This window comes from Pseudomonas sp. ASL3 (assembly GCF_056680425.1).
Genome location: NZ_CM155281.1, coordinates 172,735 through 229,958, shown reverse-complemented (window position 1 = coordinate 229,958; position 57,224 = coordinate 172,735). Strand labels below are relative to the sequence as shown.

Below are 57,224 nucleotides of genomic sequence, written 5' to 3'. Positions count from 1 at the left end.
GGCCAAAAGGATGTCTTCGATCAGCCCATCGACCCGACCCATTTCGCGATGGAGCAAGGCCAGCTCGGTCTGCCCCGGCAGCTTGCTGCGCAGGAACTTGGCTGGCTCGGCGAGCTGCTGCAACAGCAGACGTTGCAAAGCGCGACGGTGCTGAAACTCGGCTTCGGCGGGTGTCGAGAAGCGCCCTTCCTTGACCGTACCCGCCTCTTCGACCAACGCCGGGTACACCGTCATCGACAGGCCGGCGATGTTTTGTTGGGTTTTTTCGGCCACCGGAGCGAAGATTTTGGCTTCTACCGGCTGCTGATTTTTCGCCGTTTGCGGCGCCGCCAACGCGGCCTGACTGGCCTCGGCGAAACGCGCAGTCAACGTGTCCAACTCACGCCCTTCGCCGAGGAATTTGCCGCTGCCGTCAAGGATTTCCAGGTTCATCTTCAGATGGTTTTCAAGCTGCTGGGCGGCCTCGATCCACGCCTCGTCCGTCACGCGCGCGCCGGTCATGCGCAGCAATTCACGCCCCAGCGCATGGGGCAACGAGCCCTCGCCGAAGGTGATGCGCTGCAAAGCGGCCTTGATGAAGTCCGGCACTGGCACGAAGTTTTTGCGAATTGCCTTGGGCAGGTTGCGTACCAGCGCGATGCATTTGGTTTCCAGCAGCCCCGGCACCAGCCATTCCAGGCGCTCGCCAGGCAGCATCGGTAGCAGCGGCGCAGGCACCCGCAGGGTCACGCCGTCGCGCGGATGATTGGGTTCGAAGTGATAACTGAGCGCCAGGGTCAGATCGCCCAGGCGCAGGGTGTCCGGGTAATACGCGGCAGTGACTTCGCTGGCTTCACGGGCCAGCACGTCTTCCTCGCGCATGATCAACAGCTGGGGATTCTTCTGGCTCTCGATTCGGTACCAACTGTCGAAGGTCGCGGTTTGATGAATCTCTGCCGGCACCCGTGCTTCATAGAAGCTGAACAGCGTGTCTTCGTCGGCCAGAATATCGCGACGGCGGGCCTTGGCCTCCAGCTCGTCGAGCTGTTCCAGCAACTGGGTGTTGGCCGTCAGGCATTTGGCCCGGGACAGAATCTCGCCACGCACCAGCGCTTCGCGGATAAACAGTTCGCGCGACACGGCGGGATCGATCGGGCCGTAATGCACCGGACGCCGGCCGACCACGATCAGACCGAACAGGGTGATCTGCTCGAATGCCACGACCTGGCCGCGCTTCTTCTCCCAATGCGGTTCGAAATGGTTTTTCTTGATCAGATGCCCGGCCAGCGGCTCGATCCAGTCCGCATCGATCTTGGCCACCATGCGCGCATACAGCTTGGTGGTTTCCACCAGCTCGGCTGCCATCAGCCATTGCGGGCGCTTCTTGCCCAGCCCGGACGACGGATGAATCCAGAAACGCCGTTGTCGCGCGCCCAGATAATCGCCTTCTTCGGTCTTCTGTCCGATCTGGCTGAGCAGACCGGAAAGCACCGCCTTATGCAGCTTGGGGTAATCGGCCGGTTCTTGGTTGATCGTCAACTGCAGGTCACGACAGATCAGGCTCAATTGCCGATGGGAGTCGCGCCACTCGCGCAGACGCAGGTAATTGAGGAAGTTCTTGCGGCACCAATTGCGCAGCGGACTGGCGGTCAAGGCTTGACGCTGCTCTTCAAAACCGCGCCACAGGTTGACCAGCCCGGCGAAGTCGGAATCGATGTCCTTCCATTGCGCGTGGGCCTGATCGGCGGCCTGTTGTCGCTCGGGCGGACGCTCACGAACGTCCTGCACGGACATCGCACTGGCGACGATCAAGACTTCCTGCAAGCTGCCTTGTTTGGCGGCTTCGAGCAACATGCGGCCCATGCGCGGATCCACCGGCAGGCGCGCCAGTTGACGGCCCAGCGGCGTCAACTGGTTCTCGCGGTTGACCGCCGACAGCTCTTGCAACAGGTTGAAACCATCAGTGATGGCTTTGCCATCGGGGGGTTCGATAAACGGGAAGTCGGTGATCTCGCCCAGACGCAAATGCAGCATCTGCAGAATCACCGCAGCCAGATTGGTCCGCAGTATTTCCGGATCGGTGAATTCCGGTCTGCCGTTGAAATCTTCCTCGCTGTACAGACGCACACACAGGCCCGGCTCGACCCGACCGCAACGGCCCTTGCGTTGATTGGCGCTGGCTTGCGAAACCGCTTCGATGGGCAGGCGCTGAACCTTGGCCCGATAGCTATAACGGCTGATCCGCGCGGTACCGCTGTCGATCACGTAACGAATGCCCGGCACCGTCAGCGAGGTTTCCGCGACGTTGGTCGCCAGCACCACGCGCCGTCCTGGATGGGACTGGAATATCCGCTGCTGTTCGGCCGGCGACAGGCGCGCGTACAACGGCAGGATTTCGGTGTGTTTGAGTTGGGCCTTGCGCAGCATTTCCGCCGCGTCACGGATTTCCCGTTCGCCCGGCAAAAACACCAGCACATCACCGGGGCTCTTGCGTTCGCTGCGCTCGAACGCCGCCAGCTCATCGAGTGTCGCCAGAATCGCTTGATCGACGGTCAGGTCTTCTTCGACCGCATTGCCCTCCTCGTCCTGCTGGGACGTCAGCGGGCGATACCAGGTTTCCACCGGAAAAGTGCGACCGGAGACCTCGACAATTGGTGCGTCGTGGAAATGCTCGGAGAAGCGCTGCAGGTCAATGGTCGCCGAAGTGATGATCAGTTTCAGATCAGGGCGACGCGGCAGCAGAGTCTTCAGGTAACCGAGGAGGAAGTCGATGTTCAGGCTGCGTTCGTGGGCTTCGTCGACGATGATCGTGTCGTAGCGTTCCAGATAACGGTCGTGCTGGGTTTCAGCCAGCAGAATGCCGTCGGTCATCAGCTTGATCAGGGTATTGCTGTCGCTTTGATCTTCGAAACGCACTTGATAGCCGACCAGAGCGCCCAGCGGTGTCGCCAATTCTTCGGCAACCCGGGTCGCCACGCTGCGGGCAGCGATTCGTCGAGGCTGGGTGTGACCGATCAGACCGTGCTGGCCGCGACCGATTTCCAGGCAGATCTTCGGCAACTGCGTGGTTTTGCCAGAACCGGTTTCGCCGGCGATGATCAGTACCTGATGCTTGAGCAGTGCTGCCTTGATTTCATCGCGCTTGGCGGCAATCGGCAGGCTGTCGTCGTAGCGAATCACCGGCAGGCTGTCGCGCCGGGCCGTGACCTGAGCGAAAGACGCTTGCACACGCTCGACCCACTGCGCCAGCCTGGCCTCATCGGGCTTCTTGCGCAGCTCATGCAACTGACGGCGCAAGCGATGACGATCAGAAATCATCGCGTGGTCAAGGTTTCTCAGCAATTGGTCGATGGAGGGCGATTCGTCGGTCATCAGGTACGCAAAGTCTTTTGATGGATGCAAAGGGCGGATTGTCGCAGATTTGTTGGGGTCCATGCAGCCAACGCTACCTCTGTAGGAGCTGCCGAAGGCTGCGATTGACTGCGAAGCAGTCATGTCTGTGAGATTGCTGAAGGTCGTACCGGTCGCCCGCGACCCCGGCCTATCGCAGCCTTCGGCAGCTCCTACAGGGGATCTATGGGCCCCTTCCAAAAACAACCAAGCCCCGCATCGGCGGGGCTTGGGGTGTGGCGCTTGGCTTATTTTTTCAGGGCGAGCTTTTTCAGTTCTGTATCACGCAGTTCCCTGCGCAGGATCTTGCCGACGTTGGTGGTCGGCAGCGCATCACGGAATTCCACGGTCTTCGGCACTTTGTAGCCGGTGACGTTAGCGCGCATGTGTTCCATGACCTGTTCCTTGGTCAGGGTCACGCCCGGTTTGACCACGATGAAAATCTTGACCGCCTCACCGGATTTTTCGTCCGGGATACCGATGGCCGCACACTGCAATACCCCTGGCAGGGCCACCAGCACGTCCTCGAGTTCGTTGGGATAGACGTTGAAACCGGAGATCAGAATCATGTCTTTCTTGCGATCGACGATGCGCATGTAGCCGTCTGGCTGGATGATCGCGATATCGCCGGTTTTCAACCAGCCCTCGGCGTCGAGTATTTCAGCAGTGGCGTCCTGACGCTGCCAGTAGCCCTTCATCACTTGTGGGCCTTTGACGCACAACTCGCCAGTCTCGCCCAACGGCAGTTCATTGCCAGCGTCGTCGATCACCCGGCACAGCGTCGACGGCACCGGAATACCGATAGTGCCTACCTGAATCTTCTGGATCGGGTTGACCGTTGCCACCGGGCTGGTCTCAGTCATCCCATAGCCTTCGCAGATCGCACAACCGGTGACGTCTTTCCAGCGCTCGGCCGCTGCCAATTGCAAGGCCATGCCACCGGAAAGGGTGACTTTCAGGGCGGAGAAGTCCAGGTTGCGGAATTCCTGGTTATTGCACAGCGCCACGAACAGCGTGTTGAGGCCGACAAAACCGCTGAACTTCCACTTCGACAGCTCTTTGACCATGGCCGACAAGTCGCGCGGGTTGCTGATCAGGATGTTGTGGTTGCCGATCAGCATCATCGACATGCAATGAAAGGTGAAGGCATAAATGTGGTAGAGCGGCAGCGGCGTGATCAGGATCTCGCAACCTTCGTTCAGGTTGGAGCCCATCAGCGCCTTGCACTGCAACATGTTGGCGATCAGGTTGCGGTGGGTCAGCATCGCGCCTTTGGCCACACCCGTGGTGCCGCCGGTGTATTGCAACACTGCGACATCGCTGCCGACAGGCGAAGCGTCCTTGACCAGCTGGCCACGGCCCTTGCTCAGCACGTCGTTGAATTTGATCGCCTTGGGCAAGTGATACGCCGGGACCATTTTCTTCACGTACTTGATCACGCTGTTGATCAATAGACGCTTGAGCGGTGAGAGCATGTCCCCCACTTCGGTGATGATGACGTGCTGCACCTTGGTCTTGGGCACCACGCTCTCGGCCAGATGCGCCATGTTCGCCAGGCACACCAGCGCCTTGGCGCCAGAGTCGTTGAACTGGTGTTCCATCTCCCGCGCGGTGTACAGCGGGTTGGTGTTGACCACGATCAAGCCGGCGCGGATAGCTCCGAACACAGCGATCGGATATTGCAGCAGGTTGGGCAGTTGCACAGCGATGCGATCGCCGGGTTGCAGGTCAGTGTGCTGCTGTAGCCAAGCAGCAAATGCGCCCGACAACTCGTACAGCTCACCGTAAGTGAGCGTCTTGCCCAGGTTACTGAAAGCCGGCTTATTGGCGAACCGCTGACAAGACTGCTTCAATACCGCCTGAATATTTGGATACTCGTCAGGATTGATTTCGGCAGCAATGCCAGACGGGTATTTATCCTTCCAGAAATTTTCGATCATGGAAGCCGACTCCTCAGCGACAGCGAATTCTACACACCGCTTAAATGCGATGATTTTTTGTGTTTTGTTGCAGGCTTTTTGCTTACCGAGAGGTCCAAAAGCGCGCCGAGAGTAGCAGCTTTGCCAAGGGTCGCCTAGAGCCAATAGTGGCCCCTACAGTCATAAACATGACTTATTAATATGTTTAAGTCACGTTTAGAGCAAAAATACTATTTGGCAAAAAAGAGGAGTTTCGGGCATTGCGCGTAAAGCCATTCGCGAATGAATTCGCTCCCACAGAAGGACGCGGTCTACCTGTGGGAGCGAATTCATTCGCGAAGGCGGCGTGTCTGGCACACCGCTTTACGGGATGAAATCAATCAGGCGATATCGCGCAACTCGCGGCGCAGGATCTTGCCTACAGGCGTCATCGGCAATGAATCGCGCAGCACGATGTGCTTGGGTACTTTGTAACCGGTGAAGTTGGCTTTGCAGTAGGCCTTAAGCTCTTCAAGACTGACCCCCGACTCCCGCGCCACCACAAACAGCTTCACCGCTTCGCCCGAGCGATCGTCCGGCACGCCGATCACCGCGCAGCTGGCGACCTTGGGGTGAGCCATGACGACATCTTCGATTTCATTCGGGTACACGTTGAAGCCAGAGACAATGATCATGTCTTTCTTGCGGTCGACGATGCGCACAAAGCCGTCCGGGTCGATCACCGCGATGTCTCCGGTTTTCAACCAGCCCTCGGCATCCAGCACTTCAGCGGTGGCGTCCAGGTGATGCCAATAGCCCTTCATCACCTGCGGGCCTTTGATGCACAGCTCGCCACGTTCGCCAAGCGGCAATTCGACACCGTGGTCGTCTGTGATCTTCATCGCCGTGCCGGGTACCGGAATCCCTACCGTGCCCAGCCGCGCCTTGTCGCCGTAGGGGTTGGTGCAGGCTACTGGAGAGGTTTCGGTCAAGCCGTAGCCTTCGACGATCCGACAACCCGTGAGTTGCTGCCAGCGTTCGGCCGTGGCCTTGACCAGCGCGGTACCGCCAGAGTTGGTGAGTTTGAGATTGGAGAAGTCCAGGCTTTTGAAATCCGGGTGCTCCATCAAGGCCACGAACAGCGTGTTGAGCCCGAGCAAGGCCGAGAAGCGCCAGTTTTTCAGCTCTTTGATGAAGCCGCCGATGTCCCTGGGGTTGGTGATCAGCACGTTATGGTTACCGCTGACCATCATGCACATGCAATTCGCGGTGAAGGCATAGATGTGATAAAGCGGCAGTGGCGCGATCATCACTTCACTGCCTTGCTTGAACATCGGGGTACCGTCCGGACCGTGTTGCATCATGCAGGCATACACCTGCTGCATGTTCGCCACCAGGTTGCCGTGGGTCAGCATCGCGCCCTTGGGCAAACCGGTGGTGCCGCCGGTGTATTGCAGCACGGCAATATTGTCGCGGCCGAGCCTGACCCCTTGCAGAGGATGACCACGCCCCAGCTTGAGCACGCTCTTGAACGAGACAGCCTGTGGCAAGTCATAGACCGGGATCATCTTCTTGACCTTGTCGACGATGGTATTGACCAGCCAACCTTTGGCCGCGGGTTGCATATCGCCCATCTTCACTTCGATCAGGTACTGAATCTCGGTGTCGGGCAGAACCTCCTGTACCAGTTTGCCAAACATGTTCAGGTAGACCAGCGCGCGGGCGCCGGAATCCTTGAACTGGTGCCGCATTTCGCGAGCGGTGTACAGCGGGTTGGTGTTGACCACGATCAAGCCTGCACGTAACGCGCCGAACACTGCAATCGGGTATTGCAGCAGGTTGGGCATTTGCACGGCGATACGGTCGCCCGGCTGCAGGTCGGTCTGTTGTTGCAAGTACGCGGTAAACGCCGCCGAGTGACGCTCCAGCTCGGCGTAAGTGATAGTGACCCCCATATTGCTGAAGGCCGGACGGTCAGCGAACTTTTTGCAGCAACGTTCGAACACCTCGATCACCGACTTGTAAGCGTCGAGGTCCACCTCAGAGAGTACGCCCGCCGGGCGTTTATCGTTCCAGAAATCAGGTTGCATTGTTTTTTGTCCTCTTACCTGAGTGCGTCTGGCCCGCTGCATTGTAAAGCGGGGCTTGCCGGACGTTAGCAGCTAACGTCAACAAGGCAAATAGCCCGCTGCGCGTCATCAACAACGTGAATCTTGTTGCTGGCCGGACTGCAATTTGTCCATGGGCTATACAATGCAAGCCTATGTCATGCGGGGCACAAGGAATCGCCATGAATCACAATGCTTTCTGGCTCGACGCCAGTGATCACAGCCGTCTTTACGTCAACCATTGGCATTCACCTGTCACGCCCAAGGCCGTGGTGATGCTGTCCCATGGCATGGCCGAGCACAGCGGCCGCTATGAGCGCTTAGGCGCGGCCTTGAGCGCAGCCGGTTTCGCGCTCTACGCCCCCGATCAGCGCGGCCACGGTAAAACCGCCGCCCACGGCATACTCGGGCATTACGCCGATGCCGATGGCTGGAGCAAAGTGGTAGGCGATCTGGCCAGTCTGAGCCAATACATCCGTCAGAAACATCCGGGCCTGCCGATCTTTCTGATGGGCCACAGCATGGGCAGCTACATCGCCCAGGCGTATATGCTGCACCACAGCGCCAGCCTGCAAGGCGCGATTCTCAGTGGTTCGAACTTTCAGCCGGTTTCGCTCTATCGCAGTGCCAGCCTGATCGCCCGGATAGAGTGTTGGCGCCAGGGCGCGACCGGTCGCAGTGCGCTGATCGAATGGCTGTCTTTCGGCTCGTTCAACAAGGCGTTCAAGCCCACGCGCACGGCATTCGACTGGCTCAGTCGCGATCCGCAGGAAGTCGACCGGTACGTGAACGATCCGTTTTGCGGCTTTCGCTGCACCAACCAATTCTGGCTCGACCTGCTGACCGGCTTGCAGCAAATCAGTAAACCGGCGAACCTCGCTCAGATCGATCCGAGCCTGCCGTTGCTGGTGATGGGTGGCGAATGTGATCCGGTGAGCGATGGCAAGCGTCTCAAAGACCTTGCCAATGCGTTGATTCAGGCGGGCAATCAAGCATTACAGCTGAAAATTTACCCGCAGGCGCGACACGAGGTGCTCAACGAAACCAATCGCGATGAAGTCACCCGTGATTTACTCGCCTGGCTCGAGCAGGCGCTGGCAAATCCACGACCGCCGCGCACTGAATGAATAGCTTTTCAAGACATCGATACGTTAATCGTCAACTATTACGCCACAGGATCACCCCATGACCCAAGTCACCAATACGCCTTACGAAGCTCTTGAAGTCGGCCAGACTGCCAGTTACAGCAAAACCGTCGAAGAGCGTGATATCCAGTTGTTTGCTGCGATGTCAGGCGATCACAACCCGGTGCACCTTGATCCTGAATTCGCCGCACACACCATGTTCAAGGAGCGTATCGCCCACGGTATGTTCAGCGGTGCGCTGATCAGCGCTGCCGTGGCGTGTGAGTTGCCTGGACCGGGCACTATTTATATCGGTCAGCAAATGAGCTTCCAGAAGCCGGTAAAGATTGGCGACACCCTGACCGTGCGCCTGGAGATTCTGGAAAAGCTGCCAAAATTCCGCGTGCGCATCGCTACCCGCGTGTTCAACCAGCGTGATGAGCTGGTAGTGGACGGCGAAGCCGAGATCCTGGCCCCACGCAAACAACAGACCGTGACCCTGCCGACCTTGCCGGTCATCACGATCGGTTAACCGGCGCGAGTCCTCTGTAGGAGCGCGCTTGCCCGCGATCGCTTTGGAGTAGTGCTCGACCGAAGCAGTCGCAAAATAAGCAAAGTCGACACTGTCCGTAGAACTGAGCTCAGCATTTTTGGGACCGCTTCGGTCGAACGCGACTCCGAGGCCATCGCGGGCAAGCGCGCTCCTACAGGGGTTCTGTGCACTTTTCCAGGATCGAAAAAAAGGCGACCGAAGTCGCCCAAAGTGCCTTGCGTGCTCATGTACCAGAACGACTCTCAGCCTTATTTGCGCTTGTGCGAGTCCTTCCAGATGAAATATCCGAAGCCTGCGAAAAACATCAGCATCAGGCCCACCGTGACAACCCCGGCGACAACCACATTATCGAGAAACATAACCGCCTCCCCTGACCAGCTCCGTTTGATAGAGCTAGGTTAACCAAGGCGACGGTGGGGGAAATTGATCCAGATCAAGAGCGGCCGCGACGAGGCGCGGCAGGCAGCGAATAACTGATCTGCATCAAAAAATCGGCAGGGGTGGCGCGAGCAATCAGGTTTTTTTCGGTTTGCCCTTGGGCTTCTTCTTGCCTTTGCCCATCGGCAGCGCCTGCTCGAAGGCCAGACGTACTTCGTTGAGGCGCTTGTCATTCAGATCGTGTGTACGCTTGGCGCGCTCGGCGCCCAAGTCTATCAATTTGTCGTCTTCGCTCATGGCCTGTACGTCTTGAACACGGGAGTGCTGTCAATAATGCTTGGGGACGACCGCCGTGGCTAGCGGTGATCAGCGTTCTTGCACGACAAAATGTTCAGAGCCGCTGGCCGCGCCCGCCCCTTTCGTCGCAAACTTTGCGCTAGGCCCAATCCACCAAGGATCTCCTGCCCCGTGAACCCTCATGAGGAACTGCACAAAGACCTGCCACCCCTACTCACCTTGCGAGCCTTCGAAGCCGTCGCCAGGCATTTGAGCTTCGTCAACGCGGCCAGGGAGTTGTCGCTGACGCAAAGTGCGCTCAGTCATCAGGTGCAGAAACTTGAACAGCATCTGGCGTGCCGACTGTTTATCCGGCGTACCCGCGCCATCGGACTGACTGACGTCGGCACGCTGTATTACCGACAGATTCGCCAGGCGCTGGAAGGCATTGCCGAGGCGACCCGAGCAGTGCGCGGCATCCATGATCAGCCCAGCACCTTGCGCATCGGCCTGCTGGCCTCATTCGCCACCTTATGGCTGGCACCGCGCCTGTCGAACTTTATCGTCAACAACCCGGACATCCATGTCGAACTGGTGCCTGCCTATCAACTGGCGGACGTCGCCGGCGGCGAAGTCGACGTGTCGATTCGCTACGGCAAGGGTGGCTGGGCCAATGTCAATGCGCAGTGGCTGATGACGGAAAAACTGTCGCCGGTGTGCAGCCCCACCTTCAAGGCGCAGTGGTTGGCGAGCCAAACCGAACGAACGCCAAAAGTGCTGACCGCCAGCCCTTTGCTGATGTCTCAGGCGCAGACCCAATTCGAGTGGCTGGACTGGTCAAAACGCCAACACGTGGATATCGGCCAGACCCAGCACCTGATGCTGCATGACTACAACATCGTGGTCGAAGCAGCCGTGTCTGGTCAGGGCGTCGCCATGGGCCGTCATCGGTTGATCGAGCGGCGCCTGGAGGACGGTGCCTTGGTCGAACTGTTTCCGGATACCGCTTATGAAGGCGAGATCGGTTACTGGCTGGTCACCGGCGAACAACCGAGCCCAGCAACCCTGCGCTTCATCCAGTGGCTGAGCGTTTTGTGCGCACAACATGGGTGAGAATTTTCGATTCATCGGATGAAATCTTTGCGTTTGTCGCCCTTCTGCGGGCTATTCATGCTGGCGCTTCATCCAAGGAGCGCCCTCATGACCAACCGCCTGTCGCAACGCCTGCACGACCTCGGCCTGCAACTGCCGACTCCGAGCACACCGGTCGCCAACTATGTCACCACGGTTCAAACCGGTAACTTGCTGTACGTCTCGGGGCAGATCCCGATGCGCGACAACGTCCCCGCGTTCATTGGTCGACTGGGCGACAGCCTGTCGGAAGAAGAAGGCATCCAGGCGGCCGAACTGGCAGCGCTGGGCTTGCTCGCTCAATTGGCGGCGGCGCTGGAGGATGATCTGTCGAAGCTGGTACGCACCGTTCGCCTGGGGGTGTTCGTGGCGTGCAGCCCGGACTTTACCCGCCAGGGCATGGTCGCCAACGGCGCCTCGAACCTGCTGGTCAATGCCCTGGGCGATGCGGGCCGTCATGTGCGCACGGCGGTTGGCGTGTCGAGCCTGCCCAGCGGTGTGGCCGTGGAAGTCGACGGGATCTTCGAGCTGCGGCCATGAGCAGGTCGTTGTCCGACCTCGACATCGAACGAATACGTTCTGTGACGCCCGGTTGTGCGCAGATGATTCATTTCAACCACGCTGGCGCGTCGCTGCCCAGCCAAGCCACGCTGGATGCCATTGTCGAGCAGCTCACGCGGGAAGCCTGCGGCGGGCCGATGGAGGCCAGCGGACACGGCGCATTGCGGCAACAAAACGCCCGGCAGAGCGCGGCTCAACTGCTTAACACCACGCCGGACTCGATCGCCTTCAGCAGTAGTGGGTCGGCGGCCTGGGGCACGGCCTTCAATGCCCTGGACCCTTGGCGCCCAGGCGACCGGATCCTGGTGGGTCGTCACGAATGGGGCGGCAATCTGGCGTGCATGGCCGAGGCAACAAAGGCCGGGGCGCGAATCGAGGTGATTCCTTGTGACGTCGACGGCGCTGTTTCTGTGCCCGCACTGGAGGTCATGATCGATGTGCGGGTGCGCCTGATCGCGTTGACCTGGCTGCCGGCCAACGGCGGCCTGATCAATCCGGCGGCGTCCATCGGCACGCTCGCCCGGCGCCACGGCATCCCTTACTTCATCGACGCCGGACAAGCGCTCGGGCAGGTCGAAATCGATGTACAAGCCCTCAACTGCGACGTGCTCAAGGGCTCAGCGCGAAAATTCCTGCGTGGTCCACGGGGCACCGCGCTGCTGTATGTCCGACGGGGGTTTCTCAAACACGTGCAGCCGGCTTGCCTCGACGTGCTCTCAGCGCCCTGGGACGGCGAAGGTTTCAGCGTGCGCGACGATGCCCGGCGTTTCGAGACCAGCGAAGTGTCGTTTGCGTTGTTGGCGGGATTGGACAATGCACTGGCGGAAGCGGCGGCTGTGGGCATTGCGCGCATCAATACTCGAATCGGCGAACTGGCCGGTCGGTTACGACGTGAGTTGTCCGCTATCGAAGGCCTGACCCTGCATGACCTGGGCGCAACGGACCATCAATCGGGGTTGATCGCATTTAACCTGCGCGGCTGGGATGCGTTTTCGCTGAAGGAGCGATTGGCACGAGACCGCATCAACATCGGCGCCAACGGCGTGCCTTATACACCACTGGACATGCAGGCACGCGGACTGGACAGCGTGGGGCGGATTTCGGTGAGTTATTTGAATGTGGGGTCGGAGATTGAGGCGTTGGTTCAAGCGTTGAGAGGGATTTCAGCGCGGAATTGATTGTGACTGAGCGGGCCTCTTCGCGAATGAATTCGCTCCCACAGAATTTGTGATCAACCCACACATTCGTGCCTGGCGCTAATCCACTGTGGGAGCGAATTCATTCGCGAAGCGGGCGACGCGGTGCATCTGAATGAATCAAACCTCCACGTCCACCCACAAGCCTTGCCTTGGCTCATCATCTATCAACGCCACCACCGGCACGGTGTTGTCGGCGTTCAATGAATCGCCGGGCACCGCCAAGTGTTCTTCCGGGTCGTCTGGCTGGCCATTACGCTGTCTCTCCTGACGACGGCGCTGCTCTTCGCGCAGGATCATCGCGGTCTGCTCAGGGTCGCGATTGCGCAGGTCGATGGTGCTTTCATTGGAACTGGGCTGCACCGGCACCACAGGCGGAATATCCGGCCTTTGCTTGACGGGGTCGAGTTGCGAAGTAATCGGCGCTGCACTCAGCGGAATCATTGGTGGCAGCATGATTATTGTTCTCCTGTGGGCAAGCTGTCGGCTGCCGGTTCGTCGACTTGAGCCGCCTGACGCAAAACTTTCGACTATGTTCTTGCCAGCAAGTGCCTCGCACAGCCATCGCAAAGGCACCTATCCAATGAATACGGGCTGTTTTTAACAGTGCCCTTTGGCTGAGCGCAGTGTTCCGTTAACATAGTCGGCTTTTTCACGGCGGGAGTCAGGCAGCATGGCGCAGCAGTATCAACCGGGGCAACGCTGGATTAGTGACAGTGAAGCCGAGCTGGGTTTAGGCACCGTTCTGGCGCAGGACGGTCGCTTATTGACCGTGCTCTATCCGGCCACTGGCGATACTCGCCAATACGCACTGCGTAACGCACCACTCACACGCGTACGTTTTTCGCCGGGCGACACGATCACCCACTTCGAAAACTGGAAAATGACCGTACGCGAAGTCGACGACGTCGACGGTCTCCTGGTCTACCACGGCCTCAATGGGCATAACGAAGCCGCCACCCTGCCGGAAACCCAGCTGTCGAACTTCATTCAGTTCCGTCTGGCCAGCGATCGTTTGTTCGCCGGGCAGATTGATCCACTGGCCTGGTTCTCCCTGCGTTATCACACGTTGGAACACACCAGCCGTCAGTTGCAATCCTCGTTGTGGGGCCTGGGCGGCGTTCGTGCGCAACCGATCGCTCACCAACTGCACATCGCCCGCGAAGTCGCTGACCGCATCGCGCCACGCGTTCTGCTGGCCGACGAAGTGGGTCTGGGCAAAACCATCGAAGCCGGTCTGGTGATCCATCGTCAGTTGCTGTCGGGCCGCGCCAACCGGGTGCTGATCCTGGTCCCGGAAAACCTCCAGCACCAATGGCTGGTGGAGATGCGCCGCCGTTTCAACCTGGAAGTGGCGTTGTTCGACGCCGAGCGCTTTATTGAAAGCGATGCCAGCAACCCCTTCGAAGACACCCAATTGGCGCTCGTCGCGCTGGAATGGCTGGTCGAAGACGAAAAAGCCCAGGACGCACTGTTTGCCGCTGGTTGGGATCTGCTGGTGGTCGACGAAGCTCACCACCTGGTGTGGCACGAAGAACAGGCGAGCCCCGAGTACGCGCTGGTCGAGCAACTGGCCGAAGTCATTCCCGGTGTTCTGCTGCTGACCGCTACCCCGGAACAACTGGGTCAAGACAGCCACTTCGCCCGTCTGCGCCTGCTCGATCCGAATCGTTTCCATGACCTGCACGCCTTCCGCGCCGAAAGCGAAAACTATCGTCCTGTGGCCGAAGCGGTGCAGGAGTTGCTCGATCAGGGCCGCCTGTCGCCTGAAGCGCACCAGACCATCCACGGTTTCCTCGGTGCCGAAGGTGAGGCCCTGCTGGGTGCAGTTGCCAATGGCGATACCGAAGCCAGTGCGCGCCTTATTCGCGAGCTGCTTGACCGCCATGGCACCGGTCGCGTGCTGTTTCGCAACACCCGGGCCGCCGTGCAAGGCTTCCCGGAGCGCAAACTGCACCCGTATCCGCTGCCCTGCCCTGCCGAATACCTGGAGTTGCCGGTGGGCGAACACGCCGACCTGTACCCGGAAGTCAGCTTCCAGTCGCAGCCGGACCTCACGGAAGAAGAACGCTGGTGGCGCTTCGACCCGCGGGTCGACTGGCTGATCGACACCCTGAAAATGCTCAAGCGCGTCAAAGTGCTGGTGATCTGCGCCCACGCCGAAACCGCGATGGACCTGGAAGACGCCCTGCGCGTGCGTTCCGGGATCCCGGCCACGGTGTTCCACGAAGGCATGAACATCCTCGAACGTGACCGCGCCGCTGCGTACTTCGCCGATGAAGAGTTTGGCGCGCAAGTGCTGATCTGTTCGGAAATCGGCAGTGAGGGCCGCAACTTCCAGTTCGCCCATCATCTGGTGCTGTTCGATCTGCCGGCGCACCCGGATTTGCTGGAACAACGAATCGGTCGTCTCGACCGGATCGGCCAGAAGCACATCATCGAGCTGCACGTACCCTATCTGGAAACCAGCCCGCAAGAGCGCCTGTTCCAGTGGTATCACGAAGCGCTGAACGCCTTCCTCAATACCTGCCCGACCGGCAACGCCCTGCAACATCAGTTCGGCCCGCGTCTGCTGCCGCTGCTGGAAAGTGGCGATGACGGCGAATGGCAAACCCTGGTCGACGACGCGCGCAATGAGCGCGTCCGTCTTGAAGGCGAACTGCACAGTGGTCGCGACCGTTTGCTGGAACTCAACTCGGGCGGTGCTGGCGAAGGCGAAGCGCTGGTTGAAGCGATTCTCGAGCAGGATGATCAGTTCACGCTGCCGATCTACATGGAAACCCTGTTCGATGCCTTTGGTATCGACAGCGAAGACCATTCGGAAAACGCGCTGATCCTCAAGCCGAGCGAAAAAATGCTCGACGCCAGCTTCCCGCTGGGCGATGACGAAGGCGTGACCATCACCTACGACCGCAATCAGGCGCTCGCTCGTGAAGACATGCAGTTCATCACCTGGGAGCATCCGATGGTCCAGGGCGGCATGGATCTGGTGCTGGCCGGTTCCATGGGCAACACCGCTGTGGCGCTGATCAAGAACAAGGCACTGAAACCCGGCACTGTGTTGCTGGAACTGCTGTACGTCAGTGAAGTGGTTGCGCCACGCTCGTTGCAGCTAGGTCGCTACTTGCCACCTGCGGCCCTGCGCTGCCTGCTCGATGCCAATGGCAACGACCTGTCGGGCCGCGTCTCGTTCGTGACCTTGAATGAACAGCTGGAAAGCGTGCCGCGCGCCAGTGCCAACAAGTTCATCCAGGCTCAGCGTGATGTGCTCAACCCGCAGATCAATGCGGGCGAGGCCAAGATCGCGCCTAAACACGCCGAGCGTGTGGCTGAAGCTCAACGTCGTCTGGCTGCCGATACCGATGAAGAGCTGGCGCGTCTGACCGCACTGCAAGCCGTCAACCCAACCGTGCGCGACAGCGAACTGGTCGCCCTGCGCAAGCAACGCGAACAGGGCCTGGCCATGCTCGATAAAGCCGCGCTGCGCCTGGAAGCGATTCGGGTGCTGGTAGCGGGTTGATCGACTGATGCGGTGTGTCTGACACACCGCATCAATTTCTTCGCAGGCAAGCCTGCGAATGGTTAAACGCGGTTTATCAGGCCGTTACCGCTGGCATCTGCGGTTCATCCGCCGCCATCCCCGCTTTCATGCGCTCGGCATCGCGGGCGAAACTGCGCGACGCCTGGAGCAGAAACAGCAGGGTCAGGAACAGTGCCACCGGGATCAAGAGCATCGCGTCATGCAGCCCGTCGGCCTTGAACACGTCGCTCATCTGCTCGACACCTGCCGACAACATCGCCGAGTGGGCGAAATAATCGGACAGCAGTCCGACCACCACCGGCCCCAGCCCCCCTCCCAACAGATATAACCCGGCAAAGAACAACGCCATGGCGGTGGCTCGCAGGCGCGGCTCGACCACGTCCTGGATCGCCGTGTAGACGCAGGTGTAAAAATTGTAGGCGAACAGCCAGCCCACGCTGAACACGCCGACAAACAGGCCAATTTCAATACGCCCGGCATGCAACGCATAACCGGTGGCCGCAGTCGCCACTACCATACTGAGGGCGGCAAACAACAGTCGCCCGTTGGCGAAGCGCTGATGGACCTTGTCCGCGATCCAGCCACCGAGGGTCAAGCCGACCAGCCCGGTCACGCCGACGATCAGCCCGGTCGCTACCGCAGCTTGTTGCAAGGGCAACAGAAAGTAGCGTTGCAGCATCGGTACCATGAACGAATTGCACGCGTAAGTGGCGAAGTTGAAGCTCAGCCCTGCCAACACCAGCCAACCAAACGTAGGAATCGCCAGCACCCGACGGATTGGCGCATCGATTTTCTCCTGAGAGATACGCACGCTTTCGGCAGCACCCCGTTTGGGCTCGCGAATAAAGAACATGAACATTGCCAACAGAACACCGGGCAGCGCCGCGATAAAGAACGGTGCACGCCAGCTGTCGAAAGCCTTGACCATCGCGCCGGTGGTGAAAAACGCCAGCAATAGCCCCAAAGGCAGGCCGAGCATGAAAATGCCCATGGCCCGCGCGCGGCGATGGGCCGGGAACAGATCACCGATCAACGAATTCGCCGCGGGTGCGTAGCTGGCTTCACCGATCCCGATGCCCATGCGCACCAGCAAAAAAACCCAGAAGCTGCCGACCAGACCGTTGGCCGCCGTCAGCCCACTCCACACCGTCAGACCCCAACCCATCAGCTTACGCCGCGAGCCGGTGTCAGCCATGCGGCCCAAGGGCAGTCCGGCGATGGCATACACGATGGTAAAAGCGGTACCGATGATACCGATCTGAAAATCGCTCAGATGCCACTCCATACGGATAGGCTCGATGATGATCGCCGGAATGGTGCGGTCATAGAAATTGAATAGATTTGCCAGGAACAGCAGGAACAGAATGCGCCAGGCATTCCCCGCTTGGGTCGAGTTCTGCATGTAGGGTCCGTCTCTTTTATTGTTATTCAATTGGCCTTCAACACACCCAACCGACAACGAGCTCGCGAACTTCAAGCCTGCCGCAGCCGAGCCTGGAAATTGCAATCTAGAACCCGCAAGCAACACTGTCTGTAAACATTCGTGACGCTGATAACGGGTCATGGGCGGATGCCCACAGCTTTAGAATCATTGGATATAACCGTAATGCCAAAATCGTTAGCATCAAAGTGCCATTACCTCCAGGGCGCGCCACTCAGCTCCTATACTCCCCAGCGACTTGCCACCGTCTCTATGACCGTGGCGACCCTGCTGTTGAGTGAATGGGGCACGCTATGGGTTGGCTGGGTTTGCATTTTCTCGCCGAGCTGCCGGCGAATGGGCAGCTACTACTTGATTGCAACCACAATCCCTTTCTGGTTTTGCTCGCTTACCTGATCGCTTGTGCCGCCAGCTTCGCCACACTGGATATGGCCGATCGGGTCGGCCATGTGGAAAACCCCGAGGCCCAGCGGCTGTGGCGCTGGCTCGGCGCCATGTGCCTGGCCGGTGGCATATGGGCGATGCACTTCATTAACATGCTGGCTTTCCAGGCACCGATCGAAATCCATTACGAACTGCCCGTCACCGTCGCCTCGTTACTGATTGCGCTGATCACAGGACGGGTGGCGATGCACGCCCTCAGTCGCCAATCACTGAGCATCAGCCAGTACGCGCAGATATCGATCTTGATCGGCCTGGGCCTCACCGCCATGCATTACGTCGGCATGTCGGCGCTGCGCTCCAACGCCACCCAATACTACGAGCCGCGCTTATTTACCCTGTCGATCCTGGTGGCAATCTTTTCCAGTCTCGCCGCGTTAGTGCTGGCCAGACGCTTGCGCAAGGGCAGCGGCTTGCTCCATCAGTTACTCAAATCCGGCGCCAGTCTGGTGCTGGGGGCCGGTATCGTCAGCACCCACTTTCTCGGCATGTGGTCGCTGAACCTGTTCGTCCCGGCTGGCAGTTCACTGCAGTTGCCCACCACCGAAAACAGTCTGCAACTGAGCCTGACCATCGCTTTGATCGTATTGCTGATTATTTCCGGGAGCATCAGCGCCGCACTGGCCGACAAAAAACTGCAAAGCAAGGAACACGATCTGCGAAGAGTCAATGCTCTGCTCAGCCAGCTCGATCAGGCCCGGGTTTTACTGCAGCAAGTGGCCCATTACGACGCACTGACCAACCTGATCAACCGGCGCGGTTTCAACCATATCTTCGCCGAGAAACTGCTGGAACGAACCCTGAGCGGGGGCATGCTGGCGGTGATGTTTCTGGACATCGACCACTTCAAACGGATCAACGACAGCCTCGGGCACGACGCCGGTGATAAGTTGCTCAAGATCATTGCCGCGCATATTCGCAGTGCCACCCGCAGCCACGATGTCGTTGCGCGCTTTGGCGGCGACGAGTTCTGCATCCTGATCAGTTTGAACAACCGCGAAGAAGCTCGTCAGCTGGCGCAACGGGTCATGCAGACAATGAAAGAACCTATCGAGCTGGCAGGGCGGCGCATGGTGATGACCACCAGCATTGGCATCAGCGTATATCCCGACGATGGTAAGACCTGCGAAGAACTGCTGAAAAACGCTGACCTGGCGCTCTATGAATCCAAAGACAGCGGCCGCAACAGTCAGCATTTTTTCAGCTCGAACCTGAAAACCAAGGCCACACTCGAACTGCAGCTCGAAGAAGAACTGCGCAACGCTCTGCGCGAAGACGACGGCCTGTTGCTGTACTACCAGCCAATCGTCGACCTGCAGACCGGGCATGTCGCCAAACTCGAAGCGCTGGTGCGCTGGCAGCATCCGCAACACGGCCTGCTGACTCCCGACCGCTTCATTGGTATCGCCGAAGCCAACGGTCTGATCGCCGAACTGGATAGCTGGGTGTTGCAACGCGCCTGCCGGGATCTGAGCCTGCTGCACGACAACGGCTTCGAGCGGCTGATTATCGCCGTGAACTGTTCGGCACTGAATCTGGCCCGGGAAGAACTGGCCGATGAAATCGAAGTCGCCCTGAAAACCGCTGGCGTCGCGCCACAGCGGCTGGAGCTGGAGGTGACCGAAAACGCACTGATGAGCAACATCAGCAACACCATCGTGCTACTCAAACAGATCCGCTCGTTGGGCGTGTCGTTGTCCATTGATGACTTCGGCACGGGCTATTCATCATTGGCCTATCTGAAGCGCCTGCCGCTGAACACCTTGAAGATCGATCGATCGTTCATTCTGGACATTCCCATGTCCCCCCAGGACATGGAAATCGTCCAGGCAATCATCGTCATGGCGCACACCCTACACCTCAAAGTGGTGACCGAGGGCGTGGAAACCCCACAACAACTGGCGTTTCTCAGCGAGTACGGCTGCGACTACGCGCAAGGCTATCTGTTCAGCAAACCCGCGCCGCTCGACACCTTGCACCCGCTGTTGCAAGCGCTCAATCAACGCAAGCCCGCCTGGTCAGATTAAAAATCGTGGTTTTTTAGCCGACCATACCCGAACAAGGAAAACCCCTGGGTCCGACTAGGGGTAAACCCTATCGCTCAAGCCAATCACGCACTGTAAAGTCGTAATTTCCCTCTCAATGATGGCGCGATGACACCAATCGAGCAGCCATCCTCTCCAGGCACATGGCGCACGATGACCCATAAAAACGATCCGGCCAGCGCGGTATCAGAACTCCTGTCTATCGCCCCCACCGAAAAAAACGCAGTCTCGCGAAGCCTCTACAGCCCGCAGCCAATGCCGGCCCAGCAATACCTGTATTTCACCGAAACCGACACCGACCGCATCCTCGATAACCTCGACGGTCTGCGTGACATTGTGTTTCCGCCTTCGCCCCACATCGAAGACGAAAACGAAATGCGCCGCGACCAACAGTTCCCGTCGGTGTGCCTGATCGGGTTGGGCCGTTGTGGATCGAACATCGCGCTGGATGTCGCTGAATTGGTGTACAACGCGCGCAAGTTCTACCTCAACCAGTTCAGCAACGAAGACCTGCTGGCCGACGAAAAAGGCTACAGCCCGGCGCGCTGGATTCGGAACAACCTGCGTCTGGTACAGAACAAGGCCAGCAAGCCGGTATTCCTGGTGGAGCCCCTGGTCATGCTCGGCGACCTGGACAAGGACATCGCCGGGCGCATCCGTTTCTCGCGCAAGGGCGAGAAAGGCGGCTTCATCAATGACTACAGCAAAATGAAAATCATGGACCTGTCCGAGGTCCATGCCGGCGGCGCAGGCAACGCGCCGATTCTCGGCCAGTACCTGGCCAAGATCATCCTGAACAAGGACACCCAACACTTTTCCAGTGCCGACTGGAAGCTGATCCACTCGTACCTGATCGACTCCTGCGGGATCAAGGCCAACCAGTCGCGCCTGTATTTCTACATCTTCAGCGCGGGCGGCGGCACCGGTTCAGGCATGGCCTCGGAGTTCGGTCTGGCACAGCAGTATTCGTACATGAACAAAACGTTCGATACCAAACCTGCGAGTGAAAACGACGGCAAGCGCGGCCGCTCTTTCGTCTTCGAGCCGATCTTCACCAGCGGTATCTGCATCCTGCCGAACATTTCCGATCACCGTAGTGAAATGTCCGAAGCCCTGCACATCAACGCCGGACGTCTGCTGTGCAAGTATCTGGCTGAGGAATGGGACTTCTCTTACAACTTCGAGAACGAAGATAGCAGCGAAGCCAGTGTCATGGGCCGTATCCGCCCCTGGAACGCAATGATGTTGATCTCCAACGACATCATGCGTTACGCCGAAGAGAGCGATGACGGCAACATCGAGAACATCGACGTCAACGCCATGGAGCGTCACGCCAACCAGTACATCTCACAGCAGATTTTCAACATCCTGACCGCTCAGGCGGTCACCACCGATTACGACCAAAACTACTTCCGGCGGGCCGGGATCGACATCGGCGAAACCATTCGCCTGGACGCCAATGACTTGTTCATGAGCCTGGCCGGGCCGGTGGCGATTGCATACGCCGAATCGGTAGTGCCGGCGCAACCGGCGCCGAGTTCGGACAAGTTCAAGGTGTTCGAGAAAGAACAACCACGGCTGAACATCGACGACCTGTTCTTCCGCTCCATCGATCTGCCGCACTTCAACAAAGTGACCCAGGCCATTGAAGGGATCAGCCTGCTGCCGATCGAGTCCAAGCGTTATCGCGCGGCGCTGGAGCAGTACAAGGCGTCCGGCTACGACGCGGCGGCATTGCACGATCTGCACTTCTTCAAGAACTGCTCGTCGGTGGTCTCGATCGTTTCGCTGCCCAAGGACTACAAGCTGTCCTACATGGACCTGAACCGACTCAAGACCCACCTCAACAATCTGTTCCCCAACACCACGCTCAAGCGCTACGCCCTGGTCATCGGTGCGTCGGCCAACCTGTCGCTGACCACGCTGATCGCGAAAAGCCCGTGCCTGTCCGATGACTTCCTGACGCTGATCGTGGCCTTTATCAAGCGCTGCTTCGCCCGGACCGAATACCGGTTCGACGACACGCTGGACAACGCCATTCTTGATTTCATCGTCAGCGACCATTTCGATGAAGGACGTATCGATGACCTGCTCAATGAATACGAAAACCCGGCGAAGATCCTCGACACCAACTGGTACGCGATCAAGCCGATGTACGAGAAAAAGTACCGCGAACTGATCGACGACAAATCCAAGTTCGTCTCGATCAACGACATCCGCATCTCTCGCGACAGCGTGAAAAAGGCCGTCAAATACCTGCGCGAGATTTACCGTCATCGCATCGGCAAGACGCGGGTCATCTCGCTTAATCAACATACGGGCAAGACGGCGTATTAAGCCCCGTTCGCAGGCAAGCCTGCTCCCACAGACTGCTCTTTCACAAAGAATCGCGATCTCTATGGGAGCAGGCTTGCCTGCGAACAGCTTGATCAGATGGGACTTTTCGCTACGGCACATTGCCATCTATCTGACGGTCGGGTTACCGCCCTACCCACTCATCAGACAACTAGCACCAATCAAGGGCATTCAATCAAGCCTGCGCCCTGTCCTGGATCAACACCCAAGGCGCCACGACGACTGCCCACAGGGGTGGATCGCGCTCAAGAAGATCCAGCGCCCTTGATTCAGACACCTTGCTGACCTCCCCACCTGCAAGCCACGCGGCCACTTTCTCGGCCTGATTCTCGGCCACGGCCTCTGCAACCTCGATTAAGTCCAGAGGCGCCTCGACCCACAACAGGGCACCCCTCGCAAAAAATGGTTGCAATTCACTCCAGGTGATCGAAGCCGTTTCGCCGAGCAATTTGGCATAGAGGGTGCTAGGTTCTTGCGTCATGGGTTTCACCAAAAAGAAAATCGGCGTAATCATAACGCCGCAGTTTCTACAGACAAACCCAGATTTAAGTGGTTGATTGCTCGAGAGGTTCAGAAACGTTTGCGGGGTGCTGACTCACTTGTGCAGCCTGCGAGTGCCAGAAGCCGGTGCGATTCTGTATCTTTCTGTCAATTAAGCGACATCATTCGGTTTTGCCCCCGGTAGCCAGCTTTTCAAGCGACAAACCGGCGCTCTACACTGTACCGGTACAGTTGCCGGGGGGATGACCGGGCGTTTTTAAATCCGGTCCTGCAGCTTTGGCCGCCAGGATTATAAAAATTACAACACAAGAGTGGAGCATCATGACTAAGGGTACTAAGCAGATTTCCAAGCTGTTTGCCGCATTGGTTCTGGCTGGGGTTGCCAGCCATTCGTTCGCTGCAGATACCATCAAGATCGGTATCGCCGGCCCTAAAACTGGCGCTGTCGCCCAATACGGCGATATGCAGTTCAGTGGCGCGAAAATGGCCATCGAGCAGATCAACGCCAAAGGCGGCGTCGATGGCAAGAAACTCGAAGCCGTTGAATACGATGATGCCTGTGATCCGAAACAAGCGGTCGCGGTCGCCAACAAAGTTGTCAACGACGGCGTGAAATTCGTTGTCGGTCACCTGTGCTCCAGCTCGACTCAACCGGCTTCCGATATCTACGAAGACGAAGGCGTGATCATGGTGACCCCGGCTGCTACCAACCCGGATATCACTACGCGCGGCTACAAAATGGTCTTCCGTACCATCGGTCTGGACAGTGCTCAGGGCCCAACCGCCGGTAACTACATTGCCGATCACGTCAAACCGAAAGTCGTCGCTGTCATCCACGACAAGCAACAGTACGGTGAAGGCATCGCGACTGCCGTGAAGAAAACCCTCGAAGGCAAAGGCGTGAAAGTCGCCCTGTTCGAAGGCATCAACGCTGGCGACAAAGACTTCTCCTCGCTGATCGCCAAGATGAAACAAGCCAACGTCGACTTCGTTTACTACGGCGGCTACCACCCGGAACTGGGTCTGATCCTGCGTCAGGCTAAAGAGAAAGGCCTGAAAGCTGGCTTCATGGGTCCAGAAGGCGTGGGTAACGCGTCGATCTCCCAGATCGCTCAGGATGCTTCCGAAGGTCTGTTGGTGACTCTGCCGAAATCGTTCGACCAGGATCCAGCCAACAAGGCTCTGGTTGCCGCGTTTGCTGCGAAGAAAGAAGATCCAAGCGGCCCGTTCGTGTTCCCGGCCTACGCCGCGGTTGAAGTGATTGCCGGCGGTATCGAGAAAGCCAAAAGCGAAGACACCGCCAAAGTGGCAGCCGCCATTCACGCGGGCACCTTCAAGACCCCGACTGGCGACCTGAGCTACGACACCAAGGGCGACCTGAAAGACTTCAAATTCGTGGTCTACACCTGGCACAAAGACGGCACCAAAACCGAAGCTCCGATGAAATAAGCGGCTAGCTTGTGACTCACCCAAAGCCCACTGCATCCACAGTGGGCTTTGTTTTACGAGTTAACGGGTCGAGCCCTGCGCTATAGCAACTCTTCCCCCCTGAAAATCTTGAAACCGTCACCAGTGATTCACCGGGCTCACGTCAAACGTGGACGAATACCATGACGCGCGAGCGGTAACGACCTCTCCAGTGAAACACCCTGTAGGTTTTTAGGAGCGCTGTAATGCCTGAGATAGACATCTATCACTTTTTCCAACAGCTGGTTAATGGTCTGACCATTGGCAGCACCTATGCCTTGATTGCCATTGGCTACACCATGGTTTACGGCATCATCGGCATGATCAACTTCGCTCACGGCGAGGTGTACATGATCGGCTCGTACGTGGCATTCATCGCCCTGGCCGGCTTGACCATGCTCGGTCTGGACAGCCTGCCACTGCTGATCACCGCCGCCTTCGTCGCGAGCATCGTCGTCACCAGTGCCTACGGCTACGCCATCGAGCGTGTTGCCTACCGCCCTTTACGCGGCAGCAACCGGCTGATCCCGCTGATCTCGGCCATTGGTATGTCGATCTTTCTACAGAACACGGTCTTGCTCTCTCAAGACTCGAAAGACAAATCGATTCCCAACCTGATTCCCGGCAACTTCGTGTTTGGTATCTCCAACTCGCAAGAGGTGGTGATTTCCTACATGCAGATTCTGATCTTCATCGTGACATTGGTCGCCATGCTCGCGCTGACCTGGTTCATCTCCCGCTCTCGTCTGGGCCGTGCCTGTCGCGCCTGCGCTGAAGACATCAAGATGGCCAACCTGCTGGGCATCAACACCAACAACATCATCGCCCTGACCTTCGTCATCGGTGCCGCGCTGGCAGCGGTCGCTGCGGTATTGCTGAGCATGCAATACGGCGTGATCAACCCCAACGCCGGCTTCCTCGTCGGAATCAAGGCATTTACCGCCGCAGTACTGGGCGGTATCGGCAGTATCCCCGGCGCCATGCTCGGTGGCCTGGTGCTCGGCGTGGCCGAAGCCTTTGGTGCCGATGTCTTCGGCGACCAATACAAGGATGTGGTGGCGTTCGCTCTTCTCGTATTAGTGCTGTTGGTCCGGCCGACCGGCCTGCTCGGCCGTCCGGAGGTTGAAAAAGTATGATCAGGAATCTCAAATCGGCGTTTTTCAGCGCCTTGCTGGTGTTGGCAGTCGCCTACCCGATCCTCGGCCTGAAGCTGGAAATCACAGGCGTCAATCTGGCCGTCATCGGTACCAGCAACGCAATGCTGGCTGCCATATTCGGCTGCGCTATCGCGATGTTTTTGCGGGTGATGTTCCACGAACAGATCAGCGCGGTCTGGCGATCGACGCCGGGCATGCCGCTGATTCCCGCCAAGGCCAGCAACTTCCTGACCCTGCCCAGCACTCAACGCTGGGTCGTCCTCGGACTGATTCTGCTGGCGCTGGTCTGGCCGTTCTTCGGCTCGCGCGGTGCGGTGGATATCGCCACACTGATCCTGATCTACGTGTTGCTCGGCCTGGGGCTGAACATCGTGGTCGGTCTGGCCGGGCTGCTCGATCTGGGTTATGTCGGCTTCTACGCCGTCGGCGCCTACACCTATGCCCTGCTCTCGCATTACTTCGGGTTCGGTTTCTGGATCTGCCTGCCCATCGCCGGGATGATGTCGGCGTTGTTCGGCTTCCTGCTGGGCTTCCCGGTATTGCGACTGCGCGGTGACTACCTGGCGATCGTGACCCTGGGTTTCGGTGAGATCATCCGTCTGTTGCTGCGTAACATGACCGGCCTTACGGGTGGCCCGAACGGCATCAGTAACATCCCGAAACCGACCCTGTTCGGCCTGTCGTTCGAGAAAACGGCGGCTGAAGGCATGCAGACCTTTCACGAGTATTTCGGCATTGCCTACAACTCGGTGAACAAGGTGATTTTCCTGTATCTGGTCGCGTTGTTGCTGGCCCTGCTGGCGTTGTTCGTCATCAACCGCTTGCTACGCATGCCCCTCGGTCGTGCCTGGGAAGCGCTGCGTGAAGACGAAATCGCCTGCCGCGCGCTGGGTCTGAACCCTACCCTCATCAAGCTCTCGGCCTTCACCCTCGGTGCCTGCTTTGCCGGTTTCGCCGGAAGCTTCTTCGCCGCACGCCAAGGGCTGGTAACGCCGGAGTCATTCACCTTCATCGAGTCCGCCACCATCCTTGCCATCGTCGTTCTGGGCGGAATGGGCTCGCAACTCGGCGTTCTCCTCGCAGCCATCGTGATGATCCTGCTGCCTGAACTGATGCGTGACTTCAGCGAATACCGCATGTTGATGTTCGGCGCCGTGATGGTGCTGATGATGCTCTGGCGTCCGCAAGGTCTGCTGCCAATGCAACGTCCCCAAATGAAATTGAAAGCGGAGCTGGACCAATGAGCCGCCCGATTCTGCAAGTCAGCGGTCTGACCATGCGCTTTGGTGGTTTGTTGGCGGTCAATGGCGTGTCCCTGACCGTTAACGAAAAACAAGTGGTGTCGATGATCGGCCCGAACGGCGCTGGCAAGACCACGGTATTCAACTGCTTGACCGGCTTCTACAAACCCACGTCCGGCAGCATCCTGCTGAACGGCGAAGCGATCGAAGGTCTGGCCGGCCATGAAATCGCGCGCAAGGGCGTGGTGCGCACATTCCAGAACGTGCGTCTGTTCAAGGAAATGACGGCGGTAGAGAACCTGCTGGTCGCTCAGCATCGTCACCTCAACACCAACTTCCTGGCGGGCCTGTTCAAGACCCCTGCGTTCCGCAAGAGCGAGCGTGAGGCAATGGACTATGCCGAGCATTGGCTGGAACGGGTCAACCTCAAGGAATTCGCCAACCGTTCTGCCGGCACCCTGGCCTACGGTCAGCAACGCCGCCTGGAAATCGCCCGCTGCATGATGACGCGCCCGCGCATTCTCATGCTCGACGAACCGGCAGCCGGCCTGAATCCGCGTGAAACCGAAGACCTCAAAGCGCTGATCGGCGTTTTGCGCAATGAGCACAACGCCACGGTATTGCTGATCGAACACGACATGAAACTGGTCATGAGCATTTCCGACCATATCGTGGTGATCAATCAGGGCACCCCCCTGGCCGACGGCACGCCTGAACAGATCCGCGACAATCCTGAAGTGATCAAAGCCTACCTGGGGGAAGCGTAAATGCTGCATTTCGAAAACGTTTCCACCTTCTACGGCAAGATCCAGGCACTGCACGGGGTCAATGTCGAGATTAATCAGGGCGAGATCGTCACGCTGATCGGCGCCAACGGCGCCGGCAAATCCACCCTGCTGATGACGCTGTGCGGTTCGCCGCGAGCCCACAGCGGCAGCATCCGCTACATGGGCGAAGAGCTGGTCGGTCTGGAATCGTCGCAGATCATGCGTAAAAGCATTGCTGTGGTGCCCGAAGGCCGTCGTGTGTTCGCGCGGCTGACCGTGGAAGAGAACCTGGCCATGGGCGGTTTCTTCACCTCGAAAGGTGATTACCAAGAGCAAATGGACAAGGTCTTGCAGCTCTTCCCCCGGCTCAAGGAACGCTTCAATCAGCGCGGTGGCACCATGTCCGGCGGCGAACAGCAGATGCTCGCCATCGGCCGTGCGTTGATGAGTAAACCCAAGCTGCTACTGCTCGATGAACCGTCACTGGGTCTGGCACCGATCATCATTCAGCAGATTTTCGAGATCGTCCAACAGCTGCGACGCGACGGTGTAACGGTGTTCCTGGTAGAACAGAACGCCAACCAGGCCTTGAAGATCGCCGACCGTGCCTACGTGCTGGAGAACGGCCGCGTGGTCATGCAAGGTACCGGTGAAGAGTTGCTGGTTGACCCAAAAGTGCGGGATGCATATCTGGGCGGTTAATCAGTAGTTGTGATGTGAAAAAACGGCCTGCGGGCCGTTTTTTTATGCTGAATGAAATCTTTTCCCTGCCGTTGTAACAACGACCCACCAATGTTCTCTACTGGGATAAGTACGCGATCATCCACTTACAGACAACAAAAAGGCGACGCCATGAACGTTCAAGCACAACCCAGCGGCCTTGCAGTACGGCTGATCAATCGAATCATTGCGCTGTTCGAGGCGATCCCTCACAGCTTGATCGCCTTTATGGGTCGCTTTGGTATCGCCGCCGTGTTCTGGCAATCCGGGCAGACCAAAGTACAGAACTTCGCCATCGATCTGTTTACCGGCACGTTCAACCTGGGCATTCCACGATTGGCGGACTCGACGATTCCGTTGTTCCAGACCGAATACAATCTGCCGCTGATTTCGCCTGAGCTGGCCGCGCACCTGGCCGCTTTTTCCGAGCACTTTTTCTCGGTGCTGCTGCTAGTTGGGCTGGCAACGCGATTTTCAGCGCTGGCCCTGCTCGGCATGACGCTGGTCATCGAGATTTTCGTTTATCCCGACGCCTATCCGACGCATGCCACCTGGGCGGCGGTCATGTTGTATCTGATGGCCAAGGGGCCTGGGGTACTGTCGATCGACCACTTGCTAGCCAAGCGCTTTCGCTGATCCTGCCTCAGAGTCGCTCCAGAGCGGCACTACTGCGTGCGAACCACCCAAGAAGGTAGTCAGCCAATACTTGCGTGCGTCTCGGCAAACCGCCTTCATAGGGATGCACCAGGTACAACGGCGAACTGCGCGTCTGATAATCGCGCAGCAGCCAGCGCAGACGACCGTCGTTGATCTCGGCGTGGACCATGTAGGAAGGCAGCCGCGCGATGCCGGCGCCGGCCAGCGCGCCCTTTTTCAACAGGCTGTAGTGATTGCTGGCAAAGGGTCCCGCCACGCGCACCCGCGTCAGCTGGTGGTTCTGATGGTAAAGCCACTCCTCGCGACCACTGTAATGGCTGTTGAGCAGACAACGGTGCTCGCTCAAAGCCATGGGGTGGGTCGGCTCCCCATACCGTTCAAGGTAGGCGGGACTGGCACAAGTCAACTCCTGCATGGCCAGCAGCGGCTTGGCGACCAGGCGCTCGTCGCTACCCACGCTGGAACGGATGGCCAAATCGAAGCCGTCCTGATGCAAGTCCCGAAAGCCGTTGTTCAGCTCCAGTTCGACCTGTACCAGCGGGTGTTCCTGGGAAAACTCCGTCAGCAAGCCTTCGAAAAACGTTTCGCCCAACGACACCGGTACCGTGATCCGCACCGCGCCGGAGATTTCATCCTGCAACCGGGCCAGGGCCTGCCGCGCTCGTTCGACCTGGGTGATGAGCGCCCTGGCCTGTGGCAGCAAAGCAGCACCGGCCGCCGTCAGGCTCAAGCGCCGCGTGGTGCGATGCAGCAGCACTACCGAAAAACTGGTTTCCAGAAACTTGATGCGTTTGGACAACTGGCCTTTGCTGCACCCCAGCCGCTGCGCAGCCAAGGTAAAACTTCCCGCGTCGATCAGGACCGCAAACGCTGCCAGATCATCCATTTCACTCATTCGATTGTTTCCTTTTGAAAACCAAAGGTTGCCTATTAGCACGCTTATCGACGGAGAAAAGCCACCTACACTGCATCTTCATTCATTCACTTCAAGGATCGCTCGATGAAAATTCTTTTGATTGGCGCCAATGGAACCATCGGTACAGCTATCGCGCAGGAGTTGGCCCCACGCCACGAAATCGTGCGGATCGGCCGCAACAGTGGTGATTTCCAGGTGGATATTAGTGACAGCGCCTCGATCAGAAAACTATTCGAACGGACAGGTTCATTCGACGCGCTGGTGTGCGCGGCCGGCAATGTGAACTTCGCGCCATTGGCTGAAATGACTGGGGAAAGCTTTGCCCTGGGCCTGCAAGACAAGCTAATGGGCCAGGTCAATCTGCTGCTGATCGGGCGCGAATTCGCCAATGACGGTGCATCCTTCACCTTCACCAGCGGTATCCTCAATCGCGACCCGATCCTCTCTGGCGCTTCGGCCAGCCTGGTCAATGCCGGAATCGACGCCTTCGTCCGCGCGGCCGCTATCGAACTGCCACGGGGCATTCGGGTGAACTCAGTCAGCCCGACCGTATTGGTGGAATCGATGGGGGTTTACGCGCCTTACTTCCGTGGTTTCAAACCGGTTCCGGCAGCGGATGTGGCGCTGGCTTACGCCAAAAGTGTCGAAGGCTTGCAGACTGGGCAAACGTACATCGTTGGCTGAGTCCCTTGTGATCGGGCAGCAGGCTGAGTAACGTGGCGGCACTTGTTTGGAGACCCACCATGTTTGCTGCCCGTTCCGTCTTGATGTTTGCCCTGCTGCCCGTGTTTGCCGGATGCCAGATGTTCAACGCCAAACCCGAGTCGCCCAACGCGGGCCTGACTCGCATGCAGGGTGAGCTGACCGGTGAAGGCGGTCAGTTGTGGTTCCAGCCATGCAATTCACAACGGCGGTTCGTGATCACGGACAGCGGCAATACCGGCGTGCTGCAAGAGGCCGGCGCACTGGCCGCGCGCAAGGGCAAACTGTTCGCCGACCTGCGCGGCAGCTTCGGCGCCAGCAAAACGACCGGCATGGATGGGCAAGTGAATCTGCAACAGCTGTACCGCATCGAACGTTCGGCCAATGTCTGTGACGACGCCAACTTCAAGCTTCTGATCGTGCATGCCAGTGGCAACACTCCGGCGTGGAACGTCAATGTCAGTGGCAAGGGTCTGGTTCTCAACCGTGAAGGCAAAGATGCATTGGCCCTGCCTTACGTCGAAGAACAGCTGCCGGACGGACGCCTCGACCTGAGCACCGAAGCCAACGACCAACGCATCGAACTGTGGGTCGCGCCGCAACGCTGCGTGGACCCGGTCGATGGCTCCGTGCAGCATCTGACCGCCGAGTTGCGGGTCAATGGCCAGGTCCAGCGCGGTTGCGCCTACTACGGTGGGGCGCGTAACGACTGATTTCGCTGACGGGGGCCATTTTTAGCCTCACAGGTTTTTAATTCGTGAAGCGGCCCGAACCGGCTTATAATTGCCGGTTCGCGTAAAGCTGGCCCGGATACTGGACCCTGTCATGTTACGAATCACCGAACTCAAGCTGCCAATCGATCACCCGGAAGAAGACCTGCGGCCTGCCCTGCTGCAGCGCCTGGGCATCGACAGCGATGAACTGCTCGACTTCACCCTGTTCAAGCGCAGCTACGACGCGCGGAAAAAATCCTCCGAGCTGTGCTTCATCTACACCATCGACTTCACGGTGCGTGATGAAGCCGCTTTGCTGTGCAGACTCGCCGACGATCGTCATCTCGGTCCGGCACCGGATGTGAGCTACAAAGTTGTCGGGCATGCGCCTGAGGGCTTGAGCGAACGCCCGATCGTGGTCGGCTTTGGCCCCTGCGGGATCTTCGCCGGTTTGCTTCTGGCGCAGATGGGCTTCAAGCCGATCATCCTCGAGCGCGGCACCGAAGTGCGTCAGCGCACCAAGGACACCTGGGGCCTGTGGCGCAAGAATGTGCTCAACCCGGAATCCAACGTGCAATTCGGTGAGGGCGGCGCCGGGACATTCTCCGACGGCAAGCTCTACAGCCAGATCAAAGACCCTAAATTTCACGGGCGCAAAGTACTGCACGAGTTCGTCAAAGCCGGTGCGCCCGAAGAAATCCTCTACGTCAGCAAACCGCATATCGGCACCTTCCGTCTGACCGGCGTGGTCGAAAACATGCGCGAGCAGATCAAGGCCCTTGGTGGTGAAGTGCGCTTCCAGCAACGAGTCACCGATGTACTGATCGATAACGGTCAGTTGCAGGGCGTGGTCCTCGATAGCGGTGAGCAGATCGACTCGCGGCATGTGATTCTCGCGCTGGGCCACAGCGCACGCGACACCTTCCGTATGCTGCACGGCCGTGGAGTGTTCATGGAAGCCAAGCCGTTTTCGGTGGGCTTCCGCATCGAACATCCACAATCGCTGATCGACCGCGCACGCCTGGGCAAATATGCCGGGCACCCGAAACTGGGTGCGGCCGACTACAAACTGGTGCACCACGCCAAAAACGGTCGTTCGGTGTACAGCTTCTGCATGTGCCCTGGCGGCACCGTGGTGGCAGCGACGTCCGAGCCCAACCGCGTGGTCACCAACGGCATGAGCCAATACTCGCGCAACGAGCGCAACGCCAACTCCGGGATCGTGGTCGGTATCACGCCGGAGGATTATCCGGGCGGCCCGCTGGCCGGGATCGAGTTGCAGGAACGATTGGAGTCCCACGCCTACATCATGGGCGGCAGCACCTACGAGGCACCGGCACAGCTGGTGGGCGACTTCATCGCTGGCAAGGCGTCCAGCGAGCTGGGTAGTGTCGAACCTTCCTACAAACCCGGCGTGAAACTGGTGGACCTGGCCGACGCCCTGCCCGCTTACGCCATCGAAGCGATTCGTGAAGCGTTGCCGGCGTTCGACAAGCAGATCAAAGGCTTCGCCCAGCATGATGCGATCTTGACCGGGATCGAGACCCGCACCTCCTCACCGCTACGCATCACCCGCGACGCCAGCCTGCAGAGCCTGAACGTCAAAGGCTTGTTCCCGGCCGGTGAAGGCGCCGGTTACGCCGGCGGCATTCTTTCCGCCGGGGTCGATGGCATCCGCATCGCCGAGGCGCTGGCTCGGGATATGTTGGGGATCGAGGCGTAAGGCAATTGCCGGATCGCTAAAGCCCCCCTGTAGGAGCGCGCTTGCCCGCGATGGCGGTGTGTCAGACGCAGAAAGTCCTTCGGCCTTTATCGCGGGCAAGCGCGCTCCTACAGTTGTCGGTAAACCCTCGATCAAATCCCCGCGCGCAACACGCCGTCAGGCAAGGCCTCGCCCCGCTCGGCGCAGGCCGCGACGCTGTCGATCAATCCTGCCAATTCATAGCCCTGCGCCTGCAGCCAGCCTTGATCGTAATAGGTGGTCGCATAACGCTCCCCACCATCACACAGGATTGCCACGATAGACCCGGACTCACCGGCGGCAACCATTTGCCGGGCCGCCAACAGTGCGCCGATCAGATTGGTTCCACTCGATCCGCCGACACGCCGGCCCAAACGCTGCGCCAGGTAATGCATGGCCGCCAGCGACAAGGCATCCGGTACTTTGACCATCGCATCGATCACCTTGGGCAAGAACGAGGCTTCGACCCGCGGCCGGCCAATGCCTTCGATCCGCGAACCGCAGTCCAGGCGCAAGCTCGCATCGCCGCTCTGGTAGTAGTCAAAGAACACTGACCGCTCGGCGTCGGCACACAGCACTCGGGTGCAATGCTGGCGATAGCGCACGTAACGGCCCAGCGTCGCCGTGGTGCCGCCCGTGCCAGGACTTGAGATCAACCAACTGGGTTCGGGATAACGCTCGAAGCGCAACTGCTGGAAGATCGACTCGGCAATGTTGTTGTTGGCTCGCCAATCGGTGGCCCGCTCGGCATAGGTGAACTGGTCCATGAAATGCCCGCCACTTTCTCGGGCCAGGCGTTCGGATTCGGCGTAGATCTGCGTCGGATCCTCGACCAGATGGCTGTTGCCGCCGTAGAAGGCGATTTGTGCAATCTTTTCCTGAGACGTCGTGGCCGGCATCACGGCAATGAATGGCAAACCCAGCAAGCGGGCAAAATACGCCTCGGAAATCGCCGTGGAGCCACTGGATGCCTCGATCACCGGAGCGCCAGGCTTCAGCCAGCCATTGCACAACGCGTATAAAAACAGCGAACGCGCCAGGCGGTGCTTGAGACTGCCGGTCGGGTGGCTGGATTCGTCCTTGAAGTACAGCTCGATGCCGGGCAAGCCAGGCAACTCCAGAGGAATCAAATGGGTATCGGCGCTGCGCTGGAAATCCGCTTCGATGATCCGGATCGCTTCACGGGCCCACTGACGGTTATCACTCATTTTCGGGTTCTCATTGAATCAAGCATGTTCGAGGGCACAACAATGCGCTGCACCCTGAGCCACAGAATAGAAGAAGTGGCTGCCGACTGACTCACAACCAGAATCGGAGACAATATTAGGAAAGATCCTACAAACCGAACAGGTACAGTGAAGAAGCAATTAGTTACATAACTGCTAGGCTCTTCTCCCTTCTAGCGTTGCCCACTCCCATATAACAAAAAAGAATATAACTTTTGTTTTAACAACTAACAGTACGGGTTAGGGTGTCATTCCTTTTGAGCAAAATCATGGAGAGCGACTTTGCCCTTGCGTAGCACATTCACTCGTTTCTTTCAGATGGAAGCGGCCAGCGGTCTGTTATTGATCGCTGCAGCGGCACTGGCCCTGATCATCAATAACTCGCCCTTGGCCTGGTTATACAACGGGCTGCTCGACGTGCCCGTGGTCGCCCAGGTCGGCGCACTGAAAATCGCCAAGCCGCTGCTGTTGTGGATCAACGACGGCTTGATGGCCTTGTTCTTCCTGCTGATCGGCCTCGAAGTCAAACGCGAGGTACTGGAAGGCCATTTGTCCAAACCGTCGCAGATCGTCTTGCCAGGCGCTGCGGCGATTGGCGGCATGGTGGTGCCTGCATTGATCTTCTGGGCCCTGAACAAGGACAACCCGGCCGCGCTCGGCGGATGGGCTATTCCCATGGCCACCGACATCGCCTTCGCCCTGGGCGTGCTGGCGTTACTCGGTAAACGCGTGCCGGTGTCGCTGAAACTTTTTTTGATGACGTTGGCAATCATTGATGACCTGGGGGCGATCATCGTGATCGCGGTGTTTTACTCGGGTGAACTGTCGAGCCTGTCGCTGATGCTGGCGGCGCTGTCCATCATCGCCTTGATTGCGATGAACAAATCAGGCGTGATCAAGCTCGGTCCTTACCTGCTGATCGGATTGCTGCTGTGGATCTGCGTGCTCAAAAGCGGCGTGCACGCGACGTTGGCCGGTGTGGTGCTGGCTTTCTGTATTCCGCTGCGGACCAAAAACGCCGAGTCTTCACCCCTGCAGGCCCTGGAACACGTGCTACACCCGTGGGTCGCCTTTGGCATTTTGCCGCTGTTCGCTTTCGCCAATGCGGGCGTACCGCTGACCGGCGTCACGCTGGAAAGCTTTACTCATCATGTGCCAATGGGCATCGCTGCCGGCCTGTTGCTGGGCAAAACCGTTGGCGTATTCGGCCTGACCTGGCTGGCGGTAAAAACCAGTATGGCCGCGCTGCCCGCCGGAGCGAACTGGGGACAAGTGCTCGGGGTGTCGATCCTGTGCGGGATCGGCTTCACCATGAGTCTGTTTGTCGGCTCCCTGGCCTTCGTACCAGGCGTCAGCGAATTCGCCGGGATGGACCGCATGGGCATCCTCACCGGCTCGATTCTTGCCGCGCTGATCGGCTACGCGATCACCGCCATGGCCAGTGGTAAAAATAACAAGGCGTGATGCCCTGTCTGGATCGCTGTAACCAATAGTCTGGACCAAAAAAATCCCCGACCAGTGGCCGGGGATTTTTTTATGACTATTTATTGCAAAAGTGTTTTAACGCTTAGTGAGCAACACGACTGGTGCCGTTCACGGTCATGATGCGAACACGATCGCCGACCCGGAAAATTTCGTTTGCCGCAACCTCCTGCACGTAGGCGCGCATAGTGCCGTCGTCTTCATGCACAGTGATTTCCACACCTTGTGCACGGGTCATGCCTTCTTCTGCGGCCGAACCAACCAGACCACCGGCTACCGCACCGATGACCGCAGTGATGATGCTGCCGCGACCGCCACCGACCGAGCTACCGGCCACACCACCAACCACCGCACCGGCACCTGCGCCGATTGGGGTTTTGGTACCTTCGATTTTAACTGGGCGCAACGAGTCGATGGTGCCCATGCGTACGGTCTGTACTGTCCGAGCCTCATCGCGGGAATAGGAGTCCCCGGTCAGACTTGAGGTACAGCCGCCTAGTGTCAATGCCATGGCAGTGAACGAAGCAACCAGCAGAACAGACTTACGCATAAGATCATCTCCAAAAGAACAGATAGCCATTAGACTCCGTGACATGAAAGCTGTCACGACCCGCTGAGAGAAATTTAATTTCATTAAGCGGTCATACAGTCATAGGCTGCACTTACTTCATAGACGGTTGTGCTGAAAATTAATTCAAAGCATTTACTGTTACAAAGGTTGTCATGGATTACTTCATCATCGTTGTTACCACCGTGGCGGGTTTGTATTTCCACGGGTGGTTGTATGTACGTATCAAGCGCTGGATGGATCGCGATCTGGCGTTATCACTGGCAGGGGACGACCCCGAAAAGAGGATATTCATGCTGCAGCGCCTGGATCAGGCACAGCAGCAGAAAATCAAACGCTGCGATCTGCCTGCCTGGCTGCAAAACGCTACCACGCAGGCTCCTGAGATCAAAATTCCTGAGACCAGAGCCTCAGGCGATTAAGGGGCCAGTCGCTCGCGGGTCCACTGCTGGTTCTGCAAACGATAGTTCAGGCGATCATGCAGACGACTTGGACGACCTTGCCAGAACTCGATCCGCTCGGGCAGCAAGCGATAACCGCCCCAATGCTCAGGGCAGTGGGGTTGGCTGTCGCTGAAACGCGCCTCGGTGTTCTTGAGCAAGCCTTCGAGTTCGGCGCGATCGGCAATGACCTGGCTTTGCGGTGAAGCCCAGGCACCAAGCCGACTACCCAAAGGGCGGACCTGAAAATAAGCGTCCGACTCTTCAGGGCTGACCTTGACCACGCGACCCTCGATGCGCACCTGACGCTCCAGGGTCGGCCAGAAGAAGGTCATGGCAGCGAAAGGACGCACCACCAGTTGCTGACCTTTGGCACTTTCGTAGTTGGTGAAGAAGGTGAAGCCCAGCTCATCCAGCCCTTTTAGCAGCAAAATCCGGCAATGCGGCCGCCCGTCTTCGTCGACGGTGGCCAGGGTCATGGCGTTAGCTTCGACCGGCGCCTGCTCGGTTTTCACCGCCTCGTCGAACCACTGACGGAACAAGGTAAAAGGTTCGTCCGGAGCCTGAGCTTCGGTCAAACCATCACGGGCATAATCACGGCGCATATCGGCCAAAACTTTGGTCATCACGTGCTTCCTTTGCTGCTGCAATTCCTGGGGCTACGTTTTGGCTCAGTTGGTTTTGGCTTGATCGGCCGGCACTGCTGGTGCTACCGGCGCATCGGGCTTGGCTGGCGCCGCTTTGGTCGGGGTCGCTTTTTTAACCGCGGTTTTTTTCGCAGCAGGTTTTTTCGCGGCAGTTTTTTTGACGGATTTTTTCCCAGCCGTTGCCTTCTTGCTTGCTTTGGCTGCTGGCGCGGCGGCCACTGGCGGTGCAGCTTGAGCTGCGACCAGGATCGGGGCCGGAGCTGGCATGTTGTACTTGGCGAGCAAGGCAACCATGGTGACCTGCGGGGTCATGAGGATCTCGATCCGACGGTTCTGCTTGCGACCTTCCACACTGTCATTGGCCGCGCGCGGCATCAACGCACCCATGCCGCGCATACCCAAACGATCACGCTGCAGGCCACTCATGTGGAAAATCGCCGCCACTGACGACGCACGGTCCTGACTCAACTTCAGATTGTCCGCTTCGACGCCGGCAGTATCGGCATGGCCGAGCACCAGTACAGCCGTTTTCGGATCGGCTTCAACCATTTTGGCCAGACGGGAAATAGGACCCAAGGTCACCGGCAGCAACATGGTCGGGCGGTCGTGGTTGAAGGAGCTGTCCGCTGGCGCGATGATCACCAGCACGTTCTCACGGCGTTCCAGTTGGAAGGGGCTGTCTTTGATGGCCAGACGCAAGCGCGGCTCATAGTCATCGAGCCAGGCCTGGGTAATTTTCGGGTCAGGCATCGGGACAGCGTCTGGGCGAACGGCGAGCAGGGGCTTGGCCGCATCCTTTTCCTTTTTACTGTCGAACGGCCACCACCAATGGGTCTCGGAATCGGCGTTGGCAACGACAGGTGCGGCCACAGCGGGGGTCTTGGCGTCGACTTTAGCCGCAGGCGCAGTGGCAGCGGCTTTCAAATCGGGTTTAGCCGCTGCGGCATGATCAGGGGCTTTTTCCGCGACCTTGTCAGAACCAAAGGGCCACCAACTCGAACCGCCGTCGGCGGAACCATTCTGTGGAGATTGAGCACAACCGGTGACAACCAGGCACACGGCGAACGCTAGACTTTTATTAGACGACATTGTTAACCCACAAAATAATTAAGCAGAAATCGAGCTTTGAGAAACGCTGATAAGGCAGACGCTTCGAAAGCAAATCCGTCACTCAGTTCCCTGAGCGCGTCCACAACAGCAATAATAAGTTACAAACAGCCGACTACAAACACTCGGCCAATACCCGCGCCAGCGCCTGCGCGCGGGGGTCCATCAAGACGTAAGGCCCGAGCGTGTTAGTGACGAAACCAAACGCCACCTCTCGCTCAGGGTCGGCAAAACCCGTGGAGCCACCTGCGCCGGGATGGCCGAAGGCTTTAGGTCCCAAACCGTAGGTAGCATTAGCCACCTGCGGTTGATCGAGCATGCATCCCAGACCGAAACGGGTCTGGGTCAACAGGGTTTTATCCGGCCCCACGCTGTGCTCGCGGGTCAGTTCGCTCAGCAGCTCCGCTTCCAGCAAACGACCGTCGAGCAGGCCGCTGTAGAAACCCGCGAGGCTGCGGGCATTACCATGGCCGTTGGCGGCAGGCTGTTGCATGCGTCGCCATTCAGGTTTGTTGGTACTGGTCATGATCGACGGTGGGTTGGTGAACGCCCGCGCGGTCATGGAGGTCGGTTCGCGCATGGTCGCTTGCAGCAGACGCTGCGCGGCTTCATCGCCAGCATTACCCTTGCCGCGGGCGATATGCGCGACACGATAGAACTCTTCATCCGCCAGCCCGACATGAAAATCGAGCCCCAGGGGACGCGCGACGCGGGCGACGATGGATTCCCCCGGCCCGCGCCCATCGGCACGCCGCAACAGTTCACCGACCAGCCAGCCATAAGTGATAGCGGCATAACCATGGCCTTGGCCAGGTGTCCACCAGGGTTCTTCCGCCGCCAGCGCGTCAGTCATGGCTTGCCAGTCGTACAGCGCTTCAGCGGGCAGGATGTAACGCAGCGCTGGCAGTCCCGCCTGATGGCAGAGCAACTGACGCAAGGTGATTTTCTCTTTCCCGGCAGCCGCGAACTCTGGCCAGAGGTTGGCAACAGGCTCATCCAGATGCAGCTTACCTTCGCCGACCAGTTGCAGAGCGGTCACCGCGGCGAAGGTTTTGGTGCAGGAGAACAGGTTGGCGATGGTGTCGCTGTGCCAGGCCTCTGCCCCATCCTTGTCGGCCGTGCCAGCCCAGAGGTCAAGCACGGTTTCCCCGCCAATCTGGATGCACAGCGCGCCGCCGCGCTCTTGAGGATCATCGAAGAGTGCGGCAAAGGCTTCACGCACTGCTTCAAATTTAAGCTCGAAATGACCCTGAATCTGCACGCGCTCGCTCCCCAAACCACTGTTCTACAAATTGATGTGCATTGTTCCAGCGATTGAGCGCTTTGGGAACAGACTCAGGCTCGACGGCGACGATTAACGGGTACCGCCCCCATGAGACCGCCCGCAGCGCCTGCACCGCCTTTGCCTGTTGCGCCGCCCTGCTTGCCGCCCGCGCCTTTTTCAGACAACGCGGGCGGTTGTTCCTTGGCTTTTTCGGCGTCGTTGGCGCGCGCCTCCTTATTGAGGGTATCGGCGACCTGCCCGTTACTTTTGCGCACTGCTTCGACGAAGCCCTGGAACGGCACGTCGGTGATCCCGACCAAGCCCACATGACCATTCTCACCGTCGAGCAAACGACCGGTCACGGGTTGATCGAGGTACTGGAACCAGTGCACACCGACAATCGACGGCTCGGCCAAGGCTTGCTTGAGGAAATTGGCGTAGGCCGGGCCACGATCTTCTTCTTTGGCCACTTCCATTGCACCCGCCCAGAACGGGCCACGATCACGCGAACCGAAGTGGAATTCGCCGACCAGCACCGGCTTGTTCAGCTCACGCAGCGTGGCGAAGTCATAAGCGTCCTGTGGTTTAGGCGTGTAGAAATTGAAACTCAAGACGTCGCAATACTGGGCGCAAGACGCCACTGCTTCCGGAGTACTGACGGCGAAACGGCCACCGAGCAGCAAGTGGTTGGGTGCGTGCCATTTCAAGGAATCGGAAATGGTCTTGAAGTACGTGTCGGCGAACACACGCTGGAAGTATTTGAAGTCAGCCTCGATCTCAGGGTGTTCAGCGCTCGGCAGCGGCGGCTCGAACCCTGGATCTTCCATCAGCTCCCAGGCCGGTAGATCAATGCCCCAGGCGTTGGACAGGCCCTGCTGATTGCGGTACTTGTCGCGCAATTGCTTGAGGAATGCACGCTTGGCGGGCGCATCGGTGGTCATTTTCAGGGTGCCGTACGCCAGTGCGTAGCGTGCTTTCGGGTCATCGCCGGGGCCAGCCCAGGCCAGCTCGTTGTCGGCGAAATAACCCACCAGCCACGGATCGTCGCGGTGATCGCGGGCGGCGATGGCCACAGCGCGCTCGGTGGCCATGGCAAAACGCGGATCGAACGGATCCGGCATGCCTCCCCAGCGGTCCTCGCCAGTGCTGATGCTGTTGTAGTCGCCGACGATGGACAGCGGCAAGGTGTACGGCACGCGATCATTCACGCCCAGTTCTGGATCGCTCCAATTACCGATGGTGTTGAAGCCCCAGGCTTGCAGGCGGTCAAGGGTGTGGCGCGTCCAGCGTTTGGCATCGAAGGTCGGCGAGGCGCAGTCGGCATTGGCGGCTGCGACCACCGATGGGTCCACTGCAACCGCATCAGCGTCGGCCTTGGCTGCCTGCGCGATACCGGCCTTGGTTTCGCTGTTGCTTTCAGCGGGATGGCTTTGCGAGACTTTGGCGCATTTTTCCTGGCCGTAGGTGCGCTGCAGGTTCGCACCGTAGAAATCGAACCAGCGGCCATGGTTGAAATAGCGATCCCGGTTGGCACCTGCGTTGCTGCGGTTGTCGTCCTTGCCATAAAACACGGCCAGGGGATCGGCATCCGCCGGCAAGGCCGAGAACATAAACTCGCGACCCTCGACATACGTCCGGCTATCGCCGGCAGTCACGGCGTTCACCCCCAGGGAATAGAACGGGTGGCCTTCGGGCGTGACCAGATACCAGCGCCCATTGAGTTTCTCGGTGTGGAAAAAACCCTTGGCGTCAAAGCGGGGGCCATTGAGCCAGCCACCGAATTTGTCCTGTTTAGGTCGATCTGCCAGCCAGGTCTTGAGCTGCTGTTGCTCCTTGATCGCCAAGCTTTTCAGTTGTTCATTGCTGCCAACCTTTTCCGGCCATTTGGCACGGGTGGACTGGCCGTAGGCATCAACGATATTGCCGTAGGCGGCTTTTTGAATCACATCACCTTCCTGCACCCCGAAACGCTCAACCAGGATGCTCTGCGCAACGTTGGGCTGACTCATCGACACGGTGACCGAGACCACCTTGCTGCGGTCCAACTCTCCTTCGGCATTGGCCAACAGCACGCGCTGACCTTCATAGGTCCACGGCATCGGCGGCCCGGCGTACATGCCCTGACTCAGGGGTGAGCTGGTCTGCAAGGGAATAAACAAGGTCTGAGCGGGTCCGGCTGGCAAGTCGACACGGCTGTTGATCACTTTGCCGTTGGCGCTCTGGATTTGCACATCGAGGGTCAGTGCCCAATCCATGGCACTTTGAATACGCAGGGTCATGGCGCTGTCATCAGACCAATCCCACACGCCGGTCTGTGGCGTCAGGCGCAGACTGGGCCGCGCCACCGGGTTGAAGATCACGCGGCGTAGTACTTCGCCTTCGGCTGTTTGTTCGGCGTTGGATTGCGGCAGGCTGGCATCCTGCGTTGCCACCTGGACTACATCGGCAGGACGAACGAAATTGAATAATGTCTGTTGCCCATCCGTAGCAGCCAACAGGGGGCCAGCCATCAGTGGACCGGCAAAAAACGCTAAAACCGTGGACAGCGAACGGCGAATCATTTGAATAGTTTCCCTTAACGACCCGTTGATGGCCTGGCTTGAAAGTAGCGCCTACCAAAAAGCGGCACAGCATGAAAAGTGACACTTGTAAAAAGTGACAAACTAACGCCAGATCGGGTTAAGACCCGATCCGGGGCCAATGATGCCCACCTGTCGTCAGGAAATTTCGCGGCGGAACGGCGGCAGCGCGTTGAGGATCGCCTTGCCGTACCGCTGGGTGACCACTCGTCGGTCGAGCAGCGTGATGGTGCCGCGATCTTCTTCGGTTCGCAGCAAACGCCCACAGGCCTGGACCAGACGCAACGAGGCGTCAGGCACGGCAATTTCCATGAACGGATTGCCGCCACGGGCTTCGATCCATTCCGCCAGGGCGGCTTCCACCGGATCATCCGGGACCGCGAACGGGATCTTGGCGATGACCACGTGTTCGCAATAGGCACCCGGCAAGTCCACCCCTTCGGCAAAGCTGGCCAGACCAAACAGCACGCTGGATTCGCCACTGTCGACCCGCGCCTTGTGCTTGTTCAGGGTTTCCTGCTTGGACAAGTTGCCTTGAATGAAGACCTGCTTTCGCCAGTCGCGCTCAAGGCCATCGAAGACTTCCTGCATCTGCTTGCGCGAGGAGAACAGCACCAGGGTGCCGCGCGAGCCCTCCACCAGTTTCGGCAGTTCACGGATGATCGCGGCGGTATGCGCCACGGCGTCACGCGGGTCGGCCTTGAGATCGGGCACGCGCAGCACGCCAGCATCGGCATGGTGGAACGGGCTCGGCACGACCGCCGTCACCGCGCCTTTAGGCAGGCCAGCGCGCATGCGGAAACGATCGAATTTGCCCAGTGCAGTCAGGGTCGCCGAGGTCACCAGGGCACCGTAAGCGACGTTCCACAGGTTACGTCTCAGCATTTCCGCCGCCAGAATCGGGCTGGCGTTGACTTCGATATCGAATAACGAACCGCTATCGGCCAGGGTCAACCAGCGCGCCATGGGTGGGCTGTCTTCGGGGTCTTCTACGGTAAAGGCCGTCCACAGTTCCCAGTTACCGTGGGCCCGGGCCAGCAAGCTGCCGAACAACGGATACCACTCTTCGGCCTGATGGCTGGCGATGCCGATGTTGACCTCACCATCCATGCCTTCCTTGAGCAGTTCGGTCAGGCGTGTGAACAGATCATCGAGCCGGGCAAAGCCCTTCTTCAGCTCGATACCCATTTCACGCATGTGCTCGGGCACCAGGCCACCGACGAAGCGGTGACGCGGGCGCTCACGGCCTTCCGTGTCTTCACCGGCCCTGAAATCGGCCAATTGTTCGCAGGCGGTAAACATGAACTGCTGCTGGGTCTTGATCTCCCGCGCCAGCTCAGGAACCTGTTCGATCAACTTGCCCAGATCACCCGGCAACGGGTGCTGGGCCAGCAGTTTGGCCAGGTTCTTGGCCGTCTGCTCCAACCAGTCCGACGTCGAGCGCAGACGGGTGTAATGGGCAAAGTGGCCGATGGCCTTATCGGGCAGGTGATGGCCTTCGTCGAACACATACAGGGTTTCGCGCGGATCGGGTAACACCGCACCGCCGCCAAGAGCCAGGTCAGCCAGCACCATATCGTGGTTAGTGACGATCACATCGACCTTGCCCATGCCCTCGCGGGCTTTGTAGAACGCGCACTGCTGGAAATTCGGGCAGTGGCGGTTGGTGCATTGGCTGTGATCGGTGGTGACGCGGGCCCAGTCCTGGTCTTCCAGGGCTTGCGGCCAACTGTCGCGGTCGCCGTCCCACTTATTGCCGGCAAGCTTTTCGATCATGCTGGTAAACAGCTTCTGACTGGCTTCATCGACTTCGATCTTGAAGCCTTCTTCTTCGAAAAGCTGGGCAGTGGCGGTTTGTGCATGGCCCTCCTGCAACAGCATGTCAAGCTTGGACAGGCACATATAGCGGCCGCGACCTTTGGCCAAGGCAAAGCTGAAGTTCAGCCCGCTGTTGCGCATCAGGTCCGGCAGGTCTTTGTAGACGATCTGCTCCTGCAGGGCGACGGTCGCCGTGGCAATCACCAGACGTTTGCCCGCCGCCTTGGCTGTCGGGATCGCAGCCAGGGCATACGCCACGGTTTTACCGGTACCCGTGCCCGCCTCGACCGCGACCACCGCCGGGTCGCCTGAACGCCGACCCTCTTCGTCGGTGTCGATATCGCCCAGCACTTTGGCGATCTCGGCGATCATCAAACGCTGGCCATAGCGCGGCTTGAGGCTCTTGGCTTCGAGGAAACGCGTATAGGCGCCCTGAATCTGGGATTTGAGTTCGTTACTGATCATTGGCTTCGGGGCGCTACGAATGCTGGATAAATTTTCAGTGTTTCTGAGAGCGGGCTATCATACCGCGCTAATCAATCCCGCGCAGAACGGAGTACCGAATGACCGCTTTCGCCCTTGTCTACACCTTGCATGTGCTGGCCGCCCTGGTCTGGGTCGGCGGCATGTTCTTCGCCTGGATGGTATTGCGCCCGGCGGTGGGTGTCGCCCTGGAAGGGCCGGCGCGCCTGAAATTGTGGGTCCAGGTGTTTCCGCGGTTTTTTCTCTGGGTCTGGGTGGCGGTGCTGGTGTTACCGATCACGGGCGTGGGCATGATCAATCTGCGCTTCGCCGGCTTCGAAACCGCGCCGCGTTACGTGCAGGTGATGATGGGTTTATATGTGGTGATGGTGGCGCTGTTCATTCGCCTCCACTCACTGCAACTGCCTGAACTGCGTCGCGCAGTGGCAGCCGAACAATGGCCGGAGGGCGCGGCCGTACTGGGGCGTATTCGCCAGCTGGTAGGAATCAACTTGATTGTGGGGCTGGTGTTGGTGGCCGTGGCTGCGGCTCGACCGGGGTTCTGATAGTCAGGCGGTGTGTCAGGCACACCGCCTCGATTGCCTGCTTACAACCGCTGCAAGGTCAAAGCGCCGTTGGCGCCTGGCGCACCCGCCTGGCCGGGTTGACCTGGCTTGCCTGATTTGCCGCCGTCAGCACGGTAGACCAGGCAACCTTTGGAAGCTCCGCCCTTACCCGCCAGACCACCGGCTCCCGCCAACCCACCCGCGCCGCCGTTGACCTGCACTTTAACGCGCGCCGCCGGAAAGTTTTGCGGCAGCTCGATGCGTACCAGCGCACCTGGCGCGCCATCGTGACCGTTACCACCGTTATCGCCGTCGTAGCCGCGACCGGCCTCACCCCAAGTGCAACCCGGTTCCTGGCCATTGCCGCCATCAAGGCCGACATAACCGGGCGCACCCGAGCCACCACGGGCGTCGATCGACAACTCTTCAGCGGTCAGTTTTTCCAGGCGCAAGGTCAGGTTACGCCCCGGCAATGCCGGTTTGAGGAACGTACCAGCAGCACCACGGGCAGTGATTTGGCTACCAGATGCCAGCTCACCCCGCCCCACAACCAGATTGAAACTTTGCTCGCTGGGCACAATCGCAATCCGCGCTTCGTGGCCCATTACCAGCTCACCGACCTTCACTTCAGCCAACCCCGCGGGAATCAACAATGTGCCGTAATCGGCGACTTCCAGACGTTCCAGTTGCAACACGCTGGTATTACCGGGGAGACGCATGAGCGAGTGCGGTTCGACCGTAACCACCTGGGCCATGGCCATAGGGGTAAAGACCGTCGCGCTGCACAACACAGCCAGCAGGCGAAGATTACGCATGAGCGGCCTCCGTGGACGGGCGAGAAAAGGACCGCAGGTGAAAGATACCGAACACCAGGATCAGCCCACGATCAAGCCACGGACGAGCCCGCCTGCGCAGGCTACGATTGAACAGCACCACTTCAAGTAGATGGATCAACAGCACAAGGCTGCCAGCCAGGCTGATCAACAAATCGAAAGGACTCGGCAGTGCAGTGACCAGATTGACCAGCACCACCAGCCAGAATCCCAGCGTCAACACCTTCCCCAACCCCCAAAACAGCTTCATACGTGCCCCTGGTAATTATTCTTTCGCGCACAGTAACGGCTTCTGCGCGAGATTTGCCAGCAGCCAATGAAAAATGTACGAACGCCCCGATTAGAGGTACTGACTAGGGTCTGTTGACGTTTGTGGCGAACGTCACCAAACGTCAACAGACCCTAGTCCATTGCGCCACAGCAGGCTAGTCTTGCAACTCAACTGAGGATTTTCGATGAGCGAAGGTTTTTCTACGCGGACGCCGCAACAGGCGTTGGCCGCATTACTCGATCGTTACGCCCCCAAACGCTTGCTACTGATCGGTGCCGGAAGCTTCCCGGCGCTTGACGCCTTCCAGACGGCCCACCCAGGCACTGAACTGGCACATGCAGCGCCTGGAGCGCTGCCGGCCGAGCTTGCCGCGCAACGCTTTGATCTGGCGCTGGTGGTCGATTGCCTGGAGCATTTGCCCAAACGCACTGGCCTGGAACTACTGGGTGGGATACGCAATCTCAATGCCAGCCGCATCGCCGTGCTGGCCGACCTGCACGCCTGCGGCTGGCAGGACACCGACTTCTATTCATTGGCGCTGCAAGCCAGTGAGCGCTTTGCCCGTGACGAGCAGATCCTGACCTTGTTCACTTACGATCTGCGTGAATACAAACAAGTCCCCGACTGGCTGAACGCGAAGTTTTGGGCCAATCCGGAGAATTTCGGCAAGTACTGGTGGTAAGTCATGACTAGCTCGATCTGCCCCTGTGGCAGCGGAAATTTACTGGACGCCTGCTGCGGGCACTACCACGCAGGCCTGCCCGCCCCTTGCGCAGAAGCTTTGATGCGCTCGCGCTACAGCGCCTATGTCCTGGGTCTGATCGATTACCTGCTGGACACCACGTTGCCTGCGCAGAAAGGCGATCTGAATCGTCAATCGATCAGCGATTGGAGCGCGCAAAGCACCTGGCTGGGACTGGACGTCGAGAACGTCGAAGTGCTCGGCGGCAAACCCGAGCATGCGTTCGTGACCTTCGTCGCACGCTGGCATGACGACAATGGCGAACACAGCCATCGTGAGCGTTCGGCGTTCGTGCAGAATCAGGGCCGTTGGTATTTCATCGATCCCACCGTACCGCTAAAAGCCGGGCGCAACGATGCGTGCCCCTGCGGCAGCGAGCAGAAATTCAAGAAGTGCTGCGCCAGTTATCTAGGGGGCACCACTCAGCTCAACTGAAGATGCGACGTGTCGGGCGCCGGTCCTGCTTGCGGTTTCTCAAGCTGGCCCATGTCACTGCCAACCGGCGCCAGGCTCAGTTGCGACAGATCCAGACGTGGAGCCTGCGGTGGGGTCTTCGGCTCCTGCATATTGCTGCCCACCTCGGCCATCGAGAAATCAGGGGCATCCACTGCTATAAAGGCCGCCATGTAAGCGTCTCGCGGTACGACCTGCAACCGACGGTTAGCGTGAGCTGAACGATAGGAGCCCGGCGCATCGGGCGGCGGCGCCAACTCCACCTCCTCCATGTCGACCTGCATGTCCACCACCTCAGCCAGCGCTCCAGCGCGCTCCAGGGTCGAACGGTATTTTTCTGCCGCCGCCTCATCGAGGTTGTTCTTGAGCACCAGTCGGCGCCCGGAAAACAGCAGCGCGATGCGCGGGGCATCGGCCTGGAACAACCTGCCCAGGTTCTCCTCGACCTGTTCGCGTTGCGCGCCGGGGACCAACTGGCCAGTAAAAACGATTTCGTAGAGGTTCATGGGTCAGACTCCTGCTGCTCATGCGCCGAGTATGGCCGACTATTGTGCGTTCATCGCGTGCACCGGGAACGTAATGGCGAGATAATTCCCGCCAATTTTATTCCGGAGTAACTTCGATGAACCAAGAAACCCACGTTCACGGCCCAGACTGCAACCACGACCACGGTCATGACCATCACCACGACCACCAGCACGGACACGTCCATGGCCCAAACTGCGGTCATGCTCCCCAGGAGCCGGTGCGCAATACCTTGAAGGACGTTGGCCGTAACGATCCTTGTCCTTGCGGCAGCGAGAAGAAATTCAAGAAGTGCCACGGCGCTTGATCCGCTGATCGATGAACCCGTGGGAGATTCATTCGCGTGATAGGCGGCGTGTCAGGCCATTCGCGAATAAATTCGTTCCCACGGTAAATCTGACTTATCTGACACACAAAATACGCAACGCCCCCCTCTTCCAGCGACAAATCCGTACATTCGCCCCAATGGCCGCTTGCGTGGCGCGAGCCTGCTCACTAACGTAGCGCCTTTAAAACGTCACCCCCGCAGGAGCTTTCCCATGGCCTCGCCAGCCCTTTCACATTTTCTACCCCGGTTCGGCGTTGCCGCAGCAGTGATCAGCGTCCTGAGCCTGACCGGTTGTCAGCTCAACGGTACCGGTAGCGATACGCTTGCGCCGACCACCGGCGTGTTCCCGATCAAAGGGTTGGCGCAAAACGTTTCGGTACGCCGCAACAGCCTCGGCATGCCGCTGATCGAGAGCAACACCTTTCACGACGCGCTGTTCACCCTGGGTTATGTGCACGCCAGTGACCGCATCAGTCAAATGGTCAGCATGCGTTTGCTCGCACAGGGTCGCCTGTCCGAAATGGCCGGGCCCAGCGCGCTGGAAATCGACCGCCTGATGCGCTCGGTCAACCTGAAGAAGAGCGCCAATGAGCTGTACAACAGCTCCTCGCCACGACTCAAACGCTTTTTCGAGGTGTACGCGCGAGGTGTCAACGCCTACCTGTTCCGCTACCGCGACAAATTGCCGGCTGACTTGGCTGCGTCCGGTTATCACCCTGAGTACTGGAAGCCGGAAGATTCGGCGCTGATCTTCAGCCTGCTGAACTTCGGTATGTCGGTGAACCTGCAAGAAGAGCTCTCATCCCTGGTGTTGGCGCAAAAAGTCGGCGCGGACAAACTCGCCTGGCTGATCCCGACCTACCCCGATGAAGAATTACCGTTCGCCGAGACCGAGAAGCTCAAGGGCTTGAACCTTGCCCAAGTGCCGGGACTCAGCGATCTGAATAAGGCCGTCCTGCAACTGTCCGACCTGAACATGCTCGGCGTCGCCACCTCGAACAACTGGGTAATCTCGCCCCAGCGCAGTCGCAGCGGCAAAAGCCTGCTGGCCAACGATATGCATCTGCCGGCCACGCTTCCGTCAGCCTGGAGTTTCGTGCAGATCCGCGCACCGAAATATGAGGCCGCCGGGATGTCCATCGCTGGTCTGCCATTGGTGATGTCGGGCTTCAACGGCAAGCTGGCGTGGGGCATGACCACGGCCATGGGCGACAATCAGGATGTGTTCCTGGAGAAGCTCAAGCGCGAAAACAACACGCTGCTCTATATGGTTGATGGCAAATGGCAGCCCGCCATCGTGCGCAATGAAACCTTCTTCATCAAAGGCGAGCGCCCGGTTCGCGAAACCGTTTACGAAACTCGTCACGGCCCGCTGCTCAACAGCGCGCTGGACGAACGAAGCAGCCCGCAGCAACCCGTGCAACTGAACAGCGGTTTTGGTCTGGCCCTGCAAACCCCGGACTTTAAAGACGACAAGAGCATGGACGCGTTCTTCAATCTGTCCCGCGCGCAGAACGTGGAAAAAGCCTCGGATGCCATCCGCGAAATCCGCGCCATGGCATTGAACATGGTATTCGCCGATGCGCAGAACGTCAGCTGGCAAGTCACTGGACGCTTCCCGAACCGCCGCGAAGGGCTTGGCTTGCTACCGTCGCCGGGCTGGGACAGCCGTTATGACTGGGACGGTTTCGCCGACCCGATGTTGCACCCATACGATCAAGACCCTGCGCAGGGCTGGATCGGCACTGCCAACCAACGCACCATGCCTAAAGGTTATGGCATGCAGCTGTCCAATTCCTGGGGTTACCCGGAACGCGCCGAACGCATCGCCGAGCTGGCGGGCAGCGGCAAACAGGACAGCCGCAGCATGATCGCCATGCAGTACGACCAGACGACGACCTTCGCCGCCAAGCTGAAAAAAATGTTCGAAGCGCCTGGCATGGCCCAGCCGCTGAAACAGGCGATCGAGGCCCTGCCCGCGGCTGATCGCGGCAAGGCACACGACGCATTGACGCGCCTGATGGCGTTCGACGGCAAACTGTCCGCCAGTTCGGCCGATGCGGCGGTGTATGAGCTGTTTCTGCAGGAAAGCGCCAAGCAGATCTTCCTCGACGAACTGGGACCGGAAACCAGCCCGACCTGGAAAGCGCTGGTCGAAAACGCCAACTTCGCCTATTCCGCCCAGGCCGATCACCTGCTGGGACGTGAGGACAGCCCGTATTGGGATGACATCAGGACGCCGCAAAAAGAAGACAAGCCGACCATCCTCGCCCGCAGCCTGGCAGCTGCTATCACCGCTGGCGAAAGCCAGTTGGGCACCGATCACAAGGCCTGGCAATGGGGCAAACTGCACCGCTACACCTGGACCGCGCAAAATGGCCAAATGGCAAATCGCAGTCCGATCCCGGCAGGCGGTGATCACAGCACAATCAATATGTCGGGCTACAACTGGGGTCAGAACTTTGACACCTCACTGACCCCGGCCATGCGCATCATCGTCGACTTCGGCCAGCCGGAACCGATGATGAGTCAGAACAGCGCCGGTCAGTCCGGAAACCCGGCCAGCCCGCACTATGCCGACGGTATCGACTCGTTGCTCAAAGGCCAATACATGACCATCCCGATGCAGCCGCAGAACTTCGAAAAAGCCTACGGCAAGGAACGGCTGACGCTGACACCTGGCAAGTAATATAAGGGCACTGATCGTTCCCCCGCTCTGCGTGGGAACGCAGCGTCACGATCCTCGCCGAGGCCGACAGCCTCGCAGCGCTGCAAATTTTTCGAGTTGATACCTTTGGTGCCACATTTGGGTGCGACCCCATAAGCACGCCCGCATTTTGAGCATCGATACCCAACCTGCGAGCTTTCAAGTCCAGAGCGCGCACTCAAATGGCACCTTATCCAGCCAATAAGTTCGTCTATCCTGTAGGTCGTTCTGAGCTCGCGATGATCACTTGCACATCAAAGTCATCATTGCGACAACTGTGTACATTTAAAACGCACGTTCGTCTCTTTGGTTCAAAAATTGCTATCTTCTACCCGTCTGGCGCTAGCCGGTAGCAAGAGCTTCGCGTGTTCCCAACGCTCATTTTGGTTTTAAGGACTGATCAATGAAAAAAGCATGGCTGACCCTTTCCGCATTGGCTATTTGTCTGGCCGCTGGTAATGCAATGGCCAAGGAATACAAGGAACTGCGCTTCGGCGTCGATCCTTCTTATGCACCTTTCGAATCGAAAGCCGCTGACGGCAGCCTGGTGGGCTTTGATATCGACTTGGGCAATGCGATCTGCGCCGAGCTGAAAGTTAAATGCAAATGGGTCGAAAGCGATTTCGACGGCATGATTCCTGGCCTGAAGGCCAACAAATTCGACGGTGTTATCTCGTCGATGACCGTAACAGAGGCCCGTGAGAAGGTTATCGACTTCTCCAGCGAACTGTTCTCCGGCCCGACTGCGCTGGTGTTCAAAAAAGGTTCGGGCATCTCCGCCGACACCGCTTCGCTCAAAGGTAAAACCGTTGGCTATGAGCAAGGCACCATTCAGGAAGCCTATGCTAAAGCCGTTCTGGACAAGGCTGGTGTCACTACCAAAGCCTACGCCAACCAGGATCAGGTTTACGCTGACCTGACTTCCGGCCGTCTTGATGCTTCCGTACAAGACATGCTGCAAGCCGAACTAGGCTTCTTGAAGTCGCCACAAGGTGCTGATTACGAGGTCAGCAAGCCAATCAACGATCCGTTGCTGCCGGCAAAAACCGCAGTCGGTATCTCGAAAGGCAACAAAGACCTCAAGGCACTGCTGGACAAAGGTATCAAAGCGCTACACGACGACGGTACCTACACCAAAATCCAGAAAAAGCACTTTAACGATCTGAACCTGTATAGCGGTAAATAACATCCCGACGCCCATCGATTTCAGGTGAGAATCCGTCACCCGATTCGATGGGCGTTTTTTTGACCGCAAAAGGCTTGATCCATGTTCGACGAAATGCTGCAAAACCTTGGGTTGTCTGCTCTCAGCTTGAAAGGCTTCGGCCCACTGCTGCTTCAGGGCACCTGGATGACCATCAAATTAGGAATCCTGTCGCTGCTGGTGAGCGTTGTGCTCGGCCTGATCGGCGCCAGTTCCAAACTGTCCAGCCTGCGCGTATTGCGCATTCCGGCGCAGATCTACACCACCTTGATACGCGGCGTGCCCGACCTGGTGCTGATGCTGCTGATCTTTTACAGCCTGCAAACCTGGCTGACCGGCCTCACCGAGGCCATGGACTGGGATTACATCGAAATCGACCCGTTTGCTGCCGGGGTCATCACCCTGGGGTTTATCTACGGTGCCTATTTCACCGAAACCTTCCGTGGCGCGATTCTCTCCGTCCCGCGCGGTCAGGTCGAAGCCGCTACCGCCTACGGCCTGAAACGTGGCCAACGCTTTCGTTACGTGGTGTTCCCGCAAATGATGCGCTTCGCCCTGCCGGGCATCGGCAATAACTGGATGGTGATGCTCAAGGCCACGGCACTGGTGTCGATCATCGGCCTCGCCGATCTGGTCAAGGCGTCTCAGGATGCCGGTAAAAGTACGTATGAACTGTTCTACTTCCTGGTCGTGGCTGCATTCATTTACCTGCTGATCACCAGCGCCTCGAACTTTGCCCTGCGCTGGGCCGAACGACGCTATGCCGCAGGTAGCCGGGAGGCACAACGATGATCGAACTTCTTCAAGAATACTGGCGGCCCTTCCTTTATAGCGACGGCCAGCACATCACCGGTCTGGCAATGACCATGTGGCTGCTCAGCGCCTCGATCTTCATCGGCTTTCTGGTGTCGATCCCGCTGTCTATCGCTCGGGTTTCGCGCAAGTTCTGGGTGCGCTTGCCGGTTCAGTTCTACACCTACCTGTTCCGCGGGACGCCGCTGTATATCCAGTTGCTGATTTGCTACACCGGTATCTACAGCATCGCGGCAGTGCGCGCGCAGCCATTGCTGGATACGTTTTTCCGCGACGCGATGAACTGCACGATCCTCGCCTTCGCCCTGAACACCTGCGCCTACACCACGGAGATCTTTGCCGGGGCAATTCGCAGCATGAACCACGGTGAAGTCGAAGCAGCCAAGGCCTATGGTCTGACCGGCTGGAAGCTTTATGCCTATGTGATCATGCCATCGGCGCTGCGTCGTTCGCTGCCCTTCTATAGCAACGAAGTGATTCTGATGCTGCATTCGACCACCGTAGCGTTCACCGCGACCGTGCCGGATATTCTCAAGGTCGCGAGGGACGCCAACTCGGCGACGTTCATGACCTTTCAATCCTTCGGTATCGCCGCCCTGATCTACTTGACGGTCACCTTTGCCCTGGTCGGCCTGTTCCGGTTGGCCGAGCGCCGCTGGCTGGCCTTTCTGGGCCCGGCTCATTAGGACGTTTTTACATGCGCTACCATACGCACGATCTGCTCGCCCCCCTGCCAGGGACCGCGCGGCAGATCCACAGCTTTCATTACGGCCCTGAAAACAGTGGCCGCAAGATCTACATCCAGGCCTCCCTGCATGCGGACGAATTACCCGGCATGCTGGTGGCCTGGTACCTGAAACAGCGCCTGGCCGAACTGGAAAAGGCCGGCCACCTGCTGGGCGAAATCGTCGTGGTCCCCTTGGCTAACCCGATCGGCCTGGAACAGGTGGTGATGGACATCCCGCTGGGCCGCTACGAACTGGAGAGCGGGCAGAATTTCAATCGCTGGTTCGTCGACCTCAGCCAGCAGGTCGGCGACGACGTCGAAGCCCGACTCAACGATGACCCGCAGCACAACCTCGAACTAATCCGCAGCAGCCTGCGCGCGGCATTGTCCGCCAAAGTCGCCAGCACGCAGTTGCAGTCGCTACGGCTGACGCTGCAACGCCTGGCTTGCGATGCCGACATGGTGCTGGACCTGCATTGCGACTTCGAAGCGGTGGAGCACCTGTACACCACGCCCGACGCCTGGTCGCAGGTCGAAGCGCTGTCGCGCTATCTCGGTGCCCAGGCCAGTCTGTTGGCCACTGATTCCGGCGGGCAGTCGTTTGATGAATGTTTCACCCTGCTCTGGTGGCAGTTGCAGCAACGCTTCGGCGAGCGCTTTGCGGTGCCCACGGGCAGCATTTCGGTAACGCTCGAGTTGCGCGGCCAAGGCGACGTCAATCATGCCCTGGCCAGCCGCGACTGCCAGGCATTGATCAGCTACCTGATGCACTACGGCGTAATTGCCGGGGAGCCGACGCCACTGCCGGAGTTGCTGTACCCGGCAACTCCGCTGGCCGCTGTCGAACCGGTCGAAACGCCCGCGGGCGGTCTGCTGGTGTTCTGCGCTTTGCCTGGCGAGTATCTGGAAGCCGGGCAGAAAATCGCCGAAATCATCGACCCGATCAACGATCTGGTAACGCCGATCCACACTCTCAATCCCGGTTTGTTGTATGCGCGCTCTTTGCGACGCATGGCGACCGCCGGCATGGTCATCGCTCACGTCGCAGGCACCGAAGCCTACCGTAGCGGTTACCTGCTTTCTCCTTAAGGACTGCACGGCATGTACAAACTGACCATCGATAGCCTGCACAAATGCTATGGCGACAACGAGGTGCTCAAAGGCGTATCGCTCAAGGCCAGCACGGGCGACGTGATCAGCCTGATCGGCGCCAGCGGCTCGGGCAAAAGTACCTTCTTGCGTTGCATCAACTTTCTCGAAACACCCAATAGCGGCGCCATGACCCTGGACGGCCAGTCCGTGCGCATGATCAACGACCGACACGGCATGCATGTCGCCGACCCCGATGAACTGCAGCGCATCCGCACGCGTCTGGCGATGGTGTTCCAGCATTTCAACCTGTGGAGCCACATGACCGTACTGGAGAACGTCAGCATGGCCCCGCGCCGTGTGCTGGGCGTTTCCAAACGCGAAGCCGAAGAGCGCGCGCGCAAGTACCTGGACAAGGTTGGCTTGCCGGCCCGCGTCGCCGAGCAATACCCGGCGTTCCTCTCTGGCGGCCAACAACAGCGCGTGGCCATTGCCCGTGCACTGGCGATGGAACCTGAGGTCATGCTGTTCGACGAACCGACCTCGGCCCTGGACCCGGAACTGGTCGGCGAAGTACTCAAAGTGATTCAGGGTCTGGCCGAAGAAGGCCGGACCATGATTATGGTCACCCACGAAATGAGCTTCGCCCGCAAGGTCTCGAATCAGGTGATGTTCCTGCACCAGGGTCTGGTCGAAGAACAGGGCCATCCTGACGAAGTACTGGGCAATCCGCAAAGCGAACGGCTGCGACAGTTCTTGAGCGGGAATTTGAAGTAAACCGGAAACCCGGCTTCTACCCCTGCACGAAGACACAAGCGGGCTTGCCCGCGAGGCGGTATATATCTGACACACCGCACCGCGCCCGACTCTTGTGATGGGGGACAGGGCCGTTGTGGGCGCTAATTGACCCGCGGGCTCACTCAAACCACAGGCTTGGGTGGCGGCTCATCTGGAAGGGTTGGCTCACCGGGCTCTTCCGGCTGCTCGTTAGGGGAGTCGGGATCCGGCTGCGTCGGAATACCGCCGCCCCCGCTGCCTTGCGGATGCGCAAGCAACGACCAGGCCAGCAAACCCACGTAATTGTGTTTAGTGTCTACAACGGGGGCGATGCGTTTCGACTTCATCTTCATAGGGCACTCCTGAGCATCGGTCCTTCTCGCTTGCCGCGAGAGGGAACCGCTCAGTCAGTAGAGTGCCGAAATGATCACTAATTCCCTGCGTGCCGGATCAACGGCCGATCACGTGCGGGGCAGTGTCACGCCGCGTTGGCCCTGATACTTGCCGCCACGGTCCTTATAAGAAATTTCGCACTCTTCGTCGGATTCCAGAAACAGCATCTGCGCCACGCCTTCGTTGGCGTAGATTTTCGCCGGCAAGGTCGTGGTATTGGAGAATTCCAGGGTTACGTGGCCTTCCCACTCAGGCTCGAGCGGCGTTACGTTGACGATAATCCCGCAACGGGCGTACGTGCTTTTTCCCAGACAGATGGTCAGCACATTGCGCGGAATGCGGAAATATTCGACTGTGCGTGCCAGGGCGAACGAGTTCGGCGGAATGATGCAGACATCGCTTGTAACGTCGACGAAGCTCTTTTCATCGAAATTCTTCGGATCGACGGTCGCCGAATTGATGTTGGTGAACACCTTGAATTCAGCAGCACAACGCACGTCGTAGCCATAGCTGGACACACCGTAGGAGATCAGCCGGCTAGCGCCTTCACCACGCATCTGACGCTCTACGAAGGGCTCGATCATGCCGTGCTCTTGCGCCATGCGGCGAATCCACTTGTCCGATTTGATGCTCATGGCGGTGTCCTGAATAGCGAGGTGGAAAAATATGTCCGGCATCTTACCGGGCCGGGCCGTCCGGTTCAAAGACTCTAGAGGTCTCCGTCATCGGTCCAAACGGACCTTTAGTCACGAAAATAAATAATCGTGAACAAGACCATTGGCACGTTCCTGAAAAAGGGTTAAGGTGGCGCCACTGTGTTGCTTGTGTCACTGAGAATCTCTACACGATGTTGAATTTCGATCCAACCATCTCCAAGAATTTTTCCTGCTCTTTGCACTCAGTCTCGGCCAGGGCTTTTCCTGAGTCGCAGTTAACTTTGTCCAAGGAGATACACCATGTCTAATCGCCAAACTGGTACCGTTAAGTGGTTCAACGATGAAAAAGGCTTCGGCTTCATCACTCCACAATCCGGTGACGACTTGTTCGTTCACTTCAAAGCTATCCAATCTGACGGCTTCAAAAGCCTGAAAGAAGGCCAACAGGTCTCTTTCGTCGCTACCCGCGGCCAGAAAGGCATGCAAGCTGAAGAAGTTCAAGTTATCTAACTTGTACTTATTCGCTTAAAAAGAGCCCCGCCCTCAAA

The 57,224-nt window shown here is 58.7% G+C and carries 51 protein-coding genes (1 of these 51 running past the window's edge); 30 read left to right on the top strand and 21 right to left on the bottom strand.

The features are described 5' to 3' along the window. From hrpA to fadD2, 3 genes are all read right to left on the bottom strand, one after another. Positions 1–3,351, bottom strand: the 5' portion of a protein-coding gene (gene hrpA / locus AC1MEE_RS01030; protein ID WP_480413324.1) for an ATP-dependent RNA helicase HrpA. 561 nt of this gene lie to the left of the window's left edge; only the first 3,351 of its 3,912 coding nucleotides appear in the window; its start codon is at positions 3,349–3,351; its stop codon lies off the left edge, out of view. Between the two features lie 266 nt (positions 3,352–3,617). Next, positions 3,618–5,309, bottom strand: a complete 1,692-nt coding sequence (gene fadD1 / locus AC1MEE_RS01025) for a long-chain-fatty-acid--CoA ligase FadD1 (protein WP_480413322.1) — start codon at positions 5,307–5,309, stop codon at positions 3,618–3,620. Between the two features lie 359 nt (positions 5,310–5,668). Beyond that, on the bottom strand, positions 5,669–7,357 hold the full coding sequence (gene fadD2 / locus AC1MEE_RS01020; protein ID WP_480413320.1) for a long-chain-fatty-acid--CoA ligase FadD2: 1,689 nt from the start codon (positions 7,355–7,357) through the stop codon (positions 5,669–5,671). A 200-nt stretch (positions 7,358–7,557) separates the two neighbouring features. On the opposite strand from fadD2, the gene AC1MEE_RS01015 reads away from it, so the two are divergent. Together AC1MEE_RS01015 and AC1MEE_RS01010 are read left to right on the top strand one after the other, a co-directional pair. Next, positions 7,558–8,502 carry an alpha/beta hydrolase gene (locus AC1MEE_RS01015; RefSeq protein ID WP_480413318.1) on the top strand — a complete coding sequence of 315 codons (945 nt, stop codon included), beginning with the start codon at positions 7,558–7,560 and terminating at the stop codon, positions 8,500–8,502. Positions 8,503–8,560: 58 nt separating this feature from the next. Next, positions 8,561–9,031 (top strand): MaoC family dehydratase, encoded by a 471-nt coding sequence (locus tag AC1MEE_RS01010; RefSeq protein WP_480413317.1) that lies wholly within the window; start codon positions 8,561–8,563, stop codon positions 9,029–9,031. Positions 9,032–9,300: 269 nt separating this feature from the next. On the opposite strand, the gene ccoM is transcribed toward AC1MEE_RS01010, so the two are convergent. Together ccoM and AC1MEE_RS01000 are read right to left on the bottom strand one after the other, a co-directional pair. Beyond that, positions 9,301–9,411, bottom strand: a complete 111-nt coding sequence (ccoM, locus tag AC1MEE_RS01005; RefSeq protein ID WP_480413315.1) for a cytochrome c oxidase subunit CcoM — start codon at positions 9,409–9,411, stop codon at positions 9,301–9,303. Positions 9,412–9,565: 154 nt separating this feature from the next. After that, the gene (locus AC1MEE_RS01000) at positions 9,566–9,727 is read right to left on the bottom strand and encodes a hypothetical protein (protein WP_480413313.1); all 162 of its coding nucleotides are present in this window, start codon (positions 9,725–9,727) and stop codon (positions 9,566–9,568) included. A gap of 171 nt (positions 9,728–9,898) precedes the next feature. Here AC1MEE_RS01000 and AC1MEE_RS00995 point away from each other — a divergent pair, with 171 nt between their 5' ends. From AC1MEE_RS00995 to AC1MEE_RS00985, 3 genes are all read left to right on the top strand, one after another. Continuing rightward, positions 9,899–10,819 (top strand): LysR substrate-binding domain-containing protein, encoded by a 921-nt coding sequence (locus AC1MEE_RS00995; protein WP_480413311.1) that lies wholly within the window; start codon positions 9,899–9,901, stop codon positions 10,817–10,819. Between the two features lie 87 nt (positions 10,820–10,906). Next, entirely contained in the window at positions 10,907–11,377 is a 471-nt protein-coding gene (locus AC1MEE_RS00990) for a RidA family protein (RefSeq protein WP_480413310.1), read from the top strand. Continuing rightward, positions 11,374–12,576 (top strand): aminotransferase class V-fold PLP-dependent enzyme, encoded by a 1,203-nt coding sequence (locus tag AC1MEE_RS00985; protein WP_480413308.1) that lies wholly within the window; start codon positions 11,374–11,376, stop codon positions 12,574–12,576. Before AC1MEE_RS00990 ends, AC1MEE_RS00985 begins: the two co-directional genes overlap by 4 nt. A gap of 138 nt (positions 12,577–12,714) precedes the next feature. Here the strand turns inward: AC1MEE_RS00985 and AC1MEE_RS00980 are convergent, their stop codons facing one another. Further along, positions 12,715–13,050: an aspartate-semialdehyde dehydrogenase gene (locus AC1MEE_RS00980; RefSeq protein WP_480413306.1), complete on the bottom strand. Its 336-nt coding sequence runs from the start codon at positions 13,048–13,050 to the stop codon at positions 12,715–12,717. 217 nt (positions 13,051–13,267) lie between these two features. On the opposite strand from AC1MEE_RS00980, the gene rapA reads away from it, so the two are divergent. Further along, a complete protein-coding gene (gene rapA / locus AC1MEE_RS00975) occupies positions 13,268–16,114 on the top strand; it encodes an RNA polymerase-associated protein RapA (RefSeq protein WP_480413304.1) in 2,847 nt (948 codons plus the stop codon). A gap of 76 nt (positions 16,115–16,190) precedes the next feature. Here the strand turns inward: rapA and AC1MEE_RS00970 are convergent, their stop codons facing one another. After that, the gene (locus tag AC1MEE_RS00970; protein WP_480413302.1) at positions 16,191–17,537 is read right to left on the bottom strand and encodes a spinster family MFS transporter; all 1,347 of its coding nucleotides are present in this window, start codon (positions 17,535–17,537) and stop codon (positions 16,191–16,193) included. A 332-nt stretch (positions 17,538–17,869) separates the two neighbouring features. Between AC1MEE_RS00970 and AC1MEE_RS00965 the strand changes: the two genes are divergently transcribed. After that, positions 17,870–20,044 (top strand): putative bifunctional diguanylate cyclase/phosphodiesterase, encoded by a 2,175-nt coding sequence (locus AC1MEE_RS00965; protein ID WP_480413301.1) that lies wholly within the window; start codon positions 17,870–17,872, stop codon positions 20,042–20,044. A gap of 171 nt (positions 20,045–20,215) precedes the next feature. Further along, a complete protein-coding gene (locus AC1MEE_RS00960; RefSeq protein ID WP_480413299.1) occupies positions 20,216–22,399 on the top strand; it encodes a hypothetical protein in 2,184 nt (727 codons plus the stop codon). Between the two features lie 193 nt (positions 22,400–22,592). Here AC1MEE_RS00960 and AC1MEE_RS00955 read toward each other — a convergent pair whose 3' ends face one another. Further along, positions 22,593–22,898, bottom strand: a complete 306-nt coding sequence (locus AC1MEE_RS00955) for a DUF2288 domain-containing protein (RefSeq protein ID WP_480413298.1) — start codon at positions 22,896–22,898, stop codon at positions 22,593–22,595. A 341-nt stretch (positions 22,899–23,239) separates the two neighbouring features. Here AC1MEE_RS00955 and AC1MEE_RS00950 point away from each other — a divergent pair, with 341 nt between their 5' ends. The 6 genes from AC1MEE_RS00950 to AC1MEE_RS00925 all read left to right on the top strand — a co-directional run bounded on the left by AC1MEE_RS00950 (position 23,240) and on the right by AC1MEE_RS00925 (position 28,906). Beyond that, on the top strand, positions 23,240–24,367 hold the full coding sequence (locus AC1MEE_RS00950; protein ID WP_480413296.1) for a branched-chain amino acid ABC transporter substrate-binding protein: 1,128 nt from the start codon (positions 23,240–23,242) through the stop codon (positions 24,365–24,367). Positions 24,368–24,591: 224 nt separating this feature from the next. Next, a complete protein-coding gene (livH, locus tag AC1MEE_RS00945) occupies positions 24,592–25,521 on the top strand; it encodes a high-affinity branched-chain amino acid ABC transporter permease LivH (protein ID WP_480413294.1) in 930 nt (309 codons plus the stop codon). Further along, complete coding sequence (locus AC1MEE_RS00940; protein ID WP_480413291.1) at positions 25,518–26,786, top strand: high-affinity branched-chain amino acid ABC transporter permease LivM; 1,269 nt, start codon at positions 25,518–25,520, stop codon at positions 26,784–26,786. Before livH ends, AC1MEE_RS00940 begins: the two co-directional genes overlap by 4 nt. Next, a complete protein-coding gene (gene livG, locus AC1MEE_RS00935) occupies positions 26,783–27,550 on the top strand; it encodes a high-affinity branched-chain amino acid ABC transporter ATP-binding protein LivG (RefSeq protein WP_480413290.1) in 768 nt (255 codons plus the stop codon). Before AC1MEE_RS00940 ends, livG begins: the two co-directional genes overlap by 4 nt. Next, on the top strand, positions 27,551–28,252 hold the full coding sequence (locus AC1MEE_RS00930; protein WP_480413288.1) for an ABC transporter ATP-binding protein: 702 nt from the start codon (positions 27,551–27,553) through the stop codon (positions 28,250–28,252). It begins immediately after the preceding gene. Positions 28,253–28,402: 150 nt separating this feature from the next. After that, positions 28,403–28,906 (top strand): DoxX family protein, encoded by a 504-nt coding sequence (locus tag AC1MEE_RS00925; protein WP_480413286.1) that lies wholly within the window; start codon positions 28,403–28,405, stop codon positions 28,904–28,906. 7 nt (positions 28,907–28,913) lie between these two features. Here AC1MEE_RS00925 and AC1MEE_RS00920 read toward each other — a convergent pair whose 3' ends face one another. Further along, on the bottom strand, positions 28,914–29,822 hold the full coding sequence (locus tag AC1MEE_RS00920) for a LysR family transcriptional regulator (protein ID WP_480413284.1): 909 nt from the start codon (positions 29,820–29,822) through the stop codon (positions 28,914–28,916). 105 nt (positions 29,823–29,927) lie between these two features. Here AC1MEE_RS00920 and AC1MEE_RS00915 point away from each other — a divergent pair, with 105 nt between their 5' ends. From AC1MEE_RS00915 to AC1MEE_RS00905, 3 genes are all read left to right on the top strand, one after another. After that, the gene (locus AC1MEE_RS00915) at positions 29,928–30,527 is read left to right on the top strand and encodes a short chain dehydrogenase (protein ID WP_480413282.1); all 600 of its coding nucleotides are present in this window, start codon (positions 29,928–29,930) and stop codon (positions 30,525–30,527) included. Positions 30,528–30,586: 59 nt separating this feature from the next. Next, positions 30,587–31,258: a COG3650 family protein gene (locus AC1MEE_RS00910; protein ID WP_480413280.1), complete on the top strand. Its 672-nt coding sequence runs from the start codon at positions 30,587–30,589 to the stop codon at positions 31,256–31,258. A 112-nt stretch (positions 31,259–31,370) separates the two neighbouring features. Next, on the top strand, positions 31,371–32,981 hold the full coding sequence (locus tag AC1MEE_RS00905; RefSeq protein ID WP_480413278.1) for an NAD(P)/FAD-dependent oxidoreductase: 1,611 nt from the start codon (positions 31,371–31,373) through the stop codon (positions 32,979–32,981). Positions 32,982–33,112: 131 nt separating this feature from the next. Here the strand turns inward: AC1MEE_RS00905 and AC1MEE_RS00900 are convergent, their stop codons facing one another. Then, positions 33,113–34,207: a PLP-dependent cysteine synthase family protein gene (locus AC1MEE_RS00900; RefSeq protein ID WP_480413276.1), complete on the bottom strand. Its 1,095-nt coding sequence runs from the start codon at positions 34,205–34,207 to the stop codon at positions 33,113–33,115. A 300-nt stretch (positions 34,208–34,507) separates the two neighbouring features. Between AC1MEE_RS00900 and nhaA the strand changes: the two genes are divergently transcribed. Beyond that, on the top strand, positions 34,508–35,689 hold the full coding sequence (gene nhaA / locus AC1MEE_RS00895) for a Na+/H+ antiporter NhaA (protein ID WP_480413274.1): 1,182 nt from the start codon (positions 34,508–34,510) through the stop codon (positions 35,687–35,689). Positions 35,690–35,792: 103 nt separating this feature from the next. On the opposite strand, the gene AC1MEE_RS00890 is transcribed toward nhaA, so the two are convergent. Next, complete coding sequence (locus AC1MEE_RS00890; RefSeq protein ID WP_480413272.1) at positions 35,793–36,257, bottom strand: outer membrane lipoprotein; 465 nt, start codon at positions 36,255–36,257, stop codon at positions 35,793–35,795. A gap of 173 nt (positions 36,258–36,430) precedes the next feature. Here AC1MEE_RS00890 and AC1MEE_RS00885 point away from each other — a divergent pair, with 173 nt between their 5' ends. After that, entirely contained in the window at positions 36,431–36,697 is a 267-nt protein-coding gene (locus tag AC1MEE_RS00885; RefSeq protein ID WP_480413270.1) for a hypothetical protein, read from the top strand. Here AC1MEE_RS00885 and pdxH read toward each other — a convergent pair. The 5 genes from pdxH to dinG all read right to left on the bottom strand — a co-directional run bounded on the left by pdxH (position 36,694) and on the right by dinG (position 44,595). After that, on the bottom strand, positions 36,694–37,341 hold the full coding sequence (pdxH, locus tag AC1MEE_RS00880; protein WP_480413268.1) for a pyridoxamine 5'-phosphate oxidase: 648 nt from the start codon (positions 37,339–37,341) through the stop codon (positions 36,694–36,696). The two genes, AC1MEE_RS00885 and pdxH, sit on opposite strands and share 4 nt — an antisense overlap. Positions 37,342–37,386: 45 nt before the next feature. Then, positions 37,387–38,451: an OmpA family protein gene (locus AC1MEE_RS00875; RefSeq protein ID WP_480413266.1), complete on the bottom strand. Its 1,065-nt coding sequence runs from the start codon at positions 38,449–38,451 to the stop codon at positions 37,387–37,389. A 133-nt stretch (positions 38,452–38,584) separates the two neighbouring features. Continuing rightward, complete coding sequence (locus AC1MEE_RS00870) at positions 38,585–39,730, bottom strand: serine hydrolase domain-containing protein (RefSeq protein WP_480413265.1); 1,146 nt, start codon at positions 39,728–39,730, stop codon at positions 38,585–38,587. A gap of 74 nt (positions 39,731–39,804) precedes the next feature. After that, positions 39,805–42,294 carry a beta-agarase gene (locus AC1MEE_RS00865; RefSeq protein WP_480413263.1) on the bottom strand — a complete coding sequence of 830 codons (2,490 nt, stop codon included), beginning with the start codon at positions 42,292–42,294 and terminating at the stop codon, positions 39,805–39,807. Positions 42,295–42,450: 156 nt separating this feature from the next. Next, entirely contained in the window at positions 42,451–44,595 is a 2,145-nt protein-coding gene (gene dinG, locus AC1MEE_RS00860) for an ATP-dependent DNA helicase DinG (RefSeq protein ID WP_480413261.1), read from the bottom strand. A 98-nt stretch (positions 44,596–44,693) separates the two neighbouring features. On the opposite strand from dinG, the gene AC1MEE_RS00855 reads away from it, so the two are divergent. Beyond that, entirely contained in the window at positions 44,694–45,158 is a 465-nt protein-coding gene (locus AC1MEE_RS00855) for a CopD family protein (protein ID WP_480413259.1), read from the top strand. 41 nt (positions 45,159–45,199) lie between these two features. Here the strand turns inward: AC1MEE_RS00855 and AC1MEE_RS00850 are convergent, their stop codons facing one another. Beyond that, entirely contained in the window at positions 45,200–45,973 is a 774-nt protein-coding gene (locus AC1MEE_RS00850; RefSeq protein WP_480413258.1) for a collagen-like protein, read from the bottom strand. After that, entirely contained in the window at positions 45,966–46,241 is a 276-nt protein-coding gene (locus tag AC1MEE_RS00845) for a DUF1145 domain-containing protein (RefSeq protein ID WP_480413257.1), read from the bottom strand. Before AC1MEE_RS00845 ends, AC1MEE_RS00850 begins: the two co-directional genes overlap by 8 nt. A gap of 205 nt (positions 46,242–46,446) precedes the next feature. Here AC1MEE_RS00845 and AC1MEE_RS00840 point away from each other — a divergent pair, with 205 nt between their 5' ends. Continuing rightward, positions 46,447–46,944, top strand: coding sequence for a DUF6231 family protein (locus AC1MEE_RS00840; RefSeq protein WP_480413256.1), 498 nt, complete (start codon positions 46,447–46,449; stop codon positions 46,942–46,944). A 3-nt stretch (positions 46,945–46,947) separates the two neighbouring features. Further along, complete coding sequence (locus AC1MEE_RS00835) at positions 46,948–47,439, top strand: YchJ family protein (protein ID WP_480413254.1); 492 nt, start codon at positions 46,948–46,950, stop codon at positions 47,437–47,439. On the opposite strand, the gene AC1MEE_RS00830 is transcribed toward AC1MEE_RS00835, so the two are convergent. Further along, positions 47,427–47,963: a hypothetical protein gene (locus tag AC1MEE_RS00830; RefSeq protein ID WP_480413253.1), complete on the bottom strand. Its 537-nt coding sequence runs from the start codon at positions 47,961–47,963 to the stop codon at positions 47,427–47,429. The two genes, AC1MEE_RS00835 and AC1MEE_RS00830, sit on opposite strands and share 13 nt — an antisense overlap. A gap of 116 nt (positions 47,964–48,079) precedes the next feature. Between AC1MEE_RS00830 and AC1MEE_RS00825 the strand changes: the two genes are divergently transcribed. The 7 genes from AC1MEE_RS00825 to AC1MEE_RS00795 all read left to right on the top strand — a co-directional run bounded on the left by AC1MEE_RS00825 (position 48,080) and on the right by AC1MEE_RS00795 (position 55,627). Next, entirely contained in the window at positions 48,080–48,289 is a 210-nt protein-coding gene (locus tag AC1MEE_RS00825) for an SEC-C metal-binding domain-containing protein (RefSeq protein WP_480413252.1), read from the top strand. 232 nt (positions 48,290–48,521) lie between these two features. Then, the gene (locus tag AC1MEE_RS00820; protein WP_480413251.1) at positions 48,522–50,999 is read left to right on the top strand and encodes a penicillin acylase family protein; all 2,478 of its coding nucleotides are present in this window, start codon (positions 48,522–48,524) and stop codon (positions 50,997–50,999) included. Positions 51,000–51,420: 421 nt separating this feature from the next. After that, positions 51,421–52,203: a transporter substrate-binding domain-containing protein gene (locus tag AC1MEE_RS00815; RefSeq protein WP_480413250.1), complete on the top strand. Its 783-nt coding sequence runs from the start codon at positions 51,421–51,423 to the stop codon at positions 52,201–52,203. A gap of 81 nt (positions 52,204–52,284) precedes the next feature. Beyond that, a complete protein-coding gene (locus tag AC1MEE_RS00810) occupies positions 52,285–53,013 on the top strand; it encodes an ABC transporter permease (protein ID WP_480413249.1) in 729 nt (242 codons plus the stop codon). Continuing rightward, the gene (locus AC1MEE_RS00805) at positions 53,010–53,720 is read left to right on the top strand and encodes an ABC transporter permease (RefSeq protein ID WP_480413248.1); all 711 of its coding nucleotides are present in this window, start codon (positions 53,010–53,012) and stop codon (positions 53,718–53,720) included. Before AC1MEE_RS00810 ends, AC1MEE_RS00805 begins: the two co-directional genes overlap by 4 nt. 11 nt (positions 53,721–53,731) lie before the next feature. Next, a complete protein-coding gene (locus tag AC1MEE_RS00800) occupies positions 53,732–54,850 on the top strand; it encodes a succinylglutamate desuccinylase/aspartoacylase family protein (RefSeq protein ID WP_480413247.1) in 1,119 nt (372 codons plus the stop codon). A 12-nt stretch (positions 54,851–54,862) separates the two neighbouring features. Continuing rightward, positions 54,863–55,627, top strand: a complete 765-nt coding sequence (locus AC1MEE_RS00795; protein ID WP_480413246.1) for an ABC transporter ATP-binding protein — start codon at positions 54,863–54,865, stop codon at positions 55,625–55,627. 143 nt (positions 55,628–55,770) lie between these two features. Here AC1MEE_RS00795 and AC1MEE_RS00790 read toward each other — a convergent pair whose 3' ends face one another. Beyond that, a complete protein-coding gene (locus AC1MEE_RS00790; protein WP_480413245.1) occupies positions 55,771–55,980 on the bottom strand; it encodes a hypothetical protein in 210 nt (69 codons plus the stop codon). Positions 55,981–56,088: 108 nt separating this feature from the next. Further along, positions 56,089–56,655 carry a dCTP deaminase gene (gene dcd / locus AC1MEE_RS00785; protein ID WP_480413243.1) on the bottom strand — a complete coding sequence of 189 codons (567 nt, stop codon included), beginning with the start codon at positions 56,653–56,655 and terminating at the stop codon, positions 56,089–56,091. A gap of 321 nt (positions 56,656–56,976) precedes the next feature. On the opposite strand from dcd, the gene AC1MEE_RS00780 reads away from it, so the two are divergent. Then, positions 56,977–57,186: a cold-shock protein gene (locus AC1MEE_RS00780; RefSeq protein ID WP_014336857.1), complete on the top strand. Its 210-nt coding sequence runs from the start codon at positions 56,977–56,979 to the stop codon at positions 57,184–57,186. The last annotated feature ends 38 nt before the right edge of the window (positions 57,187–57,224 follow it).

Excerpts from the sequence above, each read along its gene's own strand:
- AC1MEE_RS00790 (WP_480413245.1), bottom strand. The coding sequence starts at position 55,980 with ATGAAGATGAAGTCGAAACGCATCGCCCCCGTTGTAGACACTAAACAC.
- AC1MEE_RS00970 (WP_480413302.1), bottom strand. The coding sequence starts at position 17,537 with ATGCAGAACTCGACCCAAGCGGGGAATGCCTGGCGCATTCTGTTCCTG.
- livG (WP_480413290.1), top strand. The coding sequence starts at position 26,783 with ATGAGCCGCCCGATTCTGCAAGTCAGCGGTCTGACCATGCGCTTTGGT.
- AC1MEE_RS00965 (WP_480413301.1), top strand. The coding sequence starts at position 17,870 with ATGGGTTGGCTGGGTTTGCATTTTCTCGCCGAGCTGCCGGCGAATGGG.
- AC1MEE_RS00805 (WP_480413248.1), top strand. The coding sequence starts at position 53,010 with ATGATCGAACTTCTTCAAGAATACTGGCGGCCCTTCCTTTATAGCGAC.
- AC1MEE_RS00820 (WP_480413251.1), top strand. The coding sequence starts at position 48,522 with ATGGCCTCGCCAGCCCTTTCACATTTTCTACCCCGGTTCGGCGTTGCC.
- AC1MEE_RS00810 (WP_480413249.1), top strand. The coding sequence starts at position 52,285 with ATGTTCGACGAAATGCTGCAAAACCTTGGGTTGTCTGCTCTCAGCTTG.
- AC1MEE_RS00980 (WP_480413306.1), bottom strand. The coding sequence starts at position 13,050 with ATGCTGCCACCAATGATTCCGCTGAGTGCAGCGCCGATTACTTCGCAA.
- AC1MEE_RS00900 (WP_480413276.1), bottom strand. The coding sequence starts at position 34,207 with ATGAGTGATAACCGTCAGTGGGCCCGTGAAGCGATCCGGATCATCGAA.
- AC1MEE_RS00990 (WP_480413310.1), top strand. The coding sequence starts at position 10,907 with ATGACCAACCGCCTGTCGCAACGCCTGCACGACCTCGGCCTGCAACTG.
- AC1MEE_RS00850 (WP_480413258.1), bottom strand. The coding sequence starts at position 45,973 with ATGCGTAATCTTCGCCTGCTGGCTGTGTTGTGCAGCGCGACGGTCTTT.
- AC1MEE_RS00830 (WP_480413253.1), bottom strand. The coding sequence starts at position 47,963 with ATGAACCTCTACGAAATCGTTTTTACTGGCCAGTTGGTCCCCGGCGCG.
- AC1MEE_RS00920 (WP_480413284.1), bottom strand. The coding sequence starts at position 29,822 with ATGAGTGAAATGGATGATCTGGCAGCGTTTGCGGTCCTGATCGACGCG.
- ccoM (WP_480413315.1), bottom strand. The coding sequence starts at position 9,411 with ATGTTTCTCGATAATGTGGTTGTCGCCGGGGTTGTCACGGTGGGCCTG.
- AC1MEE_RS00825 (WP_480413252.1), top strand. The coding sequence starts at position 48,080 with ATGAACCAAGAAACCCACGTTCACGGCCCAGACTGCAACCACGACCAC.
- AC1MEE_RS01010 (WP_480413317.1), top strand. The coding sequence starts at position 8,561 with ATGACCCAAGTCACCAATACGCCTTACGAAGCTCTTGAAGTCGGCCAG.
- AC1MEE_RS00955 (WP_480413298.1), bottom strand. The coding sequence starts at position 22,898 with ATGACGCAAGAACCTAGCACCCTCTATGCCAAATTGCTCGGCGAAACG.
- AC1MEE_RS00800 (WP_480413247.1), top strand. The coding sequence starts at position 53,732 with ATGCGCTACCATACGCACGATCTGCTCGCCCCCCTGCCAGGGACCGCG.
- fadD2 (WP_480413320.1), bottom strand. The coding sequence starts at position 7,357 with ATGCAACCTGATTTCTGGAACGATAAACGCCCGGCGGGCGTACTCTCT.
- AC1MEE_RS00930 (WP_480413288.1), top strand. The coding sequence starts at position 27,551 with ATGCTGCATTTCGAAAACGTTTCCACCTTCTACGGCAAGATCCAGGCA.
- dinG (WP_480413261.1), bottom strand. The coding sequence starts at position 44,595 with ATGATCAGTAACGAACTCAAATCCCAGATTCAGGGCGCCTATACGCGT.
- AC1MEE_RS00855 (WP_480413259.1), top strand. The coding sequence starts at position 44,694 with ATGACCGCTTTCGCCCTTGTCTACACCTTGCATGTGCTGGCCGCCCTG.
- rapA (WP_480413304.1), top strand. The coding sequence starts at position 13,268 with ATGGCGCAGCAGTATCAACCGGGGCAACGCTGGATTAGTGACAGTGAA.
- AC1MEE_RS00865 (WP_480413263.1), bottom strand. The coding sequence starts at position 42,294 with ATGATTCGCCGTTCGCTGTCCACGGTTTTAGCGTTTTTTGCCGGTCCA.
- AC1MEE_RS00925 (WP_480413286.1), top strand. The coding sequence starts at position 28,403 with ATGAACGTTCAAGCACAACCCAGCGGCCTTGCAGTACGGCTGATCAAT.
- AC1MEE_RS00815 (WP_480413250.1), top strand. The coding sequence starts at position 51,421 with ATGAAAAAAGCATGGCTGACCCTTTCCGCATTGGCTATTTGTCTGGCC.
- AC1MEE_RS00960 (WP_480413299.1), top strand. The coding sequence starts at position 20,216 with ATGACCCATAAAAACGATCCGGCCAGCGCGGTATCAGAACTCCTGTCT.
- AC1MEE_RS00890 (WP_480413272.1), bottom strand. The coding sequence starts at position 36,257 with ATGCGTAAGTCTGTTCTGCTGGTTGCTTCGTTCACTGCCATGGCATTG.
- livH (WP_480413294.1), top strand. The coding sequence starts at position 24,592 with ATGCCTGAGATAGACATCTATCACTTTTTCCAACAGCTGGTTAATGGT.
- AC1MEE_RS00915 (WP_480413282.1), top strand. The coding sequence starts at position 29,928 with ATGAAAATTCTTTTGATTGGCGCCAATGGAACCATCGGTACAGCTATC.
- AC1MEE_RS00910 (WP_480413280.1), top strand. The coding sequence starts at position 30,587 with ATGTTTGCTGCCCGTTCCGTCTTGATGTTTGCCCTGCTGCCCGTGTTT.
- dcd (WP_480413243.1), bottom strand. The coding sequence starts at position 56,655 with ATGAGCATCAAATCGGACAAGTGGATTCGCCGCATGGCGCAAGAGCAC.
- pdxH (WP_480413268.1), bottom strand. The coding sequence starts at position 37,341 with ATGACCAAAGTTTTGGCCGATATGCGCCGTGATTATGCCCGTGATGGT.
- AC1MEE_RS00950 (WP_480413296.1), top strand. The coding sequence starts at position 23,240 with ATGACTAAGGGTACTAAGCAGATTTCCAAGCTGTTTGCCGCATTGGTT.
- AC1MEE_RS01000 (WP_480413313.1), bottom strand. The coding sequence starts at position 9,727 with ATGAGCGAAGACGACAAATTGATAGACTTGGGCGCCGAGCGCGCCAAG.
- AC1MEE_RS00905 (WP_480413278.1), top strand. The coding sequence starts at position 31,371 with ATGTTACGAATCACCGAACTCAAGCTGCCAATCGATCACCCGGAAGAA.
- AC1MEE_RS00875 (WP_480413266.1), bottom strand. The coding sequence starts at position 38,451 with ATGTCGTCTAATAAAAGTCTAGCGTTCGCCGTGTGCCTGGTTGTCACC.
- fadD1 (WP_480413322.1), bottom strand. The coding sequence starts at position 5,309 with ATGATCGAAAATTTCTGGAAGGATAAATACCCGTCTGGCATTGCTGCC.
- AC1MEE_RS00795 (WP_480413246.1), top strand. The coding sequence starts at position 54,863 with ATGTACAAACTGACCATCGATAGCCTGCACAAATGCTATGGCGACAAC.
- AC1MEE_RS01015 (WP_480413318.1), top strand. The coding sequence starts at position 7,558 with ATGAATCACAATGCTTTCTGGCTCGACGCCAGTGATCACAGCCGTCTT.
- AC1MEE_RS00885 (WP_480413270.1), top strand. The coding sequence starts at position 36,431 with ATGGATTACTTCATCATCGTTGTTACCACCGTGGCGGGTTTGTATTTC.
- AC1MEE_RS00985 (WP_480413308.1), top strand. The coding sequence starts at position 11,374 with ATGAGCAGGTCGTTGTCCGACCTCGACATCGAACGAATACGTTCTGTG.
- AC1MEE_RS00840 (WP_480413256.1), top strand. The coding sequence starts at position 46,447 with ATGAGCGAAGGTTTTTCTACGCGGACGCCGCAACAGGCGTTGGCCGCA.
- AC1MEE_RS00940 (WP_480413291.1), top strand. The coding sequence starts at position 25,518 with ATGATCAGGAATCTCAAATCGGCGTTTTTCAGCGCCTTGCTGGTGTTG.
- AC1MEE_RS00845 (WP_480413257.1), bottom strand. The coding sequence starts at position 46,241 with ATGAAGCTGTTTTGGGGGTTGGGGAAGGTGTTGACGCTGGGATTCTGG.
- AC1MEE_RS00780 (WP_014336857.1), top strand. The coding sequence starts at position 56,977 with ATGTCTAATCGCCAAACTGGTACCGTTAAGTGGTTCAACGATGAAAAA.
- AC1MEE_RS00835 (WP_480413254.1), top strand. The coding sequence starts at position 46,948 with ATGACTAGCTCGATCTGCCCCTGTGGCAGCGGAAATTTACTGGACGCC.